A 56,912-nucleotide genomic window follows, 5' to 3' on the forward strand; every position below is an offset into this window, starting at 1 on the left:
CGCAATGCAGCGTTCTTCGTCGATGGTCACCGGCGCGCTGCTGCGCTGAAAAATGTCGTGGGGCGTGAAGCTCATGATCGTTTCCTGATGGCGGCCGGCGATTAGTGCGTGACTAGTGCTTCTTCGCGTTGGATGCGCATGCGGTCGTACGCGCCGCGCTCGTCGTTCGAAACCGGCACGATATACGGCTCGACGGGGCGCTTTTCGCTGACCATGCGGCCCGCTTCGTCCTTGCGCAAATGCGTGTGGCAGAACCACTGTTCGTCGTCGCGCTGCGGAAAGTCCACGCGATGGTGATACAGGCCCCAGCGACTCTCGGTGCGAAACAGCGACGCGCGCGCGGCCATTTCCGCGCAGTCGCGAATCGCTCGCACTTCGGCGGCGCGCATCAGTTCATGCGGATTGTTGGCCTTGATTGCGCCGATATCTTCTTCGATCGCCTCGAAGCGTTGCAAGCCAATTTCCATTTTGCGCGTCGCTTTCGGCGGTTGCAGATAATCGTTCACCATGCGGCGCAATTTATATTCGACTTGCGAGGGCGCGAAACCGTCCGCGCGTTCGAGCGGCGCGTAAATGCGCGCGCGTTCGGCTTCGACCTGCTCGCTATCGAGCGGCGCGTGTTCGCGGCTTGCAGCATATTCCGCGGCGTTTTCTCCGGCAAACCAGCCGTAGGTGAACGCGCCGAGCATATAGTTGTGCGGCACGGCCGCCATGTCGCCCGCCGCATAAAGACCCGGCACCGTGGTTTGCGCGCGCGCATCGACATACACGCCCGAGGCGCTATGGCCGCTGCAAAAACCAATTTCGGAGATATGCATTTCCACCATCTGCTCGCGATAATCGGTGCCGCGTCCCGCATGAAAACGCCCCCGACTCGGCCGCTCGTTCGTGTGCAGAATCTGCTCGATGGTTTGAATCGTTTCTTCGGCGAGGTGATCGAGTTTCAGGAATACCGGTCCGTTGCCGCTTTGCAGTTCGCGGTAAAACTCCCACATCATCTGGCCGCTCCAGTAATCGCATTCGATGAAGCGTTCGCCTTTACCATTCGCCGTGAAGCCGCCGAGCGGTCCCGTTACGTAAGCACACGCGGGGCCGTTGTAATCCTTGATCAGCGGATTGATCTGGAAGCATTCGAGATTCGCGAGCGCCGCGCCCGCGTGATACGCCATGGCATAACCGTCGCCGGCATTGGTCGGATTCTCGTACGTGCCCATCAAATAGCCGGACGCGGGCAAGCCAAGGCGTCCTGCCGCGCCGCAGCAGAGAATCACGGCTTTCGCGCGCACGACCGTGAATTGCGCCGTGCGGCAGTCGAAGCCGAGCACGCCGCAAACAGCGCCTTGTGCGTCGGTCAGCAGGCGCGTGGTGACGATGCGATTCGTCATCTCGATGCGCGCGCGCTTGAGCTGCCGATACAGAATCTTCTTGATGTCGTGGCCTTCGGGCATGGGCAGCACATACGCACCCATGTGATGCACCTTCTTCACCGCGTAATCGCCATTGCCATCCTTTTCGAATTTCACGCCCCAGCGGTCGAGTTGCTCGATCGTTGTGAAGCTGTGCTTCGCATAGGCATACACCGCTTCCTGATCGACAATGCCGTCGTTCGCGATGGTGATTTCGCGCGTATATTGCTCGGGCGTGGCGTGGCCGGGAATCACGGCGTTATTCAGGCCGTCCATGCCCATCGAAATCGCGCCGCTGCGCTTCACGTGCGCTTTTTCGAGCACGAGCACCTTGAGTGCGGGATTGCGCTCCTTAGCCTTGATCGCCGCCATCGGGCCGGCCGTGCCGCCCCCGATCACCACGACGTCGTAGTCGAGCACTTCGGTATTCATTGCGTTTTCCTCGTTTGCGAACGGCCGCGCGCTCGCGGTTGAGCGGCTTTTTCGCGGTCCACGCGCAAGCGGTACTGGAATGCGTCGCCGCGAAAGTAGAGATATTCAAAGTCGATCGGCGTGCCTTGCGCGTCGTGCGTGGTGCGTTCGATGCGCAGCACGGGGCTGCCTTCTTCCACGCGCAGCGCGTTGACGATTTCATCGTCGGCGAGCATGGCGTCGATCGACACATCGGCGTGGCCGAGCGCGACGCCGCAATCGTTTTCGAGAATCAGAAAGATGTCGCGCGTGGCGAGATCGGCATTCGCCAGACGCTTGCCGAGCGACTCGGGCAACCACGTGAGTTCGAGCGAAACGGGTTCGCGATTGAGCAGGCGCACGCGGCGAATTTCGGTCACGTTCGCGCCTTCGGGCAGGCCGAGTTTCGCGGCGATATGGCGGTCGGCTTTCGTCACGCGAAAGCGCCGCAACTGATTGACGATCTCGTAGCCCATCGACGACATCGCTTCCGCGAAACCTTGCAGGGAAGTCACGTTCTGGAACGCGCGCGGCTTGGAGACGAACGTGCCTTTGCCATGCAGCTTGAAGACGAGCCCTTCTTTTTGCAGGTCGCCGAGCGCCTGACGCACGGTGATACGGCTCACGCCGAACATCGCGCAGAGTTCGTGTTCGGACGGCATGCGGCTGTGCGGCGGATAAGCGCCGTCGAGAATGCGCGCGCGCAGTGTCTCCTTGATCTGCGCATAGAGCGGCTGGGGCGCCAGCTCGACGAGATTGGTATTGGCCATCGGCTTGTGGGGTCGGCGTATCGCGGACTTGTTATGACAAGATGATCCGCAGTGTAGGCAACGCCGCCTGGGCCGCAAACGAAGGAATTCTGCTAAGGATGTGCCGCCGCGCAATTTGCGCGCGGGCGCGGCCCCTGGCGGCCGCGCCGGGTTGGTTCGCCGGCGGGTTACGGCGCGATGGAAGGCGGCACGCCGTCCGTGGCGGGCGGCAGAACCGCCGCGCGGCGCACGCGGGTCAGATCGACGATCTCGCCGTCGTGCCCTTGCAGGGCGGGCAGCGCGGGCACCGTGTCGTCCTTGACCAGCCAGTTATCGGATTTGTAGTTGGCCGAGCGCGCCTGCATATAGCCATAACGATCGGCGGCGATGGCCTGAAGCGTCGCGCCGTCGCGCACGATGACGGGCCGCAGGAAGATCAGCAGATCCTTCTTCTCGCGGCTCTTGGTTTCGTGCCGGAACAGTGCGCCGAGCACCGGAATCTTCGAGATCCACGGCGTGCGCGTGTTGCCGTTCGTATAGCTGTCGCTGATGAGGCCGCCGAGCGCCACGATCTGGCCATCGTCCGCGAGAATCGTGGTCTGCAACGAACGCTTGTCGATGGTATAGCCGCCCGATTGATCGCCGGTGCCGCTCTCGACGCTCGAATCTTCCGAATAGACCTGCATGGTGACCGTGCCGCCTTCGTTGATGCGCGGCTTCACGTTCAGAATGATGCCGACGTCGGTGCGCGAATACGTATTGAACGCATTCGCCGCCGATGAACTCGACGAACTCGTGGAATACGAACCGGATTCGATCGGCACGTTGCTGCCCACGAGAATGCGCGCTTCGTGATTGTCGAGCGTGACGAGACTCGGCGTGGACAGCACGTTCACGTCGGAATTCGTTTGCAGCGCGCGAAACAGCCCTTTGGTGCCGAGAATATTGCCGAAGCCCGCCACCACGCCCACATCGGTCGTGGTTTCGGCGAGCGATTCCAGGCCGGATGTCGTCATCCATTCAATGCCGAATTCACCGTCTTTTTCCGAGGTGACTTCCATGATCAGCGATTCGATATAGACCTGAACCTTGCGTTGATCAAGTCGCGCGATCACGGTGCTCAGATTGCGAAACACCGGATCGGGCGCGGTGATGATCAGCGAATTAGTCGACGTGTCGGCGACGATTTCGTTGCTGCCTTTGTCGCTTTGATCGTCGCTGGAATGCGCATCCGCTGAACCGCTGCCGCTCGAATTGCCCGAAGTGGACGAACTCGTGCTCTTGGTCGACGACGTATCCGATCCGCTCGGCAACGGCGGCAACGATCCATTGCTGTTGGGCAGCCCCGATGAACTCTGTGCGTTGCTACCGAGCGCGCTCGCGAGCGAATCGCTGCTGCCGCTTGACTGGCCGAGGATCTGGCGCAGCGTCTTGGCGAGATCGGTCGCATCGGAATTGCGCAAGGTGACGATATGGATATTGCCGGGCGCGCGCGTGGGCGTATCGAGCTTGACGATCAGCGATTGCGCTTCGTCCAGCCGTGCCGCGCTGCTCGAACGCAACAACACCGCATTGCTGCGCGTGTCGGGCGTGACCACGACTTTCTGCGTCGGATCGTTATTGCCGATGCCGCTCAGATCCAGCATTTTCGTGGCTTGCTGGGAGACGTCGGTGGCGTCGGCGTAGTTCAGTTGCACGACTGCGATGTGCGGCGCGGACGCCGCTTCCATGCCCGCGATGATGGTCGCGATGCGACGCACGTTGTCGGCGTAATCGGTCACGACGAGCGTGTTGTTGCTTGCGTTCGCGGTGATTGTGTTGTTGGGCGTCACCAGTTGCCGCAACGTCGGTTGCAGCGTGGCGGCCGACTCGCGATGCAGCTGAAACACCTGCGTGATGACCTGATCGCCGCGCGCGACCGGTTCATTGCCCACGTAAGTCGGCACGCCCTGATTCTTTGCGTCCACTTCCGGCACGATCTTGAGCACGCCGTGGTCCTGCAACAGCGAGAAGCCGCGCATGCGCAGCGCCGATTGCAGGGTCTTGAGCGCTTCGTCGTCGGGCACCGCATTGGCCGAGACCAGATCGAGCTGGCCTTTGATGCGGGGGTCGACAATGATGGTTTTGCCCGTGGCTTCGCCAATTGCGCGCGCCACGACGCTGATGTCCGCGTGCGCGAAGTTCATGACGACGGAAGCGTCGGCGGCGTGCGCGTAAATGGCGAAGCTGGCGGCTGCGGCGAGTCGCGCCGCGGTCGAGCGCAATACGGGAATGCGCGGCGCCGGATCGCGTTGAAGAGCTGTCATGGTCGCGTGGGCGTCGAGAAGGTGTGCAAGCATTGGCTTAGGGGCGAGCCACGGTAATAGGTTTGAATCGCACTGCGAATAACGGGGTGCTTCGGCTGACGAGAGCGTGAAGCGGGCGTCGCCTGAAATCTAATCGGACATGCGCGGCGTAACTGACTGAATTCTCTGGAGCGACGAAGTCTATTTTTTTCGCGTGGCTGAACAGTGACGATTCGTGGGAATGAAAATTAATGAACATTTCTATCCACGATGATTTCGCCCGCTATTTATTACGCGGATGTAGTGAATAGGTGGAAAGCGTAAGCAGGTGTCCAACGCCGACCGGTGCGGTCGGCGTGCGCTTCAATTCGCGCTCTGGTGGCAATCGGGCGGCGGCCCGTTGGGCGGAGGACCATCCGGATGATGCGGCGGCGTGGCGCCGTCGAAATGCGAGTTGGCGTCGTCGGACGGCGGGTGGCCCGGCGGCGGTCCAGGCGGCGGACCACCGCAAGGCGGACGCGGCGGCGCACCGTTTGAATCGCCGCCGCCCGGATAGGACTGGGCCATGGCGCTCACGGCGGCACCGCCCAATACAACGCATGCAATCAAGGCTTTGAACTTCACGAGACGCTCCTCCTGATTGATTAACTCGTGTTCTTACGGCGTTGATCGCGCAACGGTTTAAATCTCGTTGCGCGAAGCGCAGTATTGCTTATAAACATGACAACGCGCAGCACGCTTTTACGCTTTCAAACCCGTATTTTTTTGGAAGGAATGCATCTTGAAAGAATCGTGAATAACCGGTGTTGTACCTGAAATATTCGATACGTTTCGACGTCACATTGGCAATGCATCATTCCCGCGCTGCGAAAAGAGCGAAGCAGTGGTCATTCAAAAACAGTAAATCAACGTAAAAGAAGGGGATTTTGATGCGCCGAAAAGTGACAGCCATCGCACTGGCTGCGATTGCAAGCTGGCTAGCCGCGTGCGGCAGCAGCACGAACAGCACCACCGTCAGCGCGCAAGATGCGTTGACGACCGCCACGCCGATCAAGCATCTCGTGGTGATCTACGGTGAGAACCAGTCATTCGATCATTACTTCGGGACTTATCCGAACGCGGATAATCCGTCGGGCGAGCCGGCCTTCACGGCGGCTTCCGGCACGCCGACGGTCAATGGCCTGACCACCACGCTGCTGACCGACAACCCGAATTCATACAATGCCACGAATCTCACGATTTCGGGCATTACGGCCGCCTATCTCGAGCCGTTCCGTATCGACCGTTCGCAGGCGAATACCGCTTCGCAGAACCACAATTACAGCCCCGAGCAGGAAGCCGAAGACAACGGCGCGATGGACGAATTCCCGTATTACACGGGTAAAGCCACCACGACCGGCTCCGGCGTGTTCGACACGAAGGGCATGGTGATGGGCTATTTCGACGGCAATACCGTCACCGCGATGTGGAACTACGCGCAGCAGTTCGCGATGAACGACAACGCCTATACGGGCACGTTCGGTCCGTCCACGCCGGGCGCGCTTGAAGTCATCTCCGGTCAGACCAACGGTGTGACCTTGACGACGGGCACGAGCACCAACAGCACGACCATTTCGAGCGGCACGTCGCTGAGCACGCAGGCGATTGCCGACGGCGCGGACGGCTTCTCGCTGATTGGCGACCTCGATCCCACCAACGACGCCTGCACGATCTCGAACGACAGCAGCACGACGGTCACGGCCGCGATGTCGTCGTCGAACAAAAATATCGGCGATCTGCTGAATTCGGCGGGCATTACGTGGGGCGGCTTCATGGGCGGCTTCAATCTGGACACCGTCAACGCGAACGGCACGACCGGCTGCACGCGCAGCACGTATTCGTCGGTGCTCAATTCGTCGATTGTCGATTATGTGCCGCACCACGCGTGGTTCCAGTACTACACGACGACCTCGAATCCCGCGCACACGCGCCCGACCTCGACGGCCTATATCGGCTACACCGAACCGAAGGACAGCACGTCCACGCCGGTGCATCACCAGTACGACATCAACGACTTCTACACGGCGGTGAAGGCCGGCAATTTCCCGTCGGTGAGTTTCCTGAAGGCGCCGGCGGTGCAGGACGCGCACGCGGGTAATTCCGATCCGCTCGACGAGCAGGCTTTCGTAACCAACGTCGTGAACTTCCTCGAAGAGCAGCCGGACTGGAAGAACACGGCCGTGATCATCGCTTATGACGATTCGGACGGCTGGTACGACCACCAGTACATCACGCCGACGAGTTCCTCGTATTCGAGCAACGACTATCTGAACGGCACGAGCACCTGCGGTACGGGTACGGCGCCGCTGGGCGTGACGGGCTCGCCGGTCAACGGCCGTTGCGGCCCGGGCACGCGCACGCCGTTCATCGTGATTTCGCCGTGGGCGCGCAGCAATTACGTGGATAGCACGGCGATTACGCAGGCATCGATCACGCGCTTTATCGAAGACAACTGGCTGGGCGGCACGCGCATCGGCAGCGGTTCGTTCGACGATACGGCGGGCAGTATCACCGCGATGTTCAATTTCAGCGGCAGCGGCAATACCGGCAAGCTGTATCTGGATTCGAACTACGGCACGAAGCTGTCTTCGGCGCCGGCCATATCGGTGACGAACTAGCGGCACGGCCACGCTCGACGCGTGGTCTGAGCAGCGGGTTGGCGCAGGACGCCGACTCGCTTTTCGCCTATTCGCTGTTTATCTCTTAGTTGTTGTCGCCATGAATTCAAGCTCGAATGTTGTTCCGCCGTCGACCGCGCTTAGCTCGCAGAATGCGGGCGCGCCGCGCCGATATCGCCTCGTGCTCTGGAGCGCGTTGGCCGTTCTGCTGCTGATGATGACGTGCGCGGTCTACGCGTTTGCGTATCCGGAGCGTATGCCGAAAGCCGTCGGCGAAATGCTCGAAAACGAGTTTGGCGTGAACCCGCATCCGGTTCATCTGATGCGGCCGCAGAATGCGCCGTTGAGCTTGCTGGCGCAAATCGGCAAACAGATTTTCTACGATCCGTCGCTCTCCGCGTCGGGTACGCAATCTTGCGCGTCGTGCCATAGCCCTCAGCATGCTTATGGTCCGCCGAACGCGCTCGCCGTGCAGTTGGGCGGCGAGCATCTGACGCTCGAGGGTTACCGGCCGCCGCCGTCGCTGACCTATCTGTATCGTCAGGCGAACTTCAGCATCGGCCCCGATCCCGTGGATATGGACACGACGCCGGTGAGCCTCACCGATACGGCACAGCAGGCGCAAGGCGTGGCGCGCGCGCAGAAGAACGCCGGCGTCGCGCCGGCCGCGCCCGCGATGGTGCCGCAAGGCGGCCTGTTCTGGGACGGCCGCGCGGATACCTTGCAGGCGCAGGCAATGGGGCCGCTGTTCAATCCGGTGGAAATGGCGAATACGAGCGAAGCCGAAGTCGCGCAGAAATTATTGCGCGGGGGTTATGCCGAGAAACTGAAGAAGCTCTTTGGACCGGCGATGCTGCATTCGCCGGTGATGTTGGTCGATGAAGCGATGTCGGCCGTCAGTCGCTATCAGATCGAAGATGCCTCGTTCCATGAATTCAACAGCAAATACGACGAATGGCTCGAAGGCAAAGCGCGTTTGAGTCCGGCGGAATTGCGCGGTCTGCGTCTGTTCAACAATCAGGACAAGGCGAATTGTGCGGGTTGCCATTTGAGTCAGCCGGGTCGCGATGGATTGCCGCCGCTCTTTACCGATACGCAATACGAGGCATTGGGCGTGCCGCGTAATCCGGCGCTTGCGCAGAACAAGGACGCGAAATTTTTCGACATGGGCGTTTGCGGTCCCTATCGTCATGATCTCGCCACTCAGACGCAGTATTGCGGCATGTTCCTGACGCCGACGCTGCGCAATGTCTCGACGCGTCAGACGTTCTTCCATAACGGCGTGTATCGCGACCTCAAACAGGTGATGGATTTTTATAATCTGCGCGAGACGAGCCCGGAAAAGATCTATCCGCGCGATGCGGCGGGCAAGGTGGAAAAGTACAACGATATTCCGCCGAAATACGCGGCGAATATCGATGTGGCGGACGCGCCGTTCGATCGCAAATTCGGCGACAAGCCCGCGATGTCCGAGCAGGATATCGATGACATCATTGCGTTCCTGAAGACGTTGACGGACGGGTACAAGAATTGAGCGCAGTGTGTTCGAGTGCGGCTTCCGTAACGGCCGCGTCGGGATCCGTGGCCACGCGCGGATCTCGACAGGTCAATCGATGCGCGCGCGGTTTCACGATGATCGAAGTGCTCGTCGCGCTTGCGATTATTGCCGTGGCGCTCGCGGCTTCGCTGCGCGCGGTCGGCAATCTGGCGTCGAGCGATGCCGAATTACATCGGCGCATGCTCGCGGGCTGGACGGCCGATAACGCCTTGACGGAATTGCGCCTCACGCACGCGTGGCCCGCGCCTGGTGTGCGGCAGTTCGATTGCTCCGAAGGCAATCTCGCGCTGATGTGTACGCAGCGTGTGAGCACGACGCCCAACGCGCAATTCCGGCGCGTGGAAATATCGGTCACGACGCCAGGCCGCAAAGAAACGCTGGCGCAAGTCATGACGATGCTCGACGATGAAAATAACCGCTCGCTCTAGACGCCGCGCCAAACCGCGTGCGCGTACGCGCGGCTTTACGCTGATCGAACTGATGGTGGCTATCGCGATTCTCGCGGTGGTCGCCGTGCTTTCCTGGCGCGGACTCGACGCCATCGCGCGCGGCCGCGATGCGATCTCGCGTTCGATGGACGACGAGCGCGTATTTGCGCAGTTGTTCGATCAGATGCGCATCGACGCGCGGCAAGCGGTCTCCGATGACGAAACCGGCGGCAGTGCGATCGTCGCTGAGCGTTCGGGCCTGCAGATCGTGCGCACGTATGCGGTCGGGCAGGATCGCGCGCCGCGTCTTCAAGTGGTGCGCTATGAGGTCGCCAATGGGCTGGTGACGCGTTATGCGTCGCCGCCGCTGCGCAATTTCGGCCAGGTGCGTCGTGCGATGCGCAGCGGCGCGGACAGCACGTGGACGGCGGTGCCGCTCATGAGTGGCGTCGGCGAGATTCAGGTCCGTATGTTCGTGCCGCCGGGCGGCTGGACGATGCAGATGGCAGACGTGCGCAACGCCATCGAAACCAACGACAACAATCTGACGATTCCGCAACTGGCCGCGATGCCGTTGCCGCGCGCCGTGGCCGGGTTCAAGGTCAGTATCCGGTCGTCGTCGCTCGCGCGGCCCATCGACCGCGCGTTTCTGGTGGGAGAGTGACGATGCCGCTAAAGCAGCGCCTGAAAAAGCGGCGCGAACGCGGCGCAGCCATCATCACCGCGCTGCTGGTCATGGCGCTATCGGCGGTCATGGTGTCGGGCATCGTGTGGCGCGAGCAGGTGCAGGTCCGCCGCATCGAGGACCAGCGGCTGATCGTGCAGGCGCAATGGGTCGCGCGCGGCGCGCTCGACTGGACGCGGCTGATCCTGCACACCGAAGCCGACACCATGCCGACCGCAACTTATCTGGGCGGCTTGTGGAGCACGCCCGTGGCGCGCACGCGGTTGAGCCATTTTCTCGGCGGGATGGAGAACGAGGGTAGCGGCCAGGTCGGATCGACCTGGCTGTCGGGCTCGGTCGAAGACGCGCAATCGCGTTTCAATCTGCGCAGCCTCGTGTCGAATCCGTCGCCGGGCGTGCTGCAGGTGAACGTCACGCAACTGGAGGCGTTCCAGCGCTTGCTGCAACTGCTCGGCATCAACCAGCAACTCGCGAACAAGACCGCGTTGGCGGTGCGCTCGGGGCTTTCTCATTCGGCCACGCGCTTCGAAAATGCGAGCACGTCGGGCGGCAGCGCGTCGACGGCGCAATCCTCGCAAACGCAAGGTGACGGCGACAGCTTCACCGATCAACTCGGCATCGACGATGACAACGACGAACACAGCGCAACGGCATCGCTGCTGATGACCGATGTGAACGCGCTGCTCGATATCCCCGGTTTCACGCCGGGTGCGGTGGCGCGGCTGCGTCCGTTCATTACGGTACTGCCGAACGCGACGCCGGTGAACATGAACACCGCGAGCGCCGAGGTGCTGGCCGCGATCGTGCCGGGCATGACGCTGGCGAAAGCGCAGACCTTCGTCGCCGCGCGCCAGACCGTGTTTTTCCGCAACATGAGCGACGTGACGCTCGCGCTTGAGGCGGCGGGCATGGACGGCGTGTCGCTCGATTCGTCGCTGTACGACGTCACCACCAGTTATTTCTTCATTCACGGCAGCGTGCAGCAGGAACGCGCGGAGGTGGACCGAACCACGCTCGTCTGGCGCGATCCGCAGACGCACAAGACGCGCATCGTGCGCGTGCAGGATGCGCCGTGAATCAGATCGGCAGGGTAAAGAAAGCTAATTGCAAGCGACGGGAAATGTTTGGTAAGTAGTTTCGTTTCTCGCTTGATGATTGCGATTTCGTCCGCGCGACGCGCGCGTATGCTGAAACTACAAAAAAGGACGTCACGAACTCCCTTTCTAACAGGCTACCCCCGTGTCTCGAACAATCGTCGGTCTACCGCTGCGTAGGCTTCTCCTGCTGCTGCTTATCGCTTCTTCCACTCTGTTTCAGGGTTGCTCGTCGACGCTGGGCAATATCGCGCTCGGCATGGGACTGGGCACCGTCGGCACCGTGAGTGCGCTGGGATGCGCGCTGACCTGCCAGGGCGGCGACCCCGGCTGGTAACGCCATCGCTGATTTACGGCGCCAATGAAATGGGGTTTGGCGCTTTGGTGGAATTGCACTACGCTGTTCTGTAAGCGGGAGTGCGCCAATCCGCCACATCGAGTACACTGCACGCGTTGTTAACTAGTTAGTACAGATTTGACAATTCGGACGAGGCGCCGTGGCGCAGCCGGAATGCACAATCTGGAAACGTGATGACGTCCCCACAGCAACCTCCGTCCCAGCCGTTCGCGCCTTCGCGGCGGCAATTTCTGATCGGCACGACCGTGCTCGCGACGCTGAGCGTGGCCGGCCTCGGTGCGATCGCTTCGATCGGCGCGGCCCACGCGCAAGCCGCCGCCGCGAACGCCGATGCCGACTTCGCCGCTTTCATCAAGCTTTCGCAATACCTGACCGGCAAGACCGCGCTCGACGTCGAAATCGGCCGCGCGATTCTCGCCGGGCTCAAGGTCGACGATGCCAACGCGAGTGCGATCATCGCACAGCTCAACGACTTCGTCGTACGCACGAATACCCCTGCAAACGGCCTGCAAACGGTGCTGGACGCCTCGCAGCCCGCGCTCGCCAAACTGCCGAAGAAAGTGATGACCGCGTGGTATCTCGGCGTGGTCGGCAGCGGCAAGAACGCACGCACCGTCGCCTACGAACAGGCGCTCATGTATCCGCCGATCGCGGACGTCATCGTCATGCCGAGCTACGCGCGCGGCGTGCCCGGCTACTGGGCCAAGCCCCCAGTGCTGTCCCATTCCTGATCCCTGCATCCCATGGCAACGAATCAATCCGCCGACGTCGTGATCGTCGGCGCCGGCATCGCGTCCGGTCAGATCGCACAGAAGCTCGCCAAGGCGGGCATCGACGTGCTCATGCTCGAAGCGGGGCCGCGCATCGAGCGCTGGCGCATCGTAGAAAATTATCGGAATAGTCCATTTAAGTCGGATTTCCAGTCGCCGTATCCGCCCACGGAGCACGCGCCGCATCCGCAGTATTCGCCGAGCAACGACTATCTCGTGCAGCGCGGCCCGGAACAGTACAAGGCCGGTTATCTGCGCATGGTCGGCGGCACGACGTGGCATTGGTCCGCGCAGTCGTGGCGTCTGCTGCCCAACGACATGAAGCTGAAAACGCTGTATGGCGTGGGCCGCGACTGGCCGATCAGTTACGACGATCTTGAGCCGTATTACTACGAGGCCGAAGTCGAAATGGGCGTGGGCGGTCCCGAGGACCTCGGTTCGCCGCGCTCGAAGCCGTATCCGCATCCGCCGCTGCCGCTCTCGGACTTCGACCAGAAGTTCAAGGATGTGGTCGAGAAAGCGGGCTACAAGCACGTAACCGAACCGGCTGCGCGCAATACCGCGCCGTTCGACGGTCGTCCCGCCTGCTGCGGCAACAGCAACTGCATGCCGATCTGCCCGATCGAAGCGCAATACACGGGCGAAACCGCCATTCGCAAGGCCGAAGCCGCGAAGGCGCGCCTGCTGCCGAACGCCGTGGTGTATCGCATCGAGCACGATGAAAACGCGCGCATCGTCGCGGTCCATTACAAGGACCCGGACGGCAATACGCAGCGCGTGACCGGCAAGATTTTCGTGCTGGCGTCGAACGCGATCGAAACGCCCAAGCTCATGCTGATTTCGAAGAGCGACAAATTCCAGAACGGGATTGGCAACAGCTCGGACCAGGTGGGCCGCAATCTGATGGATCACCCGGGCACGACGGTGACGTTCCTGTCCGCGGAACCGATGTGGCCGGGTCGTGGTCCGATGCGTCTCTCGTGCATCAACAATCTGCGCGACGGTGCATTCCGTTCGGAATATTCGGCGATGAAACTCAACGTCGGTAATTATTCGCCGATGCGCGCCGTGAGCGATTATCTGATTTCGAAGGGCGTCTACGGCGCGGAACTCGACGAGAAGATTCGCGACTACGCTTCGCGCTGGGTCGTGGTGAACAGTTTCTTCGACATTCTGCCGGACCCCGAGAACCGCATTACGGCGAGCACGGAATTCAAGGACAAACTGGGCATCGCGCGTCCGGAAGTGCATTACCGCATCGACGATTACATCAATCGGGCGGCGAAGGTCGCGCGCGGTCATTACGCGCATATCGCGGACCTGTTCGGCGGCACGGAAGTGCGTTTCGACGATTCGTACTTCAACAACAATCACATCATGGGCACGCTCATCATGGGCGACGATCCGCGTGATTCGGTGGTCGACAAGGATCTGCGTTCGCACGATCACGAGAATCTCTTCATCGCGTCGAGCGGCACGATGGCGAGCGCGGGCACGGTGAATTGCACGCTGACGCTGTGTGCATTGTCGATGCGTCTCGCCGACAAGCTGATCGACGAAATGAAGCATGCTTGAGGCGCGCGCGATGAAACTGACCCACACAACGACAACCCACACGCGCCGCATCTTCAACGTATTGCGCAAATGGCTGCCCGCCGGCGCGCTGGCCTTGAGCGGTGCGCTGACCGGCACGCTCGCGCACGCGGCCAGCGCAAGCGACGAGGTCGCGCTCGTCAAGCGCGGCGAATATCTCGCACGCGCGGCGGACTGCATTGCGTGCCACACGTCGAACAAGGCAAAGCCTTATGCGGGCGGCGTGCCGTTCGATCTGCCGTTCGGCACGATTTATTCGACGAATATCACGCCGGATAAAACCTATGGCATCGGCAATCTGAGCGATGCGGACTTTATCGGCCTGGTGCGCGAAGGTAAATCGAAGGACGGCAAGCGTCTGTATCCGGCCATGCCGTATACGTCTTATACGCAATTGACCGACGACGATATTCTCGCGATCCGCGCGTATCTGCGTACGATTGCGCCGGTCGCGAAGGCCGTGCCTGCGAATACGCTCGGCTTCCCGTTCAACCAGCGCTGGGCGATGGTGTTCTGGAATCTCTTCAATTTCGACTCGGGCCGTTTCCAGCCCGATCCCGCGAAGAGCGCCGAATGGAATCGCGGTGCGTATCTGGTCGGTGCGCTCGCGCATTGCCAGGAGTGCCATACGCCGCGTAATTTCATGCAGGGCTTGTCGAGCCAGTCGCTCGCGGGCGCGCAACTCGGCAACTGGACGGCGTATAACATCACGCCGGACCGCGTCGCCGGGATCGGCGGCTGGACCGACGAGGAGTTGATCGCCTATCTGCGTGACGGCGCGGCGCCCGGCAAGGCGAACGCGGCGGGACCGATGGCAGAGGTCGTCGAGAACAGCACGCGCTTTCTTTCGGACCAGGACCTGCGCGCGATGGCGACGTATCTGCGCACGGTGCCCGCGCAGAACAATGGCATGAGCGCCACGAGCCTGCCGCGTTATGGCTGGGGTTCGCCGGTGCAGAGCGTGACCGCGTTGCGCAATCGACCGCTGACCGTGCTCGGTGGCGGCGCGGCAGCGGACGGCCGCACGCTCTTCAACGCCAATTGCGCGAGCTGTCACGGCTGGCAAGGCACGGGCGTGGGCGGCAAGGATGCGGGCGCGTATCCGTCGCTGCTGCATAACACCAGCGTGGGTGCGTCGAATGCCGACAATCTCACGATGGTCGTGCTGCACGGCGTGAGCCGCCAGACCAACAACGGTCATATGTCGATGCCGGCATTCGCGGGCGAGTTGAGCAATAGCGAAGTCGCGACGCTGGTGAATTACGTCACGACGCAATTCGGCAATCCGTCCGCGACGATTACGGCGGATAAAGTCGCGAAGATGCGTTAAGTGCGTACGTATGACGCCAATGCAAAAAGCGGGCTTCGGCCCGCTTTTTTTTCGACCGCTCGGGTCGTGCGTTTAACGCTACAGCCGCAAGGCGATTTATGCGGCAATTTCCGGCGACGACAACGCGAGCGCGCGAATCGCTTCATCCTCGACGCGATAGCGAATCCATTCGGCCTGCGGTTTCGCGCCGAGCGATTGATAGAACTCGATAGCCGGCGTATTCCAGTCGAGCACGCTCCATTCGAAACGGCCGCATCCGTTTTCCACCGCGATGCCGGCGAGATGCTGCAACAGACGCTTGCCCGCGCCCTGGCCGCGCGCATCGGGCGAAACGTAGAGGTCTTCCAGATATAAACCGGATTTCGCCTGCCACGTCGAATACGAAAAGAAATACACGGCATAACCCACGGCGCGGCCGTCGAGTTCGCAGATCAACGCTTTAGCGGGCGATTGCGCACCAAACAGCGAGGACGTAATGGTTTCCGTCGTCGCGGCAACCTGATCTTCGGCGTTTTCGTAAATTGCGAGTTCGGTAATGAAATGAAGAATGAGGGCCGCGTCGTCGGCGGTGGCGGGCCGGATGGTCAGTGCCATAAGCGTAATCGGGTTCCAGATGAGCAATCAAACTGCTGAGAACAGCAACAGACTCACGATGGTAGTCGATATCCAATCTGCGTATACTGCATTGTTGTCATCATGGATTGAACGTTATGCATCGTGATCTGCGCCGGCTCGACCTGAACCTGTTGCTGGTGTTCGACGCGCTCGTGCGCCATCGTTCGGTCACGCTGGCGGCGGAAGAACTGGCGATGAGCGCTTCAGCGTTGAGTCACGCGCTCGCGCGTCTGCGCGACGCGATGGCCGACGAACTGTTCGTGCGCATCGGCAATGAAATGCGGCCCACGGCCACTGCCGAAGGCATGATGCGCCCCATCGGCGAGGCGCTCGATCTACTGCACGCGGGGCTCGCGCCCGCGCGGCAGTTCGATCCCGCCGCGAGCGAGCGCACCTTCATCTTCGCCGCCACGGACTACACGGCGTTCGCCATGCTACCCGCGTTCATGGCGCGGATGCAGCAGGTCGCGCCCGGGCTGCGCTTCAAGGTGGTGTATTCGCGGGGCCGCGAATCCGCAGACGAACTCGCGTCGGGCCGCATCGACTTCGCGCTTGGTTACGACGAGGAAGCGTTGCCGTTGCCTGCGGGCGTCGAAAGCACCGACTGGTTTTCGGACGACTACGTGGTGATCGCGAGCCGCGAGCATCCGGCAATTGGGCGCAAGCTGACGATGACGCAGTATCTCGCCGCGCAACACGTGGTGGTGACGCCGTGGGACGAATCGCGCGGCTCGATCGATCTCGTGCTCGACCGGCTTGGCGTGATGCGCGACGTGGCGATGCAGTTGCCGAGCGTGCTCGTCGCGCCGTTCATCATCGCGCGTTCGCATTTGCTGATGACGATCCCGCATCGCGCCGCACTGATCCTGCGCGATGCCGCGCCGGTTGCGATCTATCCGACGCCGTTTGATGCGCCGCGTTATACGCTGAAAATCTATCAGCACACGCGGCATGCGGGCACGCCTGCGCACCGCTGGATTCGCGATCAGTTGCTGCAATCCGTGCCGGATTCGCGCGGATCGACGGCGCGCAAGGGGCGTGATTAAGCGGCCGGAATCACGAATACAGGAACGGGCGCCGTCGACGCCCAATTCGACGATCTCCCAAGTGAGCATGCCGACGTTGGTTTTCGCGGCAGTCTTTCGCCCGCCGAAGCAACCCGCGTCGTAAAGGCACGCGAGCCGCTTCACCCATTGCGTCCCATCGACGACGCCGAGCCTTCGCGTTCGAGCCACGCGCGAAACAGCAGCACGCGCTCGTCGTTGGCCTTTTCATCGGCGACATAGGTGCAATAGCTGCGCGACGGCAGACGCGGACCGGCGAAGGGCGCGACGAGGCGGCCCGCCGCGAGATCGTCGGCGACCAGCGCGGTCGGTCCCATTGCAATGCCGATGCCGTCGATGGCCGCCTGCAAGGTCAGATAGAAGTGATCGAAGGTCAGCGTGGCGGCGGGCGCGAGCGCGGGAATCTGCGCGCTTGCGAGCCAGTCGGGCCAGAGCCGCGGCAGGCTCGACGTGTGCAGCAAGGTGTGCGCGCGCAGGTCGCCGGGCGTGCGCAGCGGCGCGCGCTGCAACAGCGCGGGGCTGCAGACCGGCAGCCGCTCCTCGGTCAGAAAGGGGCGCATGGCGTAACCGTAAAACGTATCCGGGCCGCCGCGAATGATCACGTCGTAACCGTCCTTGAGACTCTCCGGCGGCTCGTTCGAGGTCTCCACCTTCACTTCGATGTCGGGATGCGCGGCGCGGAACTTCGCCAGACGCGGCACCAGCCAGCGCAAGGTGAAAGTCGCGAGCGAACTGACGGTAAGCGTGCGCGGCACCGCGCGCGGCGCGCCGTATTTCGCCGTGGCCTGCGAAAGCTGTTCGAACAGCGGGCCGATTTCGTCGAGATACACCTGCGCCGCCGGTGTGAGCTGCACGCGCCGGTTGAGCCGTTCGAACAGCGGCGCGCCGAGCCATTCCTCGAGCAGCCGCACGTGCTGGCTCACCGCGCCAGGCGTGACGTGCAGCTCCGCTGCCGCTTCCTTGAAGCTGCCGAGCCGTCCCGCCGCCTCGAAGGCGCGCAGGGCATTCAGCGGGGGCAAGACCGGTTTCATTCGAATTAGTTTAACTGGTTCGAAAGCGCAATTTATCTGGTTTGCCGGTCACGGACAAGATAGTTATCCTTCGTGCTTCTCGGCGCGGGTCGTCGCTTCGCTGGCGCCTCGTTCGCTGTCTCACGTCCTTCCGGCCATCGCGCCGCCACGCCCATGCTCAGTTACACCGGCGGTATCGTGCTGCTCGCCGCCATGCTCCACGCGACCTGGAATGCGATGCTGCACGGCAACCGTGACCGTTTTCTGTCGATGACGTGGATGAGCATCGCCATCGCGGCGGTCGCGACGCTCGTCATCGTGGCGAGTCCGCTGCCGGCGCGCGCGTCCTGGCCGTATATCGTCGCCTCGGGGCTCGTGCATGGCTTCTACAACGCGAGCCTGGTGCGCTCGTATCGACGTAACGATCTGGCGCTCGCGTATCCGATCGCGCGCGGATCGTCGCCGCTGCTCGTCACGCTCGGCGCGGCGCTGTTCGCGCATGAAGCGATCGGCCCGGTGCACGCGCTCGGGATCGCGATGATTTCGGGCGGCATTTGCGCGATCGCGCTGCTGGGCCGCCGCGTGTCGCGCTCGGGCGCACTGGCCGCGCTGACGACCGGCGCGACGATTGCGCTCTACACGGTCATCGACGGCATGGGTGTGCGCGTGTCCGATGGCCAGTCGGTGGCCTATACCGCGTGGATGTTCCTGTTCTACTGGCTGACGCCGGTCTATTTCATCGCGCTGCGCGGCGTCGCGCCGCTGCGTGCGTCGTTGCGCGACGAGCCGATGGCGCTCGGTTCATCGCTCATGGGCGGGCTGGTCTCGATTGCGGCGTATGGCATCGTGATCTGGGCGCTTCAGTCGGGCGCGATGGGTACGGTGTCGGCGTTGCGCGAAACCAGTGTGGTGTTCGCGGTGCTGATCGGGCGCGTGTTTCTGCGCGAAACGGTGAGTGTCACGCGCTGGATCGCGTGTTTGATCGTGGCGGCGGGCGCGGTGTGTCTCGGGATTTAATGCTCGGGCTTTGACGCCTGATTCAAGGTTTGCAAATGACTTTCGGCATGAGGTATTTTCATATGATTAGCGATCCGAATAAAATGAAAGGGCAGTGCCATTGCGGTGCGGTGCGTTTCGAAGCGACGCTCAATGACGGCTTCAACGGCATTCGTCGCTGCAATTGCTCGTATTGCCGGATGCGTGGCGCCGCTGTCGTGCCACTCGCCACGAATGGACTGTGTTTTTTACAGGGCGAGGACGTGCTGTCCGCTTATCGCTTCAATACCGGCGTTGCGCAGCACTTCTTTTGCTCGCGATGCGGTATTCACACGCATCTTCAACGCCGCTCGAATCCGCAGCTTTACGCGGTGAATGTGGCGTGTCTCGACGGCGTCAGCCCGTTCGACTTTGCCGAGGTGCCGGTGACGGACGGCATCCATCATCCGGGCGATACCGGCGAGCCCGCGCGTCAGGCGGGCGTGATGTGTTTCATCGCGCAGGAGTCAAGGAGTAACAATCGGTAAATTGCTTGTCGGGGCACTGAAATCGCGGTGCCGTAGAATCGGTCGCGCTCACTTGCCCTTTTTCTACGATGCTCCGCTCTTTCGAATCGACCGCGCGTCGCGCCGCGCGCTGGCTGGCCGTCGCGCTGACGATGCTCACGGGCGCTTATATTCCGCTCGCGCACGCCGATTGCCGTCCCACGGCGCAGCCCGGCGCGGTGGTGCTGCCGCTGTCGCCCGCGCAGCTTTCGGTGCCGCTCAATGCGCCGGTGGGCACGGTGCTCGGTTCGGCGCACGTGGCCGCGCTCAACGACATTCCTTTCACCTGTAGCGGCCCGGACAACGCGCGCGAACTGCGCGTGCTCGCGCCCGCCGACACGGGTTCGGGGCTCGGCAATGTCTACGCGACGAATCTCCCCGGCATCGGCTTTCGCATCGTGACGCGCGGCGGCAGTTTCGCGGGCATCGACGACGGCCCGCGCGATGCGGCTTATCGCGTCACGCTGCCGCCGCACGCGGCGCGGCTCACGGGTTTTACCGCCGATGTCGAGTTCATCACGACGGGCCCGAGTCATGGCGGCGTGCTCGCGCCCGGCAAACTGGCGAGCGTGATGATTGGCGGCACCGATTTTATCGATGTCGTCGTGCCGGAGAATGGCGTCGTGATCGACGCGATGCAATGCGCGCCGGTGTCGGTGAGCGGCGAAATGTCGGCGGGCGTGGGCACGATGGGCTCGTTCACGCAGGAAGCGGCGGTCATCAGCACCGGTTGCGGGCCGGTGGGCGTGAGCCTCGCGATCGGCGTGGGGCAGGGCTACGTGTATGGCGCGCATCCCGCGCTCAATGCGAATGCGCCGCCGGCGCATCACCCGCATGATGCCGGCGGTTTCGCCGCGCTCGACGCGGCGCATGGGCCGAATGCGGCGGGCGTGACGCTCACACGCAATCGCAGTACCGCGCGCGCGACGTCGCTCGACGACAGCCAGTCGGACAGCGCTGAATCGGGCACGACGCAGAGCTCGGGCAGCACCGGCTGGTCGGGCGGCAGCTTCGGCGCCGGTGGCGCAATGGGCGGCGGAATGCGTCGCTGAGCGTTGCGCCGCGGTTTGAATGGCTGCTTCTCCCGCGCGATGGCGTGATCTTCTTGCCGATTATTAACGGCGCTCAGTTTGTGCTCGGGCGCGCTCCGCCGCGTTCAAACGATGCCCGAACGGTGCCTGATCGCCGCGCGATTCGAATCTCTCCGTATCGATATGAAGAATTGACTCGCCGCTGAGATAGAATCGGCGTCGGCCAGGCATGCCGTATGAATCTGGAGACAATGAACCTTGTTGGAAGTGTGAGGGAGAACCTATGAAGAAGGACAGGCTCGTGGCATTCGCGCTGATCGCCGCTGCGTTGGCGCTCGCAGGCTGCACGTCCGTAGCCCAGAAAAATACCGATCAGTGCGTGGATAAAATGCAGGCGTCCGCCGAACCCGCGCTCGTCTCGGTCAGCGACAAGCGGCCCTCGGCGGATGGCCGCTCGATCACCGTCAGCGGCATGATGGAAGACCGCCGCTCGCAATCGCTCGTGCCCGCGCAAGTCGAATGCCAGTTCCAGGGCAAAGTCCTGACCGGTTTCCGCTGGCTCGTCCCGGCGAATTTCGTATCGCAGCACTGAGCATTCGCGCCATTCAAGCGCGCCGCGTGCGCTTTGCGTTGCGTTGCAAAAAAGCCCAGGCCTGATCCGCCAGGGTTTTTTGCTTGTTGGTGCGAGTCGACCCTGACCGCGTTGAACGTGGCCGCGTCAGCCGGTTGAATTCAATTCGTAATCGTCCGTAATGTTGGCTGTAACCTGAGTAAGTTTTACCCGGCCTACACTCCAGCGTTTTAACGCTGGTCTGTCGTCGGATACATTCGGCAACGGGCAATTGAATTCATTACCGAGGTCGCATGAAGCCCGAACCCCAAGCCATTTTCCTGCATACCGGATATCGAACGGCGGGGACGTGGTTATGGTCCTGTTTTCGCAATCTGGATCAGGTGACGGGATATTACGAACCGCTGCATGAAATGCTCGCGACCATCGATCGCGACATGCTCGACAAAAGCACGTCGAGCAGCTGGCGGTCGGGGCATCCGAATCTGGAAAGCCCGTATTTCGCGGAGTTCGCGCATCTGCTCGATGGCGATCAACCGGGGATCGCCGGTTACGACGAAGTGTTTTCGATCGACAGCTTTTCCGGTGCTGCACCCGAAGCGGCGCCGCGTATCGTCGATTATCTGAATACGCTCGCGCAGACTTCGCGTGCACAAGGGCGCGTGCCGGTATTCAAGTTCTGCCGATCGCTCGGACGGCTCAAATGGTTTTACGAGACGTTTCCCGATGCGGTGCATATCGTCGTCCTGAAGAATCCGATTACGCAATGGCAATCGTGCTGGGAATTGCTGGCGAAACATCGCAATGCGCATTTCGTTGCCATTCCGTTTGCCGTGCTCGATATGAACCGGCATGTGCCGCTCGCGCGCAAGGTGATGGACGCGCTGCGTATTACGCTGCCGGAGATGCCGGAGAGCGGCGAAGCAATCACGCTTGAAGAGCGCCTCACGTTCTTCAAGGAATACGTGGCGAAGATCGATCCCGCCGACGCTTATCGCGGCTTTCTCGCGCATTGGTTGCTGACGTTGCGCCATGCGTTCACATCGTCGGATGCGGTGTTCGATTGCGATCTCGCCGCGCGTTCGCCCGTGTATGCGCAGGCCGCGGAGCAGTGGATCGCGGAGATGTCGGGCTTGAGCCCGTCGTTCGGCAGCGTGCAGCCCGCCGATGGTCCGCGCCAAAGCGGTTTCGACGCAACGCGCGGTCTGGAGATTCACCTCGACGCGCTGGCGCTGTCGCGCGCGCTCGCCGAATCGGGCGAAATCAGCGGGGAAACGCAATCGTTCTGGACGAGCAAACTCGCGCAGGCGACGCAGGTGCTCGCCTTCGGCCCCGACGTGAACTGGCCGCACGGCGCCGTACCGCTGCATCGCTCGACGCGTGTGGTGGATATCGCGCTGATCGACGGCATCGCCGCGGACGCCGCACTCGTGAACGAACTGGCGGCTACGCGTAGCGCGCTGGAAAGCGCGCGTCGGCAGATGAAGGCGCTCAAGCGCGCGCCCTTGCGTCGGCTTGGCACGAAGGTGCGCAAGCTGTTCGCGTCGAATGGGCGTCGCACGGCCTGAGCCGCGCAGCTTTATCCGCGTCGCGCGCGGGTCAGGCGTGCTGGTCGCGAAAGGCGTCGGTGACGTGCAGCGTGTGAGCGTAGACCGCCCCGGCGCGTAAGACGACGGCGATCGCATACGCCTCGTCCAGTGCTTCGGGAGGCGCATCGGCGGCCAGCGCCCGCTCGTGCAGCGTCTGGCGTCGCGCGTCGTCGGACTGCGCATAGGCGACGGCGGCGGCGGTGATCCACACCAGCGCCGGTGCGATCGCATCGGTGGCGAACACCGCCTGGGCGAACGCGAGGCGCGCCCGCGCGATGGCCGTGTTGCGCACGGCGGTTTCGTCCTCGATCGCGAGCGTGCCGTGCGCGACGCTCAGCGTACCTTCGCCGATCGATTCCAGCGCCGCGCTCACGTAGCTCACCGCCAGCGCTTCGGCTTCGGTCGCGCCGCACTTGCGCGCGAGCGCGGCGTGATGCTCGATGCAGAACGCGCAGCGCGTGATCTGTGCAATCGCCACGGCGACCAGATGCTTGTCCTTCTCCGATAAACGGCCCGCGCGCCAGACCGGCGCGGACAGCGTGCGGAAGGCTTTCGGACCGGCGTGGCTGCGTTCGAGTGCGCCCACGATGCGGGCTTCTTCGTCGTGTGTGCGGAGTTCGCTCATCGAAATTGACTCTTTAAAAATGGGCTCGGCGCGAGCAATCAACGCGGGCTCGCAATGGCGGCGTCACTCGGCGCAGACGCGTTGCGCGCGTCGCGCAACCGGCGCGCGGGGTCGGCCGCCGCCAGCACGGCGATCAGACTCAACACGCCCAACGCGCTGATATACGCGCAGATGTACCACGGCGAACCGTTGCCCAGCACGAGCAGTGCCGCGGCGACGAAAGGCGTCAGGCCGCCGGAAATCAGCGTGCCGATCTGATAACCCAGCGAAATGCCGCTGTAACGCACCTCGACGGGAAACTGCTCCGCGAACCAGGCCGCGCCGGGCGCGTAGATGGCCGCGTCGAACAGCGCGAGTTCGATGGCGAACACCACGGGCAGATAGCGCAGATCGCCGTGATCGAGGAACCAGAAGAACGGCCACACGAGCAGGCTGATGCCGACCACGGCCCACACCGCAGGACGCCTGCGGCCGATGCGGTCGGACAGCGCGGCCCATAGCGGCGTCGCGACGATGGCGAACGCCGAGCCGATGATCACCGCGCTGAGCGCGAACGACGCGCCGCCGCGCTTCAGGTTCAGATAGCTGATCGCGTAGGTGGTGACGATGGCGTACATGGCCGGTTGCAGCAGGCGCAGGCCGATCGTCACGAACAGCGCGCGGCGATGATGGCGGAACACGTCGGCGACCGGCAGGCGGCGGAGCTTGCCTTCGGCTTGCGCGTCGAGAAACGGCGCGGGCTCGTGAATGCGCGCGCGCACGAACACGCCGACGGCCACCAGCACCACGCTGAACAGGAACGGCAGACGCCAGCCCCACGCGGCGAAGTCATCGGCGGACAGCCACTGCCGCACCGTGAGGAAGGTGCCCGACGCGAGCAGCATGCCCGCCGCCGAACCGACCTGGGTGAACGAACCGAGCAGACCGCGGGAGCGCTCGCTCGCGTGCTCGACCGAGAGCAGCGACGCGCCGCCCCATTCCGCGCCGGTCGCGACGCCTTGCAGCAACCGCAGCGTGACGAGCAGCGCAGTCGCCAGCAGACCGGCGGTTGCGTAGGTCGGCAGCAGACCCGTGAGCAGCGTGGCGATGCCCATCAACACCAGCGAAAACACCAATACGCGTTTGCGCCCGATGCGGTCGCCGAAATGCCCCGCGATCACCGCGCCGAGCGGACGCGCGAAGAAGCCCACGCCATACGCGGCGAACGCGCCGAGGATGCCGGTCAAGCCGTTCGCGCTGGCGGGAAAGAACGCGTGACTGAAGACCAGCGCGGAGGCTGTGCTGTAAATGTAGAAGTCGTACCACTCGATCGTGGTGCCGATGAACGCGGCGAAGCCGGCGCGTGCTGCGCGGTTGCGCGGCGACGAAGAGGAGCGGGTTGACATGATCCGATCAGCATAGGAAAGCCGACCAGTTGATCATTGTTGCTGTCGTTTTCCTAACAACGATTTGTGCTTTGGTTTGAAGTCGGGCGGCTTATAAGGAATGTGGGAATGGTGATTTGGGGTGTTGAGAGACGTGGCGTGGCGGGCTTATTTATTCGGGCGACGTTTGCGCATCTGAATAAATTGCGATATCGGACTCAATTTGTCGAATGTCAAATTGCGTTTCGATCGCGACGCAATACGGATAAATCAAACTCCACCTTAAAGATTGTCTGATGGTCTGCCCCCTTGCGTAATCCGACGATTACCGGTTAGCGGCGGAGGGTCCGTCGTGACTGTGCCGGTCGCGTATCTGCACGGTTTCCATACCTGTAATCGAACGAAGGCACGCACATGAGGCGTTATCTGTTGAGGCTAGGCGATAAATCCACGGCGGGAGGTATTGTCCTGGAGGGCGCAGAAAACTGCACGCACCGCGGCATACCGATTACGTTTATCGGAGCAAAGGTCTGGTGCGAAGGCTGTAAATCGCACGGTTATATCGAGTCGGCGGGGCCGCACCGCAACGCAACGATGCGGGGGAAGCAACAGGCGCTGGAAGACGATATCTGTATCTGCAAGTGTTCACCGCCGCCGGTTTTCAGTGCGTCGCAAGCAAGCGCCTCTCACAGTTGGGAGGACGAATGGGGGGACATGGGTTATGCAGCAAGCCTGGCCGCGTTACTCGACAGGCAGAGCGCCACACACGACGAACGGTTCAAGCTATGCGATCGCGCCGGAAACCCGCTCGCGGATACCTATTACACCGTTCGTTTGCCATCCGGTGCAACGGTGAAAGGCGTAACAGATTCGAACGGCTATACCGCGCGCTATCAAACTGATGGCGAGTGCCGTATTGCCGTGTACATCGGCCACAAGAAGTAGTCGTGCCTACCAGACTTGCACTGAAAGACGATCGCACGACCACGGGCGGGTCCATCCTCGGGCCCGGATCGGACTGGTTTAACGAAGACGGTAGAGCCTTCGCGCTGGCCGAAGACAAGGCAACATGCGGCAACTGCAAAGGCGTGTGGCCCGTTGGTGGCACCGCCCATAGCGTAATGGACCAAGGCCAATCCTTCGTTAAAGACCTTGCGCCGGTCTATTGCCCATGCGGCAAAAATCGCGTGCTTGCGAGCGGTGAATCGCCCTTCTTTTATTCCGAGGATTGCGAAAGCGACTCACAGACCACCGCCGTAGCAATACAACCATTCCACGATGAACAGTTCACGCTGTGCGACGCGCGCGGCACGCCGATGCGCGGAACGTACTACACGGTGCGGCTATCAACTGGTGAGATTGAACACGGCACCACCGACGAGCAAGGCCGTACCGCGCGATATGCAACGGAACACGCTGCTTCGATTCACGTTTATCTTGGGCACAGAGAGGAAATGTAAATGCCTGACGCACTTGGAAGCGCAGTAACGAATACGAACCCGAATTCGTGTGTTAATTTGCAGACCGATCGGTTATGCAAGCCTTGGACTCTCTCGCAGCAAGGCATAACTTTCATGGCCGTCCTTGAAAGTGGAATTCTCAATGGTACGTATCATCAGGTGCTTCACCATCATACAAACAACCTTCCCGTTTCCCAAGGCTTCATCTTGCAGGTATACGACGATGGACACGGAATTCCAACGACCGGTTTAGGACATCGCGTTTGGCCCGCCGACAATCTGCATATGGGACAAACCATCACACTCGAACGCGCAAAAGAACTATTCCGACACGATCGAGAGCCTGCCGAAGGAGCGATCAACAACAGCGTTAACGTGCCGCTATATCAGTACGAATATGATGCACTGGTATCCGTATTGTTCAATACCGGCACTGGTCGCGGACCCCATGACCCGTGGCCTGGAACCAGGGCTCAATACTTGGCAGACTTTCTGAATCATGGCGAATACGAACGGATGCGCGATGTGATACGCGGTTTCATAGCTAACATTGTCTCTGGCCGCCGCCAGAGGGAAGCACGGTTGTTTGATACGGGAGTTTACGATGCGACTCACTAAGTTCTTGCCTGTCTGCGTGTTCGGCATCTCCACTTATATGGTTGTCGCGCCAATTGCGGATGCCGCTACAGTTTATGGGGCCAGCTTTGATTACAGGAAAGCTGAACCAGCCATCGAGCAGTATCCAGGAATGACGCCGGACCAGATCAAGGCGCATTGTAAAAACGAAAACCTGGGAGGTATGGAAATGGCAACGTGCGCGCAATTTAGTTTTGAAGCGGCGAATGCAACTCTCGCTAAGGCAGTAGAAGAAAATGAAAAGGAAATCGCAAAAAACGACATGGAAATTAGAAAAAATCACAACCCCGTCGCGCTGCCGTATTTCAAGCGTGCACAAATAAACTGGCAAAATTATCGCGATAATCAATGCTACGCGAACGTGTATGAAATTGGTGAGGCATCTATACGTTTCATTGATTTTTACGCATGCATGGAGAAAATTACGAATTCGAGAATTGACGAGCTGAGTACCCCGGATGCACGTCAGTAATTCGATTATTTTAACCGCCCCGTTTCGACGGGTCGTTTTTGCGATGCGGCAACCCAAAGTCCTTTGAATTGATTTCTGCAATTCACGCGATTTATGTGTCTTTTAATTGAATGGGGGATCAGGACGATGAACCAGGAACAGAAGGTCAAGACGCAATACATTACGCCCCTGTCGTCGTAGCTTGTCGTGCGAGTATTGAACCCGCCTGGGTAGGCGATTCCCAAATGAGCGGTCCGGCTATCTTCACGTCGCAAATCCTCGCGGCGGTGTACGCATAGGTGCGCAACACGTGCCACGCCGAGGATGATTCAGACAACTGGCGCGTGTTGCCGTTCAAATCACGCCGATTCACGCCGGCTCCGCCCCCGCAGCGCACATCATCGACTGATACTTCAGCGGCGTGATCTGCAGCACGCGCTTGAACATCACGGCGAAGGAGTTCGCGTCGGCGTAACCGAGGCAGCTCGCGACTTCGTCGATGGGCGTATGCGTCGACAGCAGGCACATCGCTTCGGACACGCGCATCTGCTCGCGCCATTTCGCGAACGGCATGCCGGTTTCGCGCTGGAAATGCCGCGCGAGCGTGCGCGAACTCGCGCCGAAACGGTCGCCCCAATGTTCGAGCGAATCGTTGTTGGCGGGCTGCTCGATCAGCGCCTGGCAGATTCGGTGCAAACGCGGATGCTGCGGCAGCGGCAGACGGCCAGGCTGATCGTCGGCGGGCGATGCCGCGGCGAGCAGATTGACGATCAGTTGCGTGAGGATATCGGCGAGACTGCCCGGTTCGCGCGTGCGTGCGGGTTCTTCGACCATCGCGAGAATCGCCTCGCGCAGCAGGCCGTTGACGGGCAGCAGTCGGCCTTCGTCGCCGCCGATCGCCGGGCACGGATCGACGTACAGCGTGCGAAAGCCGACCTTGCCCACCATCTCCAGCTCGTGCTCGACGCGCGGCGGCACCAGCATCGCGCAATCGGGCGTGACGACCCAGCTCGCGGCCGGCGTGCGCACGCGGATCAACCCGCTCGTCGCGTAGAGCAACTGCGCGCGCGCGTGCGTATGCGCGATCTCGCGCGAGCCCGATTCGTACTCGATCGCCTGACCGAACACGGTCGGCAAATCGCTCTTCGCGGGAGGCGGCACAGGCTGCGCGCCGCCTCTCGGCTTCGTACGTGGAGTGTCCGTTTGTGTCGAAAAAGCTTCCATAACGTTCCATCTGGACAAAAGTTGTCCGGGTGATCGGACAAGTCGTCTGCCTCTGCGCGGGCCTAACTTGTATCATCTGACCTCGCCAGCGCGGCCTCGCCCTTTGTTCATGGGCCTCCGGCGGCTGCGCCTCTAACGACATAGTCCCCCAAGTCTGCACAAACGCCTTTGGCCCGCGACGTTCATCGCCGTGGGAAGTATAGCTTTTGTGATTGTAATAAGAAGCATTATCATTAACATTCAACTGGTGAATCGACGATGAAGGGACGTAAAAACAACAAGATGACGGGGCTGCACGGGTTGTCCACGAAGCTTTCGCCGATGCGGTGCGCATTACTGGGGATGCCGCTGGCGTTTTCGGTCGTTGCGCACGCACAGACCGCTGACGACGCCAGCGGCGTTCAAAACGGACAAAACGCCGGTTCGGCGCAATCGGCTCAATCGACGAAATCGACCCAGGCGGCGTCGGCGAAAGGCACGCTGCCGGCGGTGAACGTCGACGCGCAGCGCGAGTCGCCGAGGGGCCCGACTTCGGGCATCGTCGCCAAACGCACCATGACGGGCACCAAGACCGACACGCCGATCGTGCGCGTGCCGCAGTCGATTTCGGTCGTCACGCGCGAGCAGATGGATCAGCAGGGCGCGACCACGGTCGATCAGGCGCTGCGCTACACGCCAGGCGTCTACTCGCAGGATTCGACCGATTTCCGCTTCGACCAGTTGCGCGGGCGCGGCTTCGATTATTCGGAATATCTCGATGGCCTCGCGCTGCAGGCGGACCAGTATTACGCCAATCCGCGTATCGATCCTTACTTCCTTGAGCGCATCGATGTGATGCGCGGTCCGTCGTCGGTGTTGTACGGCGCGGGGAGCCCCGCCGGCATCGTCAACATGGTGTCGAAGTTCGCGACCGAGGATCAGGTCAACGAGGTTCAGTTGCAGTTCGGCAATCACAACCGCTATGAAGCCGCGTTCGACGTGGGCGGCAAGCTGGACAACGACGGCACCGTGCTGTGGCGCATCGTGGGTCTGGGTCGCGACGCCGACACGCAGGTGGACGGCGTGAAGGATCAGCGCATTGCCTTTGCGCCGAGCGTCACGATCAAGCCGAACGCCGACACGCGCCTCACGGTCTACGCGCAGTATCAGCGCGATCCGGCGGGCGGTCTATTCGATTCGCTGCCGGTGCAGGGTACGGCCACGTACAACCCGAACGGCAAGGTCAGCCCGGGCACCTACATCGGCAATCCGGACACCGATTATTTCCACCGCACGCAGTACGCGTTCGGCTATCAGTTCGAGCAGAAGATCAACAACGTCTTCACGTTCCGTTCGGGCGCGCGCTACATGCACGACGACGTGGATTATCGCCAGTCGTATTTCGGCACGTGGAAGGCGGGCACGAACCAGTCGGTGCTCACCATGAGCGCGTTTCTCGATCGCGAGCACCTGAGCCAGTTCGCGATGGATAACCAGTTGCAGGCGAAATTCTCGACGGGCGACGTCAAGCAGACGGTGCTGTTCGGCGTCGATTACCAGCGTCTGCTGAGCGGTACGAATTCGGGCTCGGGCTCGGTCGGCACGCTCAATCCGTTCGATCCGGACTTCTCGACGGTCGGCCAGATCTACACGACCACCAAGCGCGTCGATACCGCCACCGATCAGCTTGGCGTGTATTTGCAGGATCAGATCGAATATCGTCACTGGCTGCTCACGCTCGGCATCCGCAACGACTGGACCTCGACCAACATCCAGACGAGCGGTTCGAGCACGGGCCTGCAAAACCAGACGCCGCACGCGTTCACGTGGCGCGGCGGTCTCTCGTATCTGTTCGATAACGGCATCGCGCCGTACTTCTCGTATGCGAAGTCGTTCCAGCCGACCACGGGCGTGAATTACGCGGGCCAGGCGCTGGTGCCGACCACGGGGCAGGAATACGAGGTGGGCGTGAAGTATCAGCCGAAGAGTTATAACGCGCTCTATTCGGCGGCGATTTTCGATCTCACGCAGCACAACGTCACCACGACCGATCTGAATCATCCGGGCTCGTCGGTGCAGACGGGCGAAGTGCGTTCGCGCGGCCTCGAACTCGAAGGCCATATCCAGCTCACCGACAATCTCACGGTGCTCGGCTCGTACACGTATCTGAACCAGGTCGTGCTGGAATCGAACACGGCGGCGCAGGTGGGCAAGCGCCTGACGATGGCGCCGCGCAACATGGCCAATCTTTGGGCCGATTACACGCTGCATGGCGGCGCGCTGCGCGGTCTGGGCTTTGGCGGCGGCGTGCGTTATATCGGCATGTCGGCGGGCGATACGACGAATACCTTCGACGTCAGCAGCGTCGTGCTGCTCGACGCGGCGGTCCACTACGATCTTCGCAACTGGAAGTTCGCGGTCAACGCGACCAATCTGACGAACCGCACCTATGTCGCGTACTGCTCCGGCGGTGCGTGCTATTACGGTTCGAAGATCGGCGTGCTGGGTACGGCGAAGTATCAATGGTAAGCGCGTTGAGCGAGAAACGATGAAGGGCGCGCGCATGCAGCGACGTCAATGGCTCGCGGCCGCCGCCGCGGGTCTCGCATGCGCGCTCGGACCGCGTGCGGTGTGGGCGGCGGCGGACGTGGCGGGGGTGGGAGGAACGTCGGTGCCGAAACGCATCGTCGTGATGGATTTCGGACTCACCGAAATGCTGCTCACGCTCGGCGTGACGCCGCTCGCCACCTCGGTGCCGGACTGGTATCGGCGCACCAACGTCGCGCCGCCGCTGCCCGCCGGGGTGATCGATATCGGCTTGCTGTATCAGCCGAACGTCGAATTACTCGAACAATTGCGTCCCGATCTGCTGCTGCTCACGCCCGCGCATGCGCCGATGCGTGCGCAACTCGAACGCATCGCGCCGACGCTCACGCTCGCGCTGTCCGCGAACGGCGTGGCGCCGTGGACGCAGATCGCGAACGAGACGCGCCGGCTCGCGCGCGTGCTGCATCGCGAGCCGCAGGCGCAGACCGCGATCGCCGCCGCCGACGCGCAAGTGAGCGCGGCGCGCGCGTGTCTGCCTGCGGGCGGCGAGAGCGCCGCGCCGGTTTTCGTCGTGGAGTTTATCGACGACCGGCATCTGCTCGTGTTTGGAACCGGCAGTCTGTTCGGCGATGTGATGACGCGCATGGGGCTGCGCAACGCGTGGACCGGGCCGACCAACGCGCGCGGCTATGCGGTGACCGACTTCACGCGTCTCGCCGATGCCGCCGACACCGCCGATGCCGCCCACGCGCGCCTCGTCCATATCGACCCGCTGCTCGACGCCGCGCGCGCGACGCTCGCGCAGGGCGTGCTCTGGCACAGCCTGCCGTTCGTGCGCGCGGGCCGCGTGGCAGGCATGCCGAAGGTCTCGCAGGGCGGCGCGCTCTACAGCGGCGCGCGCTTCGCGCGTCAACTCGCGGATGTGCTGCTTGCACCGGAGGGCCAACATGCATGATCTGCCGAAGACGCGCGCAGCGGGCACAGCTCACGCACGCGCGCCCTTGATCGGATTGTTCGGATTGCTAATTATTGCCATCGCGCTGACGTTGCACGGTCTTTCCGCGCATCTGCCCGCAAGCGACTGGATGCGCGCGCTGATCGCGCCGAACGTGGACGACATCCGCGAAATGGTGGTGCATGAAAGCTGGCTGCCGCGCCTCGCAATCTCGCTGCTGTGCGGCGCGGCGCTCGCGCTGGCGGGCGTGGTGTTCCAGCAGATCTTGCGCAATCCGCTGGCCGAGCCGATGACGGTGGGCGTGTCGGCGGGCGCGTATCTCGCGTTGCTGCTCGCGACGCTGTGGGCGCCCGCGTGGCTGCTGCCATGGCGCTCCGGCATCGCGCTCGCGGGCGGCGCGCTGGCGATGCTGGTCGTGTTCGCGCTCGCCTGGCGGCGTGGCTTCGCGCCGATCACGCTCGTGCTCGGCGGCATGATCGTCAACCTGTATTGCGGCGCGCTGAGCCTCGCGCTGTCGATCATTTACGAGCGCTCGCTGGCGGCGATGTTCATCTGGGGCGGCGGCGCGCTCGCGCAGCAGGACTGGCAAACGACGCTGTGGCTGCTGCCGCGCGTGCTCGTCTGCGCGGCGCTATGCGGCGCGCTGGTGCGCCCGCTCACGCTCGCCGGACTCGACGACGCCGGCGCGCGCAGCCTTGGACTCGCGCTGACGCGCACGCGCTTGCTGGCGCTGGCGGCGGCGGTCGCGTTGACGGCGTTCGTGGTCGCAGCGGTCGGCGTGATCGGCTTCATCGGGCTGGCCGCGCCCGCCGTGGCGCGTGCGTGCGGTGCGCGGCGTCTGCGCGATCAACTGACGTGGGCGCCCGCGATCGGCGCGCTGCTGCTCTGGGTCACCGATCAGGCGATCCAGCAACTCGGCGGCCTCGCGGGCGAACTGTTGCCGACGGGGGCCGCGACCGCGCTGTTCGGCGGCCCCTTGCTGCTCTGGCTGGTGCCGCGCCTGAAGACGCGCGCGGCGGCGCCGGGCACGCAGGCGGCTGAATCTGCGCGCGCGGCGAGTGCGCTGCGTTCGCCGCAGGCCACGCGACGCCTGCTCGCGTGCGGCGCGCTGGCGCTGATCGCGGCGGTGATCGTCGCGGCAGCGTTCGGGCGCGGCCTGGACGGCTGGCACTGGGCGAGCGCCGACGAATGGCGCGGCTTGTGGCGATGGCGCGCGCCGCGCATCGAGAGCGCGCTCGCGGCGGGCATGCTGCTCGCGCTGGCGGGCACGCTGCTGCAACGACTCTCCGGCAATCCGATGGCGAGTCCCGAGGTACTCGGCATCAACGGCGGCGGCATGCTCGGCATGATTCTGCTGCTGTTCGCCGTGCGAGCGCCGGGCGCGCCGCTGATGTTCGCTGCCTGCGGCGCGGGCGCGCTGACGACCTTGCTGGCGATGCTCGCGCTCGCGCGCCGCAGCGGCTTCGCGACCGGGCAACTGCTGCTCGCGGGCATTGCGGTGGGCGCGCTGTCGCAAGCGGTGTTCGGGCTCGTGATCGCGGGCAGCGGCCCGTATGCGCCGCTGCTGCGCAATCTGCTGATGGGCTCGACCTATCTGATTGACGCGTCGCTCGCGTCGGGCGCGCTCGTGCTCGCGGTGGCGCTGCTGGCGCTGACCTTGCTGTGCGCGCGCTGGCTCGACATCTTTCCGCTGGGCGCGCCGGCGGCGGCGTCGCTGGGCGTGCCGGTGCGACGCGCGCGACTGCTGATCCTGCTGCTGGCGGCGCTGCTGAGCGCGGCAGCCGCGATGATCGTCGGACCGCTCTCGTTCATCGGCTTGATGGCGCCGCACGTGGTACGGCGCATGGGCTTCCGGCGCGCGGTGGTCGAACTGCTGGCGTCGGGGCTGCTCGGCGCGCTGCTGATGGTGCTGTCCGACTGGCTGAGCCGCAACGTGCTGTTCCCGCAGCAAATGCCGGCCGGGTTGCTGGCGATGATTGCGGGTGGCGCGTATCTGATGGTGTCGTTGGCGCGCTGAAGCGGCGGTGCGCCAATCGACGCCGCGCTCAGGCGTGGCACATGCACAGTTCGAATTCGTGTCCGTCGGGGCTGCTCAGGACGACGCTTTTCATCGCCTCGATTTTCAGTCCGTCCATGACCACTGATGCGCCGTTCTCAATCGCACGCTCATGAAATCGAGCAGCGTGGCTTCTTCGAATTCGAAAACGGGCACGGCGCTGCTGCCTTTCAATTCGTCGCCGAAGTCGTTCAGCAGCAAGCCCAAACGGTTTGTGCCGATCATGAACTCGGTCCACTTAGCGGATTGCCTGTGCGGTTTCTGATCGAGAAGCCGTTGCCAGAAAGCGGTCGATATCTGCATGTCGTTGACTTTCAGGTACACCGTACGAAGTTGCATGGCGGGTCTCCGGGTGGGATGGGCGGATTCTGGCAGAGGCAAAAACAATCGTTGCGCTGGCCGCCGAGCGGACATGGTCGGCGTCAGGGTTTTTTCCTTCGATCGCCACCTACGCTATACTCTCCCCCCATGGAAACCAAACCGCTTTCGCTCATGTTGCACGGTTGGTGGCGCGCCTGAATCCGGCGGCCCGTTTCCCCACGCATATCGCGAACGTGATGCCGCCAGTCCTGGCGGCATTGTTGTTTTAGCGCGCCGAAGACTGGTGGCTCGATTAATGTGAGACTCCAGTCCATGACACAAGCAAGCCGCCCCACCATCCTGACCGGCGACCGGACCACCGGCCAGCTGCATCTCGGCCACTACATCGGCTCCTTGCGCGCGCGCGTTCAGCTCCAGAACGAAGCGGACCAGTTCCTTCTGCTCGCCGACGTCCAGGCGCTCACCGACAACGTCGGCCGCCACCAGAAAGTCACCGAAAACGTCATCGAAGTCGCGCTCGACTATCTCGCCGCCGGCATCGATCCCGCGAAATCGACCATCCTGATTCAATCGCAGGTGCCCGAACTCGCGGAACTGTCCCAGTATCTGCTCAATCTCGTGACGGTCGCGCGCCTCGAACGCAATCCGACCATCAAGGAAGAAATTCGTCTGCGCGGATTCGAGCGCGATATTCCGGCGGGTTTCCTGACCTATCCGGTCAGTCAGGCGGCGGACATCACGGCGTTCAAGGCCACGCACGTGCCGGTCGGCGACGATCAGTTGCCGATGATCGAGCAGACCAACGAACTGGTGCGCCGTTTCAACAACACCGTCGATCGCGCCGTGCTGGTCGAATGCGAAGCGGTGCTGTCGAAAGTCACGCGCCTGCCCGGTATCGACGGCAAGGCCAAAATGAGCAAGTCGCTCGGCAATGCGATCACGCTGGGCGCGACGCCCGATGAAATCACCAAGGCGGTGAACAATATGTACACCGACCCGAACCATCTGCGCGTGAGCGATCCGGGCCGCGTGGAAGGCAACGTGGTGTTCTCGTTCCTCGATGCGTTCGAACCCGATGTGGCGAAAGTGGACGAGCTCAAGGCGCATTATCAGCGCGGCGGCCTGGGCGACAGCGTCGTGAAGCGCGTGCTCAACGAGCGCCTGCAAACGCTGATCGAACCGATTCGCACGCGTCGTCGCGAGCTGGAAGAAGATCGCGGCGAAGTCCTCGAAATTCTGCGTCGCGGCACGATGCGCGCGCGCGAAGTGGCGGCGCAGACGCTGTCCGAAGTGAAGGGCGCGCTGGGTCTGAGCTATTTCCAGAACTGAGCATGACGTGCAGCGAGCGCCGCATGAAAAGCGGCGCTCGCTTTATCTTTTCTGCTTGCTCGTTTCAGGGACCGAACGGCAATTCGCCTTGAATAGCGCCGTTAATCGGGTTGTCCGCCGAATAGCGTTCGAGCGCGCTCACGCGCACGCCAATCAGGCGGATGCGCCGATCGAGATCGATCCGTTTCAGACACGCGCCAACCGCGCGGCGAATGGCGGCGGTATCGCGCACGGCCATCGGCAGCGAAATATCGCGGGTGACGATTTTAAAGTCCGCGAATTTGATTTTCACGCCCACGGTGCGGCCGCAATACCCTTTGCGCTCCAGATCCTGCGCAACGCGTTCGCATAGCTGCGTGAGCGCGGGCGTGAGCACGGCACGGTCGCGCCCGACGTGCATGTCGCGCTCGAACGTGGTTTCGCGGCTCATCGATTTCGGTTCCGACGACACCACCACTTCGCGATCGTCCTCGCCATGCGACACGCGCGCGAGCCACGCCGCGTAGGTGCGGCCGAAATGTTCCTGCAAAAGCCCGAGATCCGCTTTCGCCAGATCGCCGATCGTGGCGAAACCCAGCTCCGCGAGCCGCTTGCTCGCGCGCGGCCCGATGCCGTTCACTTTCTTCGCTTCGAGCGGCCAGATGCGCGCTTCGAGGTCCGCCATTGTGAGCAGCGTGAGGCCGTCCGGCTTGTCGAGTTCGGAGCCGATCTTGGCGAGCAGCTTGTTGGGCGCAATCGCGATCGAGCAGGTCAGGCCGGTTGCGTCGCGCACCGCGGCTTTAAGACGCGCGCCGATGTCGCGCGGCTCGCCTTCGACGTCGGTGAGATCGATATAGATTTCGTCGATACCGCGGTCTTCGATCTGCTCCGTGAAGGCGCGCACCGCGCTTTTGAACAGCCGCGAATAGTGGCGATAGGACTCGAAGTCGGTGGGCAGCAGAATGGCGTCGGGCGCGAGTTGCGCGGCCTTCATCATGCCCATTGCGGAAAACACGCCGAATTTGCGCGCTTCGTAGGTGGATGTGGTGACGACGCCGCGCCCCACGTAGTCACGCAGGCGCGCGAAGCGGCGCGTGCCGTCGGGCAGCGTCTCGGGCACGGCATTGCGCCCGCCGCCGATGACGACGGCCTTGCCGCGCAGTTCCGGATAGCGCAGCAATTCCACGGAAGCGTAGAACGCGTCCATGTCGAGGTGCGCGATGCGCCTTTCGTCTGGCATGCCTGGTGTGTGAGAAATGGCGTTCGAACAGTGAGGCCGCGAACGCAACGTGTTTCGAGCCAACGCCGCGCCGCGTCGGGCCGTGCGTTGCCCGTAACTGTACATTCATACAGTGTTTTTGTCACCTTGTTGGCGATGCCGCCAATGCAACGGCGGCGCAGACAAACCGCGCGCAATGAGGTGGAGACGTGGCGACGCAGCCTGCCCGATATTGCTTCTATTCACCACGCGATTAATCACGCTCGCCGCTTTGCATTCCTCGCGCACCGGGTAAGCATTCGCTAACTCGTTCGTTGTGCTGCACCCATGGGCCTCCTATAACTACGCGCTGTCATGGCCGTCATTCAAGGGGATTCCATTGAGCACGCTCGATATTGATTCAACTGTGTCGTCGCCGATTCGTTCGGCCAGCGACGTTTCGCGCCTCATCAACACCAGCACCGCGCGCGCAAGTCATGCACGCGTGATCGTGCTGCTCGCGCTCGGCGGCGTATTTCTCGACGCTTACGATCTCACCACGCTGTCGTACGGCATTCAGGATGTCGTGCGCGAATTCAACCTGACGCCTTCGCTGACCGGCATCGTCACGTCGTCGATCATGATCGGGACCATACTGGGCAGTCTCGTCGGCGGCTGGTTTACCGATCGTATCGGCCGCTATCAGGTCTTCATGGCCGACATGCTCTTCTTCGTCGTCGCGGCGATCGCCGCCGGGCTCGCGCCCAACGTCTGGGTGCTGATCGCCGCGCGTTTCGTGATGGGTCTTGGCGTGGGTATCGATTTGCCCGTAGCGATGGCGTTTCTTTCCGAGTTTTCGAAATTCCAGGGCAGCGGCAATAAAGCTTCGCGGCTCGCCGCGTGGTGCCCGATGTGGTACGCGGCTTCATCGGTGTGCTTTCTGATCGTGTTCGGGCTGTATTTCTTTTTACCGCAGGAGCACGCGGGCTGGCTGTGGCGCGCCTCGCTGATCTTCGGCGCGGTGCCCGCGCTCATCATCATTGCCGTGCGCAGCCGCTTCATGAACGAGTCGCCGCTGTGGGCCGCGAATCAGGGCAAGCTCGACGACGCCGTGCGCATTCTGCGCGAGTCGTACGGCATTCACGCGCATAAGGCCGACGAAGCGCCGCCCGCGAATCCTCAGCCGCCCGTGAGTTTTCGCGTGCTGTTCCAGCGCCCGTATCTGGCGCGCACGATTGTCGCGAGCGTGATGAATCTGTGCATTCCGTTCGAGTACACGGCCATTGCGTTTTTCCTGCCGTCGATTCTTTCGCAGTTTCTCGGCGCGGGCGTGTTCGAAACCATTTCGGCTTCGCTCGCGCTCAATGTCTTGTTTGCGCTCACGGGCGGCTTGCTCGGCATGCGGCTCGCGCATACGCGGCCTTCGCGGCATGTTGCGCTCGCGGGTTTCGCGTTGCAGTTCGTCGCGCTCGTGGCGCTTGCGTTGCTCGGGCATCCGCAGACGGCGCTGGGCATCGGCATTGCACTGGCCATGCTCGGCGCGTGGCTGTTCGCGGAAGGTTTCGGCCCGGGCGCACAGATGATGATTTATCCGGCGCTTTCGTATCCGACGTCGATTCGGGGCACGGGGCTCGGTTTTGGCCGTGCGCTCACGGGGATCGGCAGCGCGGTGGCGCTGTTCGTGTTGCCGATCCTCAACGCAAAGCTCGGCACGGATATGTTCTGGGTCGTGGCGCTCGCGGCGGTCATTCCCATCGGCTTTCTAGCGCTCGTGAAGTACGAACCGACCGAGCACGATATCGACGATGAGACGGTGCTCGCGCGCGATCACGCGGAGCATGCCGAGCACGCGTAAGCACGTGCCGGGGCTAATGGAGCGCTCTGATAGCGTTCAGGTGCTCACGCGCACCCGAGCCGAGATTGTCGTTGCCGAAGTTGATTGCGTCGTCATCACGCACAAGCGTATTGATCGCCGCCATAGCGCCTGGATTTGCCGCTATCGCAGCCACGCCGTCGCGGCGATCACATTAAAAACCGATCGATGATTCAACAACCATAAAGTTATTCGAATTGCTTGGTTAAGCGCGGCGCGATGGGCGGGTAACCTCCTGAGCGTCGGCTGCACGAAAGCCGCAGGCGTATTGACGAATTGAATGACTCAGGTAAGCGAACGGAGTGGTGTATGTCGCAGGGAACAGCCGCAGCAGACCGCTGGTCGGGGCGGCCGAAACAATACGGCGCGAAGCAGCAAAGCCCGGCGCGCCGCTATGGCGGTATCGCAGCAGTCCTGCTGCTGCACGTCGTGCTGATCTGGGCGCTGCTCAACGGTCTCGCCACGAAGGTGGTGCAGATCGTCCAGAAGCCGGTGGAGACGCGCATCATCATGCCGGTCAAGCCGCCGACGCCCGCGCCCACGCCGCCCGCGCAACCGGTCGTCAAGCAGCCGCCGCCGAAGATCAAGCGTCCGCCGCCGTTCGTGCCGCCGCCCGAGGTGCACGTGGCCGCACCGCCCGCGCCGACCATCGAGCATCAGGCCGCGCCTGCGCCGACGGCGGTGATTCCGGCGCCCACGCCGCCCGCGCCGGTCGCGCCGCCCGCACCGCCCAAACCGGTGAGTCATGAAGCGGGCGTGGTGTGTCCGAACTCGGACAAGGTGCGCGCCAGCATGACGTATCCGGAGGAAGCGCAGGAGAACAACATCACGGGCGACGTGCTGATTTCGTTCGTGGTCGATCCGCAAGGTCACGTGACCGACGAGAAAGTCGAAAAGTCGGCGGACCCGTTGCTCGATCGCGCGGCGTTCAATGCGGTCAAGCGGTTCAACTGCATTTCGCAAGGTCAGCCGGTGCGCGTGCAGGTGCCGTTCTCGTTCAATCTGAACTGAATTTACGGTGGGCTGGCGAGAAAGATTCAGGCGCGTTCAAGACGATCGCGCCACGCCGGCCTCCGCTGTCTTTAATGTTGGAGTCCTGATGAACAAGCAATCGAAGTTTGCCGCGCGTGCGGCCCTGTCCGTCGTCGCCGTGGCGGCGGCGATTCCCGTCGCCGCGTGGGCGCAGGCCGCCGGCGTGGAGACCGCGAACCCCTATGGCCTCGACGCGTTGTGGAAGAACGGCGACTTCGTCGCGCGTTTCGTGCTGCTCGTGCTGGTCGCCATGTCGATGGGTAGCTGGTACATCATGGTCACCAAGTTCGTCGAACAGGCGCGCGCCAATCGCCGCGCGAAGTCGGCGGATCAGCAGCTCTGGGAAGCGCCGTCGCTCGCGGCAGGCGCGGCGCAACTCGACGAACGCTCGCCGTTTCGCTTCATCGCCGAAACCGGCATCGACGCCGCCGAGCATCACGACGAAGTTCTGCTCGAAGAGGTGGATCGCAATACGTGGATTCAGGTGAGCATCGACCGCTCGATCAACAACGTCGGCAATCGCCTGCAGGACGGTCTCGCGTTTCTCGCGACGGTCGGTTCGACCGCGCCGTTCGTCGGCCTGTTCGGCACCGTGTGGGGCATTTATCACGCGCTCACGGCGATCGGCATCGCGGGTCAGGCCTCGATCGACAAAGTGGCGGGTCCGGTGGGCGAGGCGCTCATCATGACCGCCATCGGCCTCGCGGTCGCCGTGCCGGCCGTGCTCGGCTACAACTTCCTCGTGCGCCGCAACAAGTCGCTGATGGAGCGCGTGCGCACGTTCGGCGCGCAACTGCATACGGTGCTGCTGTCGGGCCGCAAGCGCAACGTGCGCGCCGTCGCCAACGCTGGCTGAGCGCGCGAAGAGAGTCATCATGGCCATGAACGTAGCTCAGGACGGCGGCGAAGACGAGGTGATCGCCACCATCAACACGACGCCGCTCGTCGACGTCATGCTGGTCCTGCTGATCATCTTTCTCATCACGATTCCGGTGGTCACGCATACGGTGCCCGTGCAATTGCCGAAGGAAACCGTGAGTCCGCTGCAGACTAAACCGGACGCGATTGAAATTGCCGTCGACAAGGACGGCAACGTGTTCTGGAACGAGCGGCGTATCGATTCGCCCACGCTGCTCGCGCAACTGAAGACGGTCTCGCAGCGCGATCCGCAGCCCGAAGTGCATGTGCGCGGCGATCAGTCCACGCGCTACGAGTTCATCGGCCGCGTGGTGACCGATTGCGAGCGAGCGGGTATCACGAAGGTGTCGTTCATCACACAGCCGCCCGCGCGCGGCGGTTGAGCGCGAGCGAAGGAAAAAGCTATGGGAATGCAGGTGAACCAGGGTTCCGGCGACGAACCGGACGTGATGGTGGACATCAACACCACGCCGCTGATCGACGTGATGCTCGTGCTGTTGATCATGCTGATCATCACGATTCCGATCCAGATGCACTCGGTGAAAATGAATCTGCCCGTGGGCGATCCGCCGCCGCCCGCCGCGCCGCCGCCGGTCGTGCAGGTGGATATCGATGCAAGCGGCGCGCTCGCCTGGAATGGCGCGCATCTTCAGGATCACGCCGATCTCGAACGGCATATGGCCGACGTGGCGGCGCAAGCCGATCAATCGGAGATTCATCTGCTGCCGGATAAAGCCGCGCCGTATCGCGCCGTGGCAGAAGTGCTGGCGGCCGCGCAGCGCGAAGGCGCGACGAAGATCGGCTTGATTGGAAACGAGCAATACATGCAGTAAAACTGGGGATGGCCCTCGTTCGATCCGAACGAGAGGACTTCGTTAAAGCGAACGGTGCGCCGTTCGCTTTTTTTTCGCGCCTTCGATTCGTCTTCGATTCAACACACGCATCGCCATATCGATTGCAGGATTCACGCGATATCGAATTGCCAATCCATTATTGGAGCGCGGCGAAGGCGTTTTCTATACTCGGTTTTCCATCAGCACTCGCATTGAACGAGTGCCAGCCCATCGCCGATAACGTTAAAGGACTACGCCCATGAGCCTGCGCCCATTGCACGATCGCGTGATCGTCAAGCGACTCGATCAGGAAACCAAAACCGCGTCGGGCATCGTGATTCCCGATAGCGCCGCCGAAAAGCCGGACCAGGGCGAAGTGCTTGCCGTCGGTCCGGGCCGGCGCGACAACGACGGGCGCCGCATCGCGCCCGATCTCAACGTGGGCGACCGCGTGCTGTTCGGCAAATACGCCGGTCAGACCGTGAAAGTCGACGGCAACGAACTGCTCGTGCTGCGCGAAGAAGACATCGTCGCAGTCGTTCAATCCTGAGGGAAGCATCGATCATGGCAGCGAAAGACATCGTATTCGGCGACATCGCCCGTAGCAAACTCATCGAAGGCGTGAACATTCTCGCCGACGCCGTGAAGGTCACGCTCGGTCCCAAGGGACGCAACGTCGTGCTCGAACGCAGCTTCGGCTCGCCGGTCGTGACGAAGGACGGCGTGTCGGTGGCGAAGGAAGTGGAACTCGCGGACAAGGTGCAGAACATCGGCGCGCAGATCGTCAAGGAAGTCGCGTCGAAAACCAGCGACGCCGCCGGCGACGGCACCACGACGGCCACCGTGCTGGCGCAGGCGATCGTGCGCGAAGGGCAGAAATACGTGGCGGCCGGTCTCAATCCGCTCGATCTGAAACGCGGCATCGACAAGGCCGTGAGCGCCGCGATCGAGGAGCTGAAGAAGATCAGCAAGCCGACCACCACGAGCAAGGAAATCGCGCAGGTCGCGACCATCTCGGCCAACGGCGAAGAGTCGATCGGCCAGCGCATTGCGGAAGCGCTCGATCGCGTCGGCAAGGAAGGCGTGATCACGGTGGAAGACGGCAAGTCGCTCGACGACGAACTCGACGTGGTCGAAGGTCTGCAATTCGATCGCGGCTATCTTTCGCCGTACTTCATCAACAACGCCGACAAGCAGATTGCCGAACTCGACAATCCGTTCATTCTCCTGCACGACAAGAAGATTTCGAATATCCGCGATCTGCTGCCGGTGCTCGAACAGGTCGCGAAGGCCGGGCGTCCGCTGCTGCTGATCGCGGAAGATATCGAGGGCGAGGCGCTCGCGACGCTCGTCGTCAACAATATTCGCGGCGTGCTCAAGACGGTCGCGGTGAAGGCACCGGGTTTCGGCGACCGCCGCAAGGCGCTGCTCGAAGATATCGCGATCCTCACGGGCGGTCAGGTGATCGCCGAGGAAACCGGCTTGGGTCTCGACAAGTCCACGCTTGCCGAACTCGGTCAGGCCAAGCGCGTGGAGATCGGCAAGGAGAACACGACGGTGATCGATGGCGCGGGCGAAGCGGCGGCGATCGAAGCCCGCGTGAAGCAGATTCGCGTGCAGATCGAAGAAGCGACTTCCGATTACGATCGCGAGAAGTTGCAGGAACGCGTGGCGAAACTCGCGGGCGGCGTGGCCGTGATCAAGGTGGGCGGCGCGACCGAAATCGAAGTGAAGGAAAAGAAGGATCGCGTGGACGACGCGCTGCACGCGACGCGCGCGGCGGTGGAAGAGGGCATTGTGCCGGGCGGCGGCGTGGCGCTGATTCGCGTGCGCCAGGCGATTCTCAATCTGCAGGGCAACAACCCCGATCAGACCGCCGGCGTGAAGATCGTGCTGCGCGCGCTCGAAGAACCGCTGCGCCAGATCGTGACCAATGCGGGCGAGGAGGCGAGCGTGGTGGCGGCGCGCGTGGCGGAGGGCTCGGGCAATTTCGGTTACGACGCGGCCACGGGCCAGTATGGCGATCTTGTCGAAAAGGGCGTGCTCGATCCGACCAAGGTCACGCGCACGGCGCTGCAAAACGCGGCGTCCGTGGCCGGGCTGCTGCTGACGACCGATGCGACCGTGCACGAAGCGCCCAAGGCGGCGTCCGCGCCTGCGCCGGGCGGCGTGCCTGGCGGCGGCGATCTGGGCTTCTGACCGGACGTCGCGCATGCGATATTCGCGCGTATAGCAATGAAAGAGCCACGGCATTTGTCGTGGCTTTTTTCTATTGTGGCGCGATGCCGACGCTCATAGGTTCGCGCCCTTGTATGCGTTAGCAGCGGCTTTATGACTCGACTGGATAAACGTATCGGATTTGCTTCGTTGTCAGGTGCAGCGGGCGCATTTAGATTGGCCTCTATCGGCAAGTTACATGCGCCTTTCAAACTCACTCAGACAACTATCACGGGGTACTCCTATGCCGTTCCTGTCTCGCGCCGCGCACGCCTTGCGCCGCGCGTTCGCGCCTTCTCTTTCCGTGGCGCTCGCCGCCGGCACGCTGGCCGCGACGCAACCGGCACGCGCCGAGGGCACGATTCGCGTCGCCGAGCAGTTCGGCGTGGTGTATCTGATGCTCAACGTCGCGCGCGATCAGCACTTCATCGAGCAGGAAGGGCACAAGGCCGGCGTCGACATCAAGGTCGACTGGGTGCGCCTCTCGGGCGGCGCGGCCGTCAACGATGCGCTGCTCTCGGGCGCGGTGGATATCGCGGGCGCGGGCGTCGGCCCGCTGCTAACCGTCTGGGATCGCACGCACGGCCGCCAGAACGTGAAGGGCGTGGCCTCGCTCGGCAACCTGCCGTACTACCTCGTGAGCACCGATCCGAACGTCAAGACCGTGGCCGACTTCACCGACAAAGATCGCATTGCGGTGCCCGCCGTGGGCGTTTCCGTGCAGTCGCGCGTGCTGCAATATGCGGCGGCGAAGCAGTGGGGCGACAAGCAGTTCGACCGGCTCGACAAGCTCACGCAGGCCATTCCGCATCCGGATGCAGCCGCCGCGCTGATCGCGAACAGCAACGTCATCACGGCCCATTTCGGCAATCCGCCGTTCCAGCAGCAGGAGCTGGCCGGGAACCCGAAGGCGCATATCGTGCTGAATTCCTATGACGTGCTCGGCGGCCCGAGTTCGGCGACGGTGCTCTACACCACGCAGAAGTTTCGCGACGAGAATCCGAAGACCTATCACGCCTTCGTGGCGGCGCTCGCCGACGCAGCCCATCTGATTTCGACCGATCCCGAGAAAGCCGCCGATATCTACATCCGCGTGAACGGTTCGAAGATCGACCGCAATCTGCTGCTGAAGATCCTGCGCGATCCGCAGGTGCAGTTCAAGACGGCGCCGCAGAACACGCTGCCGCTCGCGCAATTCATGTATCGCACGGGCGCGATCCGCAACGAGCCGAAAAGCTGGCGCGATTATTTCTTCGACGATCCGGCGACGGCGGGTGGTAGTTGATTTGCGTGTTGATTCCGCGTGTTGATTTCGCTTGCTGAAGCACCCAAACCGGCGTTTATGCGTCGCCGTGTTTTGGATATGGCGATTCCTTGGTTGGGATGCGCGGCGACTGCCCGTATGTTGACGTTTTCTCTGCTGGAGTTCCGATCGTGACAGTCACACCCTCCCGACTCGGGGCCCACGCGCCGCTGGCGCGCCGTGGCCTGGAAGGCGCCGCGCCGATCGCGGGCGACGCCGATGCGGCCTTCGGCCAGCGCACGCCGCGCGCCGCGCCGGGCTACGCGTCCCCTATCGCCGATGCTGGCGGCCCGCTGCTCGCCATCGACGGCGTCAGTCTCGAATACCGCAGTCGCGAGCACATCGTGCGCGCCACGCACGATGTGAGCTTCGACGTCTACGGCAGCGACCGCTTCGTGCTGCTGGGGCCATCGGGCTGCGGCAAGTCCACCTTGCTCAAGGCAATCGCGGGCTTTATCGAGCCCGTCGGCGGCACGATCGCGCTGGACGGTCAGCGCGTGCGTGGCCCCGGTCCGGATCGCGTGGTCGTGTTCCAGGAGTTCGATCAGTTGCCGCCGTGGAAGACCGTGGTGGAGAACGTCGCGTTTCCCTTGCGTGTGGCCCGCAAGTTGCCGCGCGCCGAGGCGAAGGCGCGTGCGCTGCATTATCTCGACAAGGTCGGTCTCGCGACATTTGCCGATGCGTATCCGCACACGCTTTCGGGCGGCATGAAGCAGCGCGTGGCGATTGCACGCGCGCTCGCGATGCAGCCGCGCGTGCTGCTGATGGACGAACCGTTCGCCGCGCTCGACGCGCTCACGCGCCGCAAGATGCAGGAAGAATTGCTACGCCTCTGGGACGACGAACGCTTCACGCTGCTGTTCGTCACGCATTCGATCGAAGAAGCGCTAGTGGTGGGCAATCGCATTCTGCTGCTTTCGGCGCATCCCGGACGCGTGCGCGCGGAGCTGAACAGTCACGCGTGGTCGCACGCCAGCCTCGACGATGAGGGCTTTCGCGCGAACGTCGCGCGCATTCACGGCCTGTTGTTCGAGACGGAAATGAACGCAGAAGCGAACGCAGAAGCGAACAGAGAAGAAAAGATAAACGCGGAGGCACACGCATGAGCACGCCGAATCGCGCGGCCCTGCCGCCGCTGCCGCCCGTGCGCGAGGAATACGAACGCACGCTGCAACCCGTGCCGCCCGGCGGCGATTCGGTGCCGCTGCCGCTCGCCAGGCGTCTTGCCGATGCAAGCTGGTTGAGGCGCACGCTGATCGCGCTGCTGTTGATCGCAGCGTGGGAGATCACCGCGCGCATCGTGAACAACGATCTGCTGGTGCCAACTTTCGGCGCGACGTTCATGGCGTTCGTGCAAGGCATCCTGAGCGGCGACTTGCTGGAGAAGACCGCGATTTCGCTGTCCGTGTTATTGCGCGGCTATGCCATCGGCGTGGTGCTCGCGTTCGTGCTCACGGCGCTGGCCGTGTCCACGCGCGCGGGCCGCGATCTGCTTTCCATGTTGACCGCGATGTTCAATCCTTTGCCTTCGATTGCGCTATTGCCCATCGCGCTGCTCTGGTTCGGACTCGGCACGGGCAGTCTGCTGTTCGTGCTCGTGCATGCGGTGCTGTGGCCGCTTGCGCTCAACATGTACACGGGGTTTCTCGGCGTGCCCGCCACCTTGCGCATGGCGGGACGCAATTACGGACTGAGCGGGCTGCGTCACGTCGCGCTCATTCTGGTTCCGGCGGCGTTGCCGTCGATTATCGCAGGCCTGCGTGTGGGCTGGGCGTTTGCCTGGCGCACGCTGATCGCGGCGGAACTCGTGTTCGGCGCGAGCGCGGGACAGGGCGGCCTGGGCTGGTACATCTTCCAGAATCGAAACGAGCTGTATACCGATCGCGTGTTCGCCGGGCTCGCGGCGGTGATCCTCATTGGCCTGCTCGTCGAGCATCTGGTTTTCGATACGCTCGAACGGCTGACCGTGCGGCGCTGGGGCGTGCAGCATTGAACGCAGAATTAACCGAAAGCGCCGAATCAGCCGGATGACGCGATAGGGCGCATCCGGCGTTTTGATTTAGCCGCATTAATTCCACTCCGCAGATCCTCAATTCCGCACGGTCGTTTAGCGCGCCGTGCGTCTTTCCGCGTTAACCATTCGCTCAAGCGAGCGGCAAGTTTTCTCAATCGACCGGCGCGGCCGCGCTGGCAAAATCCTCACACAAACGGAGACAACACAATGCATCGGCGACACACGTCGCACGGATGCGTTGCGTGCACTATTACATGAGGATAAAGACGGCCATGAGGTACAGGTCCGCGATTTTTATCTGTGCGTCGCTTATTGGAGCATGCATTGGAACATGCATCGGCTCATCGCCGGCATGGGCGACGGAATCACCGCCGTGGGTGTTGGGCGGCGAGAATACCGTGACGCTTTACGGCTCGGTCGACGAAGGCGTCGAGTACATTACCGGGCAGGCGGTGGGCAAAAGCACGGCCAGCAGCCTGCGAACCGGCTGGGGAACGGACACTTCGTTCTTCGGCATTCGCGGCAACGAAGCGCTGGGCGGCAGCCTGCGCGCCATCTGGGATCTCGAAGGCGGGTTTCAGGCGAGCAACGGCACGGCGAGCCAGGGCGGGCGCCTGTTCGGGCGGCAATCGTATGTGGGCGTGGCGGGCGACTTCGGCAGCCTGACTTTCGGCCGCCAATATACGATGCGCGCTTATGCGATCAAGCCGATCAATCCGTTCGGATTCGGCGCGCAAGGCCTGACGACACTCGATAACGGCATTGCGAATCCGCGCGCGGATAACTCGATCAGCTACCGCTACCATATCGACGGATTCGAAACCGGCGTGAATTACAGTTTCGGCCGCGATGCCGTGGACGGCGACAGCGTCGTCGCCACCAATTGCCCGGGCGAGACGTCGCCGTCGAACGAATGCCGCGAATGGTCGGCGCTGCTCAAATACGAAAGCCGCATCTGGGGCGTTGTCAGCGCATACGAGCGCAATTACGGCGGCACGTCGGCGACATGGGGCGGCCTCACATCGCCGAAACTCACGGACAGCCGCTTCATTCTGGGCGCGTATTTCAATGTTCGCAGCGCGCGTTTTGGCGCGGGATGGATTCGTCGCGACGACGAAGGTATTTCGACGCCGAAAAGCAATCTCGTGTGGGTAACCGGCACTGTGCCGGTGAGTCCGGCGCTCTCGTTCGACAGCGAAGTGGCGGAACTCAAATACGATCACACGCCCGATAAAGCCGTGATATTCGTATTGCGCGCGGTCTATACGCTGTCGAGAAACACGGCGCTTTATGTGACGGGCGAGCATATCAAGAATAGCGGCGCGCTCGCATTGTCGGCCAGTACGATCATTCCGGTCGTGGGGCCGCCCGAAGGCGGCTCTCAGACTTCGGTTATCGCGGGCATCCGGCATCGGTTTTAATTCAGGCCGGGCGCGACTCGCGCGCGTTCATTCTTCAATCAAGCGTACCTGGCGCACAGGCATGACTGTGCGCCGGGTGGTTTCCACTTTCCGTTTTCCGCGACACGCGCGCCTTAACCATTTGCTCACATGACCGGCCGTTTTTCTCAATAGACCGGTGGCGCTGCACAGGCAAAATTTCAGGGCATTACAAACAAAGCGATTACATGAGTCACGGCGGCGCTCAGATGGGCGCCGATGAGCCGCAAAGGCCTGCGATGACTCGAATCCTGGAGACAGCGACGATCATGAAGTGTAGATCCGCACTATGCGCGGGCGCGGCGTTGATGAGCATGACGCCCGTTTGTGCTCTGGCCGACGGCAGTAGCGCGGCCCAGTTTCAACCTTTCGGTACCAGCTCGGTCACGATGTACGGCCTGATCGATCAAGGTCTGGAATACGTCAACAACGTGGCCAAGGGCAAGAACGCCACCACCAGTGCGTTTCGTGAAGGCGACGGCACCGCCACTTCGTATTTCGGCATTCGCGGCAATGAAGATCTGGGCGGCGGTACGCGCGCCATATTCGATTTGCAGGGCGGTTTTCAGCCGAATAACGGCGCGTCGCGGCAGGGCGGACGCCTGTTCGGCCGCCAGTCCTATGTCGGCCTCGACGGCCCGTTCGGGCGCATCACGTTCGGTCGCCAATACACGATGCGCTTCTTCGCGACGTCGTTCATCAACCCGTTCGGCACGGGCGCGCAAGGCCTCACGACGCTCGATAACGGCATTGCCAACGCCCGCGCCGACAATTCCGTGAGTTACCGCTTTTTTGCCGGTGCGCTCGAAGGCGGTGTGAATTACAGCTTCGGCCGCGACGCGGAATCGGGTAACAGCTCGGTCGCCACTAATTGCCCCGGTGAAACGTCGCCGTCGAATCAATGCCGCGAATATTCGGCGATGATGAAATACGACGGCGGTTATTGGGGCGTCGCGAGTTCGTATGAACGCAATTACGGCGGCACGTCGGCCACGTGGGGCGGTTTGACGTCGCCGAAACTCACGGACAGTCGCTTTACTTTGGGCGGCTATTTCAAGTTCAGGGGCGCGAAATTCGGCGTGGGCTGGATTCGCCGCGACGACGAAGGCATTGCCACGCCCAAGAGCAATCTGTTTTGGGTGACCGGCACGGTGCCGATTACGCCGTTCCTGTACGTCGACGGCATGGTCGCGCATCTACAGTACGATCACTCCGAAAACAAGGCGCTGGTCTTCGTGCTGCGCGGCGAATATCTGCTTTCGAAAGCCACCTTCCTCTATGTGACCGCCGAGCATATTCACAATGACGGCAATCTCGCGCTCTCGGCCACGACCATTTCGCCCACGGCGACGCCGCCGGCCGGCGGCTCGCAACTCTCCGTGATTGCGGGTATCCGGCACACGTTCTAGGTGGGCTGCGTGGCGCAGCCCGGAGATTGCCGCGTCGCGTGATCTCCGGGCATTGAATCGCTCAAGTCAGCCGAGAAGTTTCGCCGCTTCACGCGCCGCCGACATATCGGCGACCTCCGCGAAAGCCTGTTTGCGATCGAGGCTGCCGAGACCGATATACATATCCTGCAGATAGCCGATATCGGCTTCGGTCAGCGCGAGATCTTTTGAATACGGACGCTGCGTTTCGTTGAAATGCCAGATCGCTTGCGCCGATTCCGCGTCGAAGCGTTTCTGCGCGTGTTTGCGCGCGGCGAAAAAGGCGTCGCGCGAATCCGGCGACATCAGGAATTCATAGAGCGCGCCATAGGCGGCCATGACGGCGACCATGTCGTCGTGCTTGTTGCGGATCGCGTCGTCCGAGGCGTAGGCGGTCTGGAAAATGCAGTGCGGCAGCGCCTGCCACATATTGCCGTCGTTAATCACCACGAGTCCATCCCGATCGTTCAAATGCGAAATGCTCGAACAACTCGCGTCGACTTCGCCTTTGACCACGGCCGCGTGACAATCGTCGTTGCTGCCTTTATCGACGAAACGAACCTGCGAATAGTCGATGCCGCGTGCCTTCAAAAGCTGCACCATCAGCGAATGGAGCAAGCCGCGCTCGGGCCCGACGGCGACCGTTTTGTGCTTCAGGTCCGCGAGCGTTGTTGCGCCGTCTGGCCGCGCGAATACCGTCAAGGCGCATCGCTTCATGCCTGCGCCGACGATCTTCACTCGCGCGCCTTGCGCAATGCGCGACAGCACGAGGTTGTAGCCCGACACCATGCAGACGTCGCCCGAGCCCGCCGCCATGGCGTCGAGCGGGCCATGAACGCCGGGAATCTCGACGATCTGCGCATTCACGCCGAAGCGTTTGAAATAACCGAGTTCGTCCATCAACGCATTGAGCGTCGCGTTCTCCAGCCCCGGATTGCTGACGATCCGGATCGGCGCGCTCGCGCCGCGTGCGAGGTAAGGCGCGGCCAGACCGCTCGCCGCCACGCTCGCGCCCAGCAGGCCCACACCGCGCAGAAAGCGCCGGCGGCTGAATGATGGTGTCATCGGATGTCTCCGCATGCCGGTGGGCCGGCGTATCGTGGTTGAGTCAGCGAATCGAATTCGCCAGGGATAACCCTTGCGCGCCGCCTGGCGTGTCGTGACGCGGCGAGGGCGCAAAGCCCCGCCGGGCGCGTGTTCAAGCGGCCTGCGAGCGGCAACGACGGGCAACGGGGACGGGGCCACGGCGCGCAGCGCGATCGTGCCAGCGAACTGTCCCCTGAGGCAATTGAGTAAAATGGCTCGAGACTTAACGAAGTTGTAAAACCGGCAGAGGTGGAGACTTGTCAGAGCTTGACTGGTACTTGCAGATCAACTTGAAGGCGCGGCATTTGCATCTTCTGGTGGCGATCGATACGTACCGAAACCTGACCCAGGTGGCCGACGTCACCCATGTCACGGTGCCCGCGGTGTCGAAGGCGCTGGCGGAACTCGAAAAGGGGATGGGACTGACGCTGTTTTCGCGCACCGCGCAAGGCCTCGTGCCCACGGCTTATGGCGAGTGCCTGATTCGCCACGCGCGCGACATGCTCACCATCCTGCATCAGGCGCGCGACGAATTGAAGGCCTTGAGTTCGGGCGCGGAAGGCAAGGTGCATTTGGCATGCTGCCGGCGTCGGCTTCGGTCTTGCTGCCGCAAGCGCTGAGCCTGCTGAAACAGCGCTCGCCGGGCACTAACGTGGTGGTGATCGAAGGCACGACCGGTTCGCTGCTGCCCGAGCTTTGGCAAGGCCGCCTCGATCTCGTGGTGGGCCGCCTGCCGCCGCCCGACACGCTCGGCAGTTTCGAAGAAAAAGAATTGCTCGAAGATCCGGTCACACTGGTGACGGGTCGGCATCATCCGCTCGCGCGTAAAAAGAATCTGAAATGGGCCGATCTGCATCCTTATCCGTGGATCTTGCCGCCGCCCGGTTCGATATTGCGCGACCCGCTCGAACGCGCGCTCGAAGTGAATGGCGTGCCGCTCTCGAATAATTACATCGAAACGCTCTCGATTCACGTCGTGCGTGCGCATTTGCAGGTGTCGGATTTCATCGCCGTGATGGCCGACACGCCGGCTAACGATCCCACTCAACCGCTCCATACGCTTCCGTTAAGCCTGCCGCGACTGCTGCGTCCCGCGGGCGTGCTGTGGAATCGCAATCGCGGCCTGACGCCCAGCGCGCAATTGATGGTGGCATGCCTGGAAGAAGCCGCGCAACGGCTCGCCGACAAAAGCCCGAATACGCGCGAAGCGGCGGCCTGACGCCCGTTTTTCGCGGGTTTTCCGCCGTTTTACCGCTTGTTTATCCTGCCGCCCGCCGTTCGAGCGGGCTCGCCTTTGCGCGTCCGCGCTCGTGTATCGATCCGCTTTGCGTGCCCTGTTGATTCCCGTTTTGCCTTAACCGTTTGCTCAAACCAGGGGCCGATTTTCTCAATTGACCCCTGTCCGGGGGCTGGCAGAATTTGAATGCGTTCACTAATTCGATGAACGCAGACAAAGCGATGCAGGCCGCTAACGGCGAATCGCGGACTATGAGCGGAGACAGGTACGAGCATGAAGTGGATGACCGCAATACGCGCGTGCGCGGCGCTTCTGGGCATTGCCGCGATGGCGATTACCGGACCCGCATTTGGCCAGTCGGTCGAAGACTTTTATCACGGCAAGATTCTGACGATCGTCGTCAGCGCCGACGCGGGCACGCCCACCGACATCATCGCCCGCCAGTTCGCGCGCTTCTTCGTCAATTACATTCCCGGCAAACCGCGCGCGGTGGTGATGAACGTCGTGGGCGCGGGCGGTATGGTGGCCGCCGCATCGCTGCAAACCCGGCAGCCGGACGACGGCTCGGTGATCGGCTTTCTCCAGCGCAATAACCTCTATATTCCGCTGCTCGATCCGCGCCAGAATCGTTTCGATCCGCGCAAGGTGCGCTGGCTCGGCAGTTTGAACAAGGTCGAATACTGCATCGTCTCGATGTCGCGCTCGGGCGTGACGTCCATGAACGATCTCATGAAGAAAACGATGTATGTGGGCGCCACGGGTTTTGCGAACGAAGACCGTACGCTGCCCGCGCTGCTCGACGAATATCTGGGCGCGAAAATGCGCATCGTGCCGGGCTATACCGGACGTGGCGAAGTGTATCTCGCGATGCAACGCGGCGAAGTGGATGGCTGGGCCTCGACGCTCGATGGCTTGCAGCAGGGCGAACCGGTGCGCCTGCTCGCGAACGGCAAGATGAAAGTGCTGCTGCATCTGGGCTGGACCAGTCCCGCGCCGTTTGGCGACGCGCCCAATCTGAGCAGCTATATCACCGATCCCAATGTGAAGGCGCTGTTCAATCTGTTCCTGATGCCGTTCGATGCGGGGCGCCCGATTGCCGTGCCGGAAGGCGTGCCGCAAGACCGTTTGAATGCGCTGCGCACGGCATTTGCCAAAACGATCGTCGACCCCGATTTTATCGACGCGATGAAGAAATCGGGTTATCCGATCGATCCGATTAACGGCAATGCGGTCGAGCAGATCGTCAGCAAACTCTACGCCACGCCCGCGCCGCAAATCGAGAGCGCCCGCAAGCTGATATTCAGCGCCCATTAATTACGGCACGGCCGCGCGCCTGTTACGCACCGCGCGTGGCCGTGACCCGAATTTGAATCGCGTACGTCATGAGCCTCCTCGGGGTGAATGACCGTCAATCACCGAGAGGTTCATCGCATGACACACGAAATCATCGACATTCATCCGCATATCATTTCGACCGATACGGTTCGTTATCCGATTGCGCCGCAAAGCGGTCATCGCTCGAAATGGTCGGCGACGCGTCCGGTCACGTTCGAGCAGATGATCGCCGAAATGGATGACGCGGGCGTGGCCAAGGCCGCTATCGTGCATTCGTCGACCACGTACGGCCACAACAACGCCTATGTGGCCGACAGCGTGGCGCAAGACCCGAAGCGTTTTACCGGCGTGTATTCGTTCGATCTGCTCGCGCCGGATGCGCTCAAGACCTTCGATCATTGGCTCGCGAACGGCATGGGCGGCATTCGCCTGTTCACGGGCGGCGCGACGCATCAAAGCGACGGTAGCTGGCTCGTGAATCCGGCGACGTTTCCGATCTGGGAGCGCTGCGCGGAAATCGGCATGACGATGGTCGTGCAGACGACGCCCGAGGGTTTGTCGATGGTGGCGCAACTGGCGCAGCGCTTTCCGTCCGTGAAGATCGCGCTCGATCATTGCGGCCGTCCCGATCTTGAAGATGGTCCGCCGTATGCGCGTTGCGCCGATCTGTTCGCGCTCGCGAAATACGACAACGTGTATTTGAAAATCACGCCGCGCACGTTCGATATCGCGCAGAATTCGCCGGGCGGCGCCGACGCGTTTTTCCCGCATCTGGTGAAGGTGTTTGGCGCGGACCATCTGGCGTTCGGCTCGAATTACCCCGCTTCGGCGGGTCCGCTGAAGACGCTGATCGAGCAGGGCAATGCGTGTTTCGCGGCGCTGAGCGACGAGGAGCGCGCGTGGGTCTGGGGCCGCACGGCGAAGGTGCTGTATCCGCAGCTGGCTGGCTGAATTCGTCGTGATTTCGACGGTCGAGGCGGCTATCCGCGCTTCGATCTGCTCGATCTTCACAGCGCGGCCTGGGCGTGAATCACGCGGGCCGTGCGGGCTCTTTCATCGGGATGACGCATGGAATTTTTCAACGACGCAACGTTAATGGCAGCAGGCCATGCGCTGTCGACGATACTGCAATTCAACCGACTGATCTTTCTCGTCTTTGGCGTGATGGTCGGCCTCGCGATTGGTTTGCTGCCCGGCATCGGCGGCTTGACGGGCTTTGCCTTGCTCGTGCCGTTCACGTACACGATGGACCCGTACGCCGCCTTCGCGATGCTGCTCGGTATGGCGTCGGTCATCACGACATCGGACGTGATTCCGGCCGTGCTGTTCGGCGTGCCGGGTCACGCGGCCTCGCAGGCAACGGTGCTCGACGGCCTGCCGATGACGAAACGCGGCGAAGCCTCGCGCGCGTTGAGTGCGTGCTATACGTCCTCGCTGCTTGGCGGTTTGATCGGCGCGCTCATGCTGGCGGTGTCGCTGCCGCTGGTGCGTCCGTTCGTGCTGTCGATCGGCACGCCGGAAATGTTGGGGCTGACGATCTTCGGCGTATCGATGGTCGCGGCGCTCTCGGGCAACGCGCCGTTGCGCGGCGTGGTGGCGGCATGCTTCGGCATTCTGGTCGGCATGATCGGCACGAATGTCGAAACGGGACAAATGCGCTGGACCGGCGGCATTCTGTATCTGCAAGATGGCATTCCGCTGGTGCCGATCATTCTCGGCATTTTCGCGCTGCCGGAATTGTGCGAACTCGCGATTCGACGCACGGCGATTGCGGAGAACGTGCAATTCAGCTCGCGCGAAGGCATGCGCCAGGGCGTGATCGACAGTCTGCGAAACTGGTTTCTGGTCCTGCGTTGCGGCGGTCTGGGCGCGCTACTCGGCGTGGTGCCGGGCATTACCGGCGCGGTGACGGACTGGATTGCGTACGGCCATGCGCTGCAGACTTCGAAGAACGCGAAGCTGACCTTCACCACCGGCGACGTGCGTGGCGTGATCGCCCCCGAAGCGGCCAATAACGCACGCGAAGGCGGCAGCCTCGTGCCGATGCTGTCGTTCGGCGTACCGGGCGGCGCGGCGCAGGCCATTCTGCTCGGCGCGATGATGGTGCACGGCTTCATTCCCGGCCCCGACATGCTGACCAAGCACCTCGACTTCACCTATTCGATGGTGTGGTCGATTGCGCTCGCGAATATCTTCGGCGCAGGGCTGTGCTTTTTGCTAAGCGGCCAGTTCGCACGCATTTCGACGCTGCGCTACACGCTGATTCTGCCCGTCATCATGCCGATCATTTACGTGGGCGCGTTTCAGGGCTCGCGTAGCTGGGGCGATCTCTTTGTGCTGCTGATCGCGGGTGTGATCGGCTGGACGATGAAGCGCTTGAAGTGGGCGCGTCCGCCGGTGATTCTCGGCCTTGTGCTGGGCGTGCTGATGGAGCGCTATATGACCATCTCCTTCGTGCGCTACGGCACTGACTGGGTGACGCGACCGGTCGTGATGGTGCTGCTCGCGCTGGCCGCGCTGGTGTTCTTCCGGCCGCTATTCAACGCGCTGCGCAGCGGCGAACTCGCACGCATGCGCCCGAGCGGAAAGATCGCATTCAAGCTCGAGGATCTCGCTTACGTGTTCTTTATCGGCATTGGCGCGTACATGCTGGTGACGTCGCAAAGCTGGCTGCTGATGGCGCGTATCGGCCCGACGGTGATCGCGAGCATTCTCGTGATCGCGGGATCGACGAGCCTGCTTTACAAGGTCTTTTTCGTGCCGGCGAAGACGGGCGCGGCAGGCGCGGGCGGCGGCATTCACATGGATGTCTCGGGCGATCACGGTGAAATATTGCCGAACAGTGTGACGCTGAGGCGCGCGGCGAAATTCTTCGGCTGGTTCGTGGCGTTTCTCGTCTGCATGTCGCTGATCGGCATGATTCCCACGGTGCCGATCGTGATCGTGGCGTATATGCGTCTCGAAGGACGCGAGTCGTGGAAGCTGAGTTTGATACTCGCAGCCTGCGTGACGGCGCTTATTTACGGCGTGTTCGATCAGATCATCCATATTCCCTGGCCGAGCAGCCTTTTCTGAATTCGCGCGCTCTTGGCAAGCGCGACGCATAGTGCAAGGACATACCATGACGAAAAACCGACTCGAATGCATCGACCCGGAGCAGGCGTCGGACGAGCAGAAGAAAGTGATTGCGCGTCTGGGCGAAGGGCGCGGACGCATTCCCACGCCGTTCAACATCTGGCTGCATAACCCGAATCTCGCGGCGGGCATGGAGATTATCGGCACGCACGTCG

At 62.5% G+C, this 56,912-nt stretch carries 55 protein-coding genes (2 of these 55 running past the window's edge); 42 read left to right on the forward strand and 13 right to left on the reverse strand.

Annotated features, from left to right (window positions below; translation table 11 throughout):
* From G5S35_RS27855 to G5S35_RS27875, 5 genes are all read right to left on the reverse strand, one after another.
* On the reverse strand, positions 1-75 hold the beginning of the coding sequence (locus G5S35_RS27855) for a 4Fe-4S dicluster domain-containing protein (RefSeq protein WP_065058806.1). It extends 171 nt beyond the left edge of the window; 75 of the gene's 246 nt are visible here — the first part of the coding sequence; its start codon is at positions 73-75; its stop codon lies beyond the left edge, outside the window.
* A 26-nt stretch (positions 76-101) separates the two neighbouring features.
* Positions 102-1,838 carry a fumarate reductase/succinate dehydrogenase flavoprotein subunit gene (locus tag G5S35_RS27860; protein WP_065058808.1) on the reverse strand — a complete coding sequence of 579 codons (1,737 nt, stop codon included), beginning with the start codon at positions 1,836-1,838 and terminating at the stop codon, positions 102-104.
* Positions 1,835-2,626, reverse strand: coding sequence for a GntR family transcriptional regulator (locus G5S35_RS27865; protein WP_065058809.1), 792 nt, complete (start codon positions 2,624-2,626; stop codon positions 1,835-1,837). The genes G5S35_RS27860 and G5S35_RS27865 overlap by 4 nt, the downstream gene beginning before the upstream one ends.
* 167 nt (positions 2,627-2,793) lie before the next feature.
* Positions 2,794-4,911: a secretin N-terminal domain-containing protein gene (locus G5S35_RS27870; RefSeq protein ID WP_176081797.1), complete on the reverse strand. Its 2,118-nt coding sequence runs from the start codon at positions 4,909-4,911 to the stop codon at positions 2,794-2,796.
* Between the two features lie 342 nt (positions 4,912-5,253).
* Positions 5,254-5,457: a hypothetical protein gene (locus tag G5S35_RS27875; protein ID WP_183039538.1), complete on the reverse strand. Its 204-nt coding sequence runs from the start codon at positions 5,455-5,457 to the stop codon at positions 5,254-5,256.
* Between the two features lie 362 nt (positions 5,458-5,819).
* Here G5S35_RS27875 and G5S35_RS27880 point away from each other — a divergent pair, with 362 nt between their 5' ends.
* The 9 genes from G5S35_RS27880 to G5S35_RS27920 all read left to right on the forward strand — a co-directional run bounded on the left by G5S35_RS27880 (position 5,820) and on the right by G5S35_RS27920 (position 15,363).
* On the forward strand, positions 5,820-7,547 hold the full coding sequence (locus G5S35_RS27880; protein WP_065058811.1) for an alkaline phosphatase family protein: 1,728 nt from the start codon (positions 5,820-5,822) through the stop codon (positions 7,545-7,547).
* Between the two features lie 100 nt (positions 7,548-7,647).
* Complete coding sequence (locus G5S35_RS27885) at positions 7,648-9,081, forward strand: cytochrome-c peroxidase (RefSeq protein ID WP_183039539.1); 1,434 nt, start codon at positions 7,648-7,650, stop codon at positions 9,079-9,081.
* Between the two features lie 98 nt (positions 9,082-9,179).
* The gene (gspI, locus tag G5S35_RS27890; protein WP_080180900.1) at positions 9,180-9,533 is read left to right on the forward strand and encodes a type II secretion system minor pseudopilin GspI; all 354 of its coding nucleotides are present in this window, start codon (positions 9,180-9,182) and stop codon (positions 9,531-9,533) included.
* Positions 9,511-10,197, forward strand: coding sequence for a PulJ/GspJ family protein (locus G5S35_RS27895; protein ID WP_074986914.1), 687 nt, complete (start codon positions 9,511-9,513; stop codon positions 10,195-10,197). The genes gspI and G5S35_RS27895 overlap by 23 nt, the downstream gene beginning before the upstream one ends.
* 2 nt (positions 10,198-10,199) lie before the next feature.
* Positions 10,200-11,294: a type II secretion system minor pseudopilin GspK gene (gene gspK, locus G5S35_RS27900; RefSeq protein WP_183039540.1), complete on the forward strand. Its 1,095-nt coding sequence runs from the start codon at positions 10,200-10,202 to the stop codon at positions 11,292-11,294.
* Between the two features lie 163 nt (positions 11,295-11,457).
* Positions 11,458-11,649: a hypothetical protein gene (locus tag G5S35_RS27905; RefSeq protein WP_124263269.1), complete on the forward strand. Its 192-nt coding sequence runs from the start codon at positions 11,458-11,460 to the stop codon at positions 11,647-11,649.
* 194 nt (positions 11,650-11,843) lie between these two features.
* Positions 11,844-12,401, forward strand: coding sequence for a sugar dehydrogenase complex small subunit (locus G5S35_RS27910; RefSeq protein WP_065058815.1), 558 nt, complete (start codon positions 11,844-11,846; stop codon positions 12,399-12,401).
* A gap of 12 nt (positions 12,402-12,413) precedes the next feature.
* Positions 12,414-14,015, forward strand: a complete 1,602-nt coding sequence (locus G5S35_RS27915) for a GMC family oxidoreductase (protein WP_065058816.1) — start codon at positions 12,414-12,416, stop codon at positions 14,013-14,015.
* A 10-nt stretch (positions 14,016-14,025) separates the two neighbouring features.
* Entirely contained in the window at positions 14,026-15,363 is a 1,338-nt protein-coding gene (locus G5S35_RS27920; RefSeq protein ID WP_183039541.1) for a c-type cytochrome, read from the forward strand.
* A 96-nt stretch (positions 15,364-15,459) separates the two neighbouring features.
* Here the strand turns inward: G5S35_RS27920 and G5S35_RS27925 are convergent, their stop codons facing one another.
* A complete protein-coding gene (locus tag G5S35_RS27925; protein ID WP_183039542.1) occupies positions 15,460-15,957 on the reverse strand; it encodes a GNAT family N-acetyltransferase in 498 nt (165 codons plus the stop codon).
* Positions 15,958-16,073: 116 nt separating this feature from the next.
* On the opposite strand from G5S35_RS27925, the gene G5S35_RS27930 reads away from it, so the two are divergent.
* A complete protein-coding gene (locus G5S35_RS27930; protein ID WP_065058818.1) occupies positions 16,074-17,024 on the forward strand; it encodes a LysR family transcriptional regulator in 951 nt (316 codons plus the stop codon).
* A gap of 140 nt (positions 17,025-17,164) precedes the next feature.
* On the opposite strand, the gene gcvA is transcribed toward G5S35_RS27930, so the two are convergent.
* Entirely contained in the window at positions 17,165-18,073 is a 909-nt protein-coding gene (gene gcvA / locus G5S35_RS27935; protein WP_074986909.1) for a transcriptional regulator GcvA, read from the reverse strand.
* Between the two features lie 153 nt (positions 18,074-18,226).
* Between gcvA and G5S35_RS27940 the strand changes: the two genes are divergently transcribed.
* The 5 genes from G5S35_RS27940 (at position 18,227) to G5S35_RS27960 (ending at position 22,763) form a co-directional block, all read left to right on the forward strand.
* Complete coding sequence (locus tag G5S35_RS27940) at positions 18,227-19,069, forward strand: DMT family transporter (RefSeq protein ID WP_065058820.1); 843 nt, start codon at positions 18,227-18,229, stop codon at positions 19,067-19,069.
* An 83-nt stretch (positions 19,070-19,152) separates the two neighbouring features.
* Positions 19,153-19,575 (forward strand): GFA family protein, encoded by a 423-nt coding sequence (locus G5S35_RS27945; protein WP_231957471.1) that lies wholly within the window; start codon positions 19,153-19,155, stop codon positions 19,573-19,575.
* A gap of 68 nt (positions 19,576-19,643) precedes the next feature.
* Positions 19,644-20,645 (forward strand): hypothetical protein, encoded by a 1,002-nt coding sequence (locus G5S35_RS27950; protein ID WP_074986908.1) that lies wholly within the window; start codon positions 19,644-19,646, stop codon positions 20,643-20,645.
* Between the two features lie 262 nt (positions 20,646-20,907).
* The gene (locus G5S35_RS27955; RefSeq protein ID WP_074986907.1) at positions 20,908-21,216 is read left to right on the forward strand and encodes a hypothetical protein; all 309 of its coding nucleotides are present in this window, start codon (positions 20,908-20,910) and stop codon (positions 21,214-21,216) included.
* Positions 21,217-21,488: 272 nt separating this feature from the next.
* A complete protein-coding gene (locus G5S35_RS27960) occupies positions 21,489-22,763 on the forward strand; it encodes a hypothetical protein (protein WP_183039543.1) in 1,275 nt (424 codons plus the stop codon).
* A gap of 31 nt (positions 22,764-22,794) precedes the next feature.
* On the opposite strand, the gene G5S35_RS27965 is transcribed toward G5S35_RS27960, so the two are convergent.
* Positions 22,795-23,409 carry a carboxymuconolactone decarboxylase family protein gene (locus tag G5S35_RS27965; protein WP_183039544.1) on the reverse strand — a complete coding sequence of 205 codons (615 nt, stop codon included), beginning with the start codon at positions 23,407-23,409 and terminating at the stop codon, positions 22,795-22,797.
* Positions 23,410-23,447: 38 nt separating this feature from the next.
* The gene (locus G5S35_RS27970) at positions 23,448-24,794 is read right to left on the reverse strand and encodes an MFS transporter (RefSeq protein WP_074986904.1); all 1,347 of its coding nucleotides are present in this window, start codon (positions 24,792-24,794) and stop codon (positions 23,448-23,450) included.
* Between the two features lie 393 nt (positions 24,795-25,187).
* Between G5S35_RS27970 and G5S35_RS27975 the strand changes: the two genes are divergently transcribed.
* From G5S35_RS27975 to G5S35_RS27990, 4 genes are all read left to right on the forward strand, one after another.
* On the forward strand, positions 25,188-25,718 hold the full coding sequence (locus tag G5S35_RS27975) for a PAAR domain-containing protein (protein ID WP_065058826.1): 531 nt from the start codon (positions 25,188-25,190) through the stop codon (positions 25,716-25,718).
* Between the two features lie 2 nt (positions 25,719-25,720).
* Positions 25,721-26,233 (forward strand): PAAR domain-containing protein, encoded by a 513-nt coding sequence (locus tag G5S35_RS27980; protein ID WP_082991773.1) that lies wholly within the window; start codon positions 25,721-25,723, stop codon positions 26,231-26,233.
* 114 nt (positions 26,234-26,347) lie between these two features.
* Positions 26,348-26,851, forward strand: a complete 504-nt coding sequence (locus tag G5S35_RS27985; RefSeq protein WP_074986902.1) for a lysozyme — start codon at positions 26,348-26,350, stop codon at positions 26,849-26,851.
* Positions 26,838-27,341, forward strand: coding sequence for a lysozyme inhibitor LprI family protein (locus G5S35_RS27990; protein WP_080180873.1), 504 nt, complete (start codon positions 26,838-26,840; stop codon positions 27,339-27,341). The genes G5S35_RS27985 and G5S35_RS27990 overlap by 14 nt, the downstream gene beginning before the upstream one ends.
* Before the next feature lie 348 nt (positions 27,342-27,689).
* Here G5S35_RS27990 and G5S35_RS27995 read toward each other — a convergent pair whose 3' ends face one another.
* Complete coding sequence (locus G5S35_RS27995; protein ID WP_074986901.1) at positions 27,690-28,481, reverse strand: AraC family transcriptional regulator; 792 nt, start codon at positions 28,479-28,481, stop codon at positions 27,690-27,692.
* A gap of 321 nt (positions 28,482-28,802) precedes the next feature.
* Between G5S35_RS27995 and G5S35_RS28000 the strand changes: the two genes are divergently transcribed.
* The 3 genes from G5S35_RS28000 to fhuB are packed head-to-tail and all read left to right on the forward strand — an operon-like array spanning position 28,803 to position 34,042.
* Positions 28,803-31,052, forward strand: a complete 2,250-nt coding sequence (locus G5S35_RS28000) for a TonB-dependent siderophore receptor (protein WP_237181525.1) — start codon at positions 28,803-28,805, stop codon at positions 31,050-31,052.
* Positions 31,053-31,086: 34 nt separating this feature from the next.
* On the forward strand, positions 31,087-32,025 hold the full coding sequence (locus tag G5S35_RS28005) for an ABC transporter substrate-binding protein (RefSeq protein ID WP_183039545.1): 939 nt from the start codon (positions 31,087-31,089) through the stop codon (positions 32,023-32,025).
* Positions 32,018-34,042, forward strand: a complete 2,025-nt coding sequence (gene fhuB / locus G5S35_RS28010) for a Fe(3+)-hydroxamate ABC transporter permease FhuB (RefSeq protein WP_183039546.1) — start codon at positions 32,018-32,020, stop codon at positions 34,040-34,042. The genes G5S35_RS28005 and fhuB overlap by 8 nt, the downstream gene beginning before the upstream one ends.
* Before the next feature lie 28 nt (positions 34,043-34,070).
* Here fhuB and G5S35_RS40335 read toward each other — a convergent pair whose 3' ends face one another.
* Positions 34,071-34,319, reverse strand: coding sequence for a VOC family protein (locus G5S35_RS40335; protein WP_183039547.1), 249 nt, complete (start codon positions 34,317-34,319; stop codon positions 34,071-34,073).
* Positions 34,320-34,714: 395 nt separating this feature from the next.
* On the opposite strand from G5S35_RS40335, the gene trpS reads away from it, so the two are divergent.
* Positions 34,715-35,731, forward strand: coding sequence for a tryptophan--tRNA ligase (trpS, locus tag G5S35_RS28020; protein WP_065058832.1), 1,017 nt, complete (start codon positions 34,715-34,717; stop codon positions 35,729-35,731).
* A 64-nt stretch (positions 35,732-35,795) separates the two neighbouring features.
* On the opposite strand, the gene dinB is transcribed toward trpS, so the two are convergent.
* Complete coding sequence (dinB, locus tag G5S35_RS28025) at positions 35,796-36,950, reverse strand: DNA polymerase IV (RefSeq protein WP_110328729.1); 1,155 nt, start codon at positions 36,948-36,950, stop codon at positions 35,796-35,798.
* Between the two features lie 358 nt (positions 36,951-37,308).
* Between dinB and G5S35_RS28030 the strand changes: the two genes are divergently transcribed.
* The 13 genes from G5S35_RS28030 (at position 37,309) to G5S35_RS28090 (ending at position 49,946) form a co-directional block, all read left to right on the forward strand.
* Positions 37,309-38,763, forward strand: a complete 1,455-nt coding sequence (locus G5S35_RS28030; protein ID WP_065058834.1) for an MFS transporter — start codon at positions 37,309-37,311, stop codon at positions 38,761-38,763.
* 16 nt (positions 38,764-38,779) lie between these two features.
* Entirely contained in the window at positions 38,780-38,953 is a 174-nt protein-coding gene (locus tag G5S35_RS28035) for a hypothetical protein (protein ID WP_156773668.1), read from the forward strand.
* A 137-nt stretch (positions 38,954-39,090) separates the two neighbouring features.
* Positions 39,091-39,792 (forward strand): energy transducer TonB, encoded by a 702-nt coding sequence (locus tag G5S35_RS28040; protein WP_065058835.1) that lies wholly within the window; start codon positions 39,091-39,093, stop codon positions 39,790-39,792.
* A gap of 88 nt (positions 39,793-39,880) precedes the next feature.
* Positions 39,881-40,669, forward strand: a complete 789-nt coding sequence (locus G5S35_RS28045; protein ID WP_074986895.1) for a MotA/TolQ/ExbB proton channel family protein — start codon at positions 39,881-39,883, stop codon at positions 40,667-40,669.
* Positions 40,670-40,688: 19 nt separating this feature from the next.
* Positions 40,689-41,114: an ExbD/TolR family protein gene (locus G5S35_RS28050; RefSeq protein WP_065058837.1), complete on the forward strand. Its 426-nt coding sequence runs from the start codon at positions 40,689-40,691 to the stop codon at positions 41,112-41,114.
* A gap of 21 nt (positions 41,115-41,135) precedes the next feature.
* Positions 41,136-41,564: an ExbD/TolR family protein gene (locus tag G5S35_RS28055; protein WP_074986894.1), complete on the forward strand. Its 429-nt coding sequence runs from the start codon at positions 41,136-41,138 to the stop codon at positions 41,562-41,564.
* Positions 41,565-41,823: 259 nt separating this feature from the next.
* Positions 41,824-42,114 carry a co-chaperone GroES gene (groES, locus tag G5S35_RS28060; RefSeq protein ID WP_065058839.1) on the forward strand — a complete coding sequence of 97 codons (291 nt, stop codon included), beginning with the start codon at positions 41,824-41,826 and terminating at the stop codon, positions 42,112-42,114.
* A gap of 14 nt (positions 42,115-42,128) precedes the next feature.
* On the forward strand, positions 42,129-43,763 hold the full coding sequence (gene groL, locus G5S35_RS28065; RefSeq protein ID WP_183039548.1) for a chaperonin GroEL: 1,635 nt from the start codon (positions 42,129-42,131) through the stop codon (positions 43,761-43,763).
* A gap of 262 nt (positions 43,764-44,025) precedes the next feature.
* Positions 44,026-45,066: an ABC transporter substrate-binding protein gene (locus tag G5S35_RS28070; RefSeq protein ID WP_065058841.1), complete on the forward strand. Its 1,041-nt coding sequence runs from the start codon at positions 44,026-44,028 to the stop codon at positions 45,064-45,066.
* Positions 45,067-45,215: 149 nt separating this feature from the next.
* A complete protein-coding gene (locus tag G5S35_RS28075) occupies positions 45,216-46,190 on the forward strand; it encodes an ABC transporter ATP-binding protein (protein ID WP_419721359.1) in 975 nt (324 codons plus the stop codon).
* On the forward strand, positions 46,187-47,077 hold the full coding sequence (locus G5S35_RS28080; RefSeq protein ID WP_183039549.1) for an ABC transporter permease: 891 nt from the start codon (positions 46,187-46,189) through the stop codon (positions 47,075-47,077). The genes G5S35_RS28075 and G5S35_RS28080 overlap by 4 nt, the downstream gene beginning before the upstream one ends.
* A 419-nt stretch (positions 47,078-47,496) precedes the next feature.
* On the forward strand, positions 47,497-48,519 hold the full coding sequence (locus G5S35_RS28085) for a porin (RefSeq protein ID WP_237181530.1): 1,023 nt from the start codon (positions 47,497-47,499) through the stop codon (positions 48,517-48,519).
* 206 nt (positions 48,520-48,725) lie between these two features.
* A complete protein-coding gene (locus G5S35_RS28090) occupies positions 48,726-49,946 on the forward strand; it encodes a porin (protein WP_237181532.1) in 1,221 nt (406 codons plus the stop codon).
* 66 nt (positions 49,947-50,012) lie between these two features.
* Here G5S35_RS28090 and G5S35_RS28095 read toward each other — a convergent pair whose 3' ends face one another.
* Positions 50,013-51,029, reverse strand: coding sequence for an ABC transporter substrate-binding protein (locus G5S35_RS28095; protein ID WP_074986889.1), 1,017 nt, complete (start codon positions 51,027-51,029; stop codon positions 50,013-50,015).
* A 278-nt stretch (positions 51,030-51,307) separates the two neighbouring features.
* Here G5S35_RS28095 and G5S35_RS39605 point away from each other — a divergent pair, with 278 nt between their 5' ends.
* The 6 genes from G5S35_RS39605 to G5S35_RS28120 form a co-directional block, all read left to right on the forward strand.
* Positions 51,308-51,670 (forward strand): LysR family transcriptional regulator, encoded by a 363-nt coding sequence (locus tag G5S35_RS39605; RefSeq protein WP_237181533.1) that lies wholly within the window; start codon positions 51,308-51,310, stop codon positions 51,668-51,670.
* Complete coding sequence (locus tag G5S35_RS28100; RefSeq protein WP_237181535.1) at positions 51,628-52,269, forward strand: LysR substrate-binding domain-containing protein; 642 nt, start codon at positions 51,628-51,630, stop codon at positions 52,267-52,269. Before G5S35_RS39605 ends, G5S35_RS28100 begins: the two co-directional genes overlap by 43 nt.
* A gap of 300 nt (positions 52,270-52,569) precedes the next feature.
* The gene (locus G5S35_RS28105) at positions 52,570-53,601 is read left to right on the forward strand and encodes a Bug family tripartite tricarboxylate transporter substrate binding protein (protein ID WP_237181537.1); all 1,032 of its coding nucleotides are present in this window, start codon (positions 52,570-52,572) and stop codon (positions 53,599-53,601) included.
* 117 nt (positions 53,602-53,718) lie between these two features.
* Positions 53,719-54,573, forward strand: coding sequence for an amidohydrolase family protein (locus G5S35_RS28110; RefSeq protein WP_183039552.1), 855 nt, complete (start codon positions 53,719-53,721; stop codon positions 54,571-54,573).
* Between the two features lie 144 nt (positions 54,574-54,717).
* Complete coding sequence (locus tag G5S35_RS28115) at positions 54,718-56,697, forward strand: tripartite tricarboxylate transporter permease (protein WP_237181539.1); 1,980 nt, start codon at positions 54,718-54,720, stop codon at positions 56,695-56,697.
* Positions 56,698-56,743: 46 nt separating this feature from the next.
* Positions 56,744-56,912 carry the beginning of a carboxymuconolactone decarboxylase family protein gene (locus tag G5S35_RS28120; RefSeq protein WP_074986886.1) on the forward strand. Its footprint extends 362 nt past the window's final position, so 169 of the gene's 531 nt are visible here — the first part of the coding sequence; it begins with the start codon at positions 56,744-56,746; the stop codon falls past the right edge of the window.

It is taken from the genome of Paraburkholderia tropica, from assembly GCF_014171495.1.
Lineage (GTDB): Bacteria > Pseudomonadota > Gammaproteobacteria > Burkholderiales > Burkholderiaceae > Paraburkholderia > Paraburkholderia tropica.

Coding starts and splice junctions, on each gene's coding strand:
- G5S35_RS27860 (WP_065058808.1), bottom strand. CDS start 1,838: ATGAATACCGAAGTGCTCGACTACGACGTCGTGGTGATCGGGGGCGGC.
- G5S35_RS27865 (WP_065058809.1), bottom strand. CDS start 2,626: ATGGCCAATACCAATCTCGTCGAGCTGGCGCCCCAGCCGCTCTATGCG.
- G5S35_RS27870 (WP_176081797.1), bottom strand. CDS start 4,911: ATGACAGCTCTTCAACGCGATCCGGCGCCGCGCATTCCCGTATTGCGC.
- G5S35_RS27875 (WP_183039538.1), bottom strand. CDS start 5,457: ATGGCCCAGTCCTATCCGGGCGGCGGCGATTCAAACGGTGCGCCGCCG.
- G5S35_RS27880 (WP_065058811.1), top strand. CDS start 5,820: ATGCGCCGAAAAGTGACAGCCATCGCACTGGCTGCGATTGCAAGCTGG.
- G5S35_RS27885 (WP_183039539.1), top strand. CDS start 7,648: ATGAATTCAAGCTCGAATGTTGTTCCGCCGTCGACCGCGCTTAGCTCG.
- gspI (WP_080180900.1), top strand. CDS start 9,180: ATGATCGAAGTGCTCGTCGCGCTTGCGATTATTGCCGTGGCGCTCGCG.
- G5S35_RS27895 (WP_074986914.1), top strand. CDS start 9,511: ATGAAAATAACCGCTCGCTCTAGACGCCGCGCCAAACCGCGTGCGCGT.
- gspK (WP_183039540.1), top strand. CDS start 10,200: ATGCCGCTAAAGCAGCGCCTGAAAAAGCGGCGCGAACGCGGCGCAGCC.
- G5S35_RS27910 (WP_065058815.1), top strand. CDS start 11,844: ATGACGTCCCCACAGCAACCTCCGTCCCAGCCGTTCGCGCCTTCGCGG.
- G5S35_RS27915 (WP_065058816.1), top strand. CDS start 12,414: ATGGCAACGAATCAATCCGCCGACGTCGTGATCGTCGGCGCCGGCATC.
- G5S35_RS27920 (WP_183039541.1), top strand. CDS start 14,026: ATGAAACTGACCCACACAACGACAACCCACACGCGCCGCATCTTCAAC.
- G5S35_RS27925 (WP_183039542.1), bottom strand. CDS start 15,957: ATGGCACTGACCATCCGGCCCGCCACCGCCGACGACGCGGCCCTCATT.
- G5S35_RS27930 (WP_065058818.1), top strand. CDS start 16,074: ATGCATCGTGATCTGCGCCGGCTCGACCTGAACCTGTTGCTGGTGTTC.
- gcvA (WP_074986909.1), bottom strand. CDS start 18,073: ATGAAACCGGTCTTGCCCCCGCTGAATGCCCTGCGCGCCTTCGAGGCG.
- G5S35_RS27940 (WP_065058820.1), top strand. CDS start 18,227: ATGCTCAGTTACACCGGCGGTATCGTGCTGCTCGCCGCCATGCTCCAC.
- G5S35_RS27945 (WP_231957471.1), top strand. CDS start 19,153: ATGAAAGGGCAGTGCCATTGCGGTGCGGTGCGTTTCGAAGCGACGCTC.
- G5S35_RS27950 (WP_074986908.1), top strand. CDS start 19,644: ATGCTCCGCTCTTTCGAATCGACCGCGCGTCGCGCCGCGCGCTGGCTG.
- G5S35_RS27955 (WP_074986907.1), top strand. CDS start 20,908: ATGAAGAAGGACAGGCTCGTGGCATTCGCGCTGATCGCCGCTGCGTTG.
- G5S35_RS27960 (WP_183039543.1), top strand. CDS start 21,489: ATGAAGCCCGAACCCCAAGCCATTTTCCTGCATACCGGATATCGAACG.
- G5S35_RS27965 (WP_183039544.1), bottom strand. CDS start 23,409: ATGAGCGAACTCCGCACACACGACGAAGAAGCCCGCATCGTGGGCGCA.
- G5S35_RS27970 (WP_074986904.1), bottom strand. CDS start 24,794: ATGTCAACCCGCTCCTCTTCGTCGCCGCGCAACCGCGCAGCACGCGCC.
- G5S35_RS27975 (WP_065058826.1), top strand. CDS start 25,188: ATGAGGCGTTATCTGTTGAGGCTAGGCGATAAATCCACGGCGGGAGGT.
- G5S35_RS27985 (WP_074986902.1), top strand. CDS start 26,348: ATGGCCGTCCTTGAAAGTGGAATTCTCAATGGTACGTATCATCAGGTG.
- G5S35_RS27990 (WP_080180873.1), top strand. CDS start 26,838: ATGCGACTCACTAAGTTCTTGCCTGTCTGCGTGTTCGGCATCTCCACT.
- G5S35_RS28000 (WP_237181525.1), top strand. CDS start 28,803: ATGAAGGGACGTAAAAACAACAAGATGACGGGGCTGCACGGGTTGTCC.
- G5S35_RS28005 (WP_183039545.1), top strand. CDS start 31,087: ATGCAGCGACGTCAATGGCTCGCGGCCGCCGCCGCGGGTCTCGCATGC.
- fhuB (WP_183039546.1), top strand. CDS start 32,018: ATGCATGATCTGCCGAAGACGCGCGCAGCGGGCACAGCTCACGCACGC.
- trpS (WP_065058832.1), top strand. CDS start 34,715: ATGACACAAGCAAGCCGCCCCACCATCCTGACCGGCGACCGGACCACC.
- dinB (WP_110328729.1), bottom strand. CDS start 36,950: ATGCCAGACGAAAGGCGCATCGCGCACCTCGACATGGACGCGTTCTAC.
- G5S35_RS28035 (WP_156773668.1), top strand. CDS start 38,780: ATGGAGCGCTCTGATAGCGTTCAGGTGCTCACGCGCACCCGAGCCGAG.
- G5S35_RS28040 (WP_065058835.1), top strand. CDS start 39,091: ATGTCGCAGGGAACAGCCGCAGCAGACCGCTGGTCGGGGCGGCCGAAA.
- G5S35_RS28045 (WP_074986895.1), top strand. CDS start 39,881: ATGAACAAGCAATCGAAGTTTGCCGCGCGTGCGGCCCTGTCCGTCGTC.
- G5S35_RS28050 (WP_065058837.1), top strand. CDS start 40,689: ATGGCCATGAACGTAGCTCAGGACGGCGGCGAAGACGAGGTGATCGCC.
- G5S35_RS28055 (WP_074986894.1), top strand. CDS start 41,136: ATGGGAATGCAGGTGAACCAGGGTTCCGGCGACGAACCGGACGTGATG.
- groES (WP_065058839.1), top strand. CDS start 41,824: ATGAGCCTGCGCCCATTGCACGATCGCGTGATCGTCAAGCGACTCGAT.
- groL (WP_183039548.1), top strand. CDS start 42,129: ATGGCAGCGAAAGACATCGTATTCGGCGACATCGCCCGTAGCAAACTC.
- G5S35_RS28070 (WP_065058841.1), top strand. CDS start 44,026: ATGCCGTTCCTGTCTCGCGCCGCGCACGCCTTGCGCCGCGCGTTCGCG.
- G5S35_RS28080 (WP_183039549.1), top strand. CDS start 46,187: ATGAGCACGCCGAATCGCGCGGCCCTGCCGCCGCTGCCGCCCGTGCGC.
- G5S35_RS28090 (WP_237181532.1), top strand. CDS start 48,726: ATGAGTCACGGCGGCGCTCAGATGGGCGCCGATGAGCCGCAAAGGCCT.
- G5S35_RS28095 (WP_074986889.1), bottom strand. CDS start 51,029: ATGACACCATCATTCAGCCGCCGGCGCTTTCTGCGCGGTGTGGGCCTG.
- G5S35_RS28100 (WP_237181535.1), top strand. CDS start 51,628: ATGCTGCCGGCGTCGGCTTCGGTCTTGCTGCCGCAAGCGCTGAGCCTG.
- G5S35_RS28105 (WP_237181537.1), top strand. CDS start 52,570: ATGACCGCAATACGCGCGTGCGCGGCGCTTCTGGGCATTGCCGCGATG.
- G5S35_RS28110 (WP_183039552.1), top strand. CDS start 53,719: ATGACACACGAAATCATCGACATTCATCCGCATATCATTTCGACCGAT.
- G5S35_RS28115 (WP_237181539.1), top strand. CDS start 54,718: ATGGCAGCAGGCCATGCGCTGTCGACGATACTGCAATTCAACCGACTG.